Here is a 57,671-nt window from a genome sequence, read left to right as displayed (position 1 = left end):
GTGCAACTTTCTTAATCGATCCAGAAGGTGTAATTCAGGCGATGGAGATTACTGCGGAAGGTATTGGTCGTGATGCAGATGATCTGATGCGCAAAATTAAAGCGGCTCAGTATGTTGCAGCTCACCCTGGTGAAGTATGCCCAGCTAAATGGAAAGAAGGTGAAGCAACATTGGCTCCTTCTCTTGATCTAGTCGGCAAAATCTAATCCGATACCGGTAATGGGCGCCTTTACCTAAGGCCTGCCATAACCAAAGAGAGACACCCACCATCGACGTGAACAAGCCTGTTGATGGTGGGAACTCCACACTCACATATTTTTAACTCAATTCAATCCGGACGGTGATTTATGTTAGATAGCAACATGAAACAACAACTGGGCACCTACCTTCAGAAGATCGATAATCCGATTGAGTTGACGGTGTCTACCAACGAAACACCAAAATCTAAAGAGCTGGAAACACTCGCACGAGAAATTGCAGAGATTTCAGACAAGATAACCTTGACCATTAAAACCGATGATACAGGCCGTGTGCCACGTATGGCGGTGGGTCCGCAAGGTGAAACAGCACGCGTAACCTTTGCTGGTGTACCTATGGGTCATGAGTTCACCTCATTGGTCTTAGCTTTACTACAAGCGGGTGGTTACCCAAGTAAGGAAGAGGCTGGGCTACAGGCACAGGCGAAAAGTCTATCTAAGACGTTAAATTTTGAGGTATATATCTCGCTGTCATGCCATAACTGTCCAGATGTGGTTCAGGCGATTAACCTGATGGCGGTTCTCAATCCGAATATCACCGCCACCATGATTGATGGCGGTGTCTTCCCTAAAGAAGTGGAAGAACAAGGCATTATGGCAGTACCGACTCTTCTACTAAACGGCGAACCTTTCGGTAATGGCCGCATGACCTTAGAAGAAATTCTGAATAAGGTTGATGATAGTGCTGAGGAAAAACAAGCCGCCGAACTAAACGCCAAAGCACCTTTTGATGTATTAGTCGTCGGGGGTGGCCCTGCGGGGGCATCAGCCGCTATTTATACTGCGCGTAAAGGTATTCGCACCGGTATTGTTGCTGACCGCTTTGGTGGTCAGGTGATGGATACCATGGCTATCGAAAACTTCATATCGGTTAAAGCCACCGACGGCCCTCGACTCGTAGCCGGATTAGAAGAGCACGTTAAAGAATACGATATAGACGTAATGACCAACCAACGGGCGGTGGAGGTTCTCGATATTGTCGGTGAAGATGGCAAACAGATCAAACAAGTGACGCTAGAAAACGGTGCTGTTCTCACCGCTAAATCGGTCATTTTAGCGACCGGCGCACGCTGGCGCGAAATGAACGTACCAGGCGAAGAGCAGTACAAAACTAAAGGGGTCGCCTTCTGCCCTCACTGTGATGGTCCGCTCTTTAAAGGTAAGCCTGTTGCCGTGATTGGTGGGGGTAACTCCGGCATCGAAGCGGCTATAGATCTTGCTGGTATTGTTGAGCATGTAACCGTGCTGGAGTTCGCCGATACCTTGCGTGCCGATGCGGTATTAGTTCAAAAAGCGGAATCGTTGCCAAACATTACTATCATTAAAGATGCGATGACCACTGAGGTGCTTGGTGATGGTAACAAAGTAATAGGTCTAAGCTATAAAGACCGCAAAACCGATCAAAGTCATGTAGTTGATGTTGCCGGTATCTTCGTCCAAATTGGTTTAGTACCTAACAGCGACTTTTTGAAGAACACCCTTGAATTAAGTGATCGAGGTGAGATCGTGATTGATAGCCGCGGTCAAACAAGCTTACCCGGTGTTTTTGCTGCAGGTGATGTTACAACAGTGCCGTTTAAGCAGATCATTATCTCCATGGGCGCGGGTGCAACCGCAGCTCTCGGCGCGTTTGATTACCTGATTCGCAACTAATTAACGCCCTTAGCTAAATCCATAAAAAAACCACCGTATCGCTACGGTGGTTTTTATCTGTGTAACGCGACTTAACGTAAAAATTTATCACCTAATTTAAGCTTGATTAGTATTTATAATATTACGTAGCACTAAGCGTTTAACCATATTATTAATAAGAAACCAAGCCAGCGCATAGCCCCAAACCGTTAGCGCCATCGACCAACCAATAGGCTCAACAAACCATCCGTAAACAGCGGCGAATGTTCCAACCACTTGAGTCAACTCTGTTGTGATAAAGAGTTTAAGGCTCGGAAATGGACGATCCCAAAAATGACCATTATTACGGGTCAAGTAAATGGTCAGATGCCCTGCAACCAGTAATTTAAGAAAGATCAATGTTTGAATGGTCGGACGTGGTAACTCCCAAATTGATTCAGCAATCCAGAACAGACCAAAACTAGAGATAACCCCCAAGATACCGAGAACACTCGAAAGAACCAGGACTCTATGCATATCCCAGCGCACAGGATGCGGCGCAGGCTTAGCGTTATCATAAGCGATCATCATGATCGGGAAATCATTGAGTAGCGCCAGCAATACAATCATCGCTGCCGTCACTGGATAAAAATCGAAAACAAGAATGGAGAGCGTCATAAACAGTAAAACGCGAACCGTTTCACTGATACGAAAAATAGCGTAGGCGGTCATGCGCTCAAAAATGCGTCTCGCCTCCTCAACTGCACTGCGAATCACGCCTAAACCCGGCTCAGTTAATACTAAGTCAGCTGCGGCCCGTGCTGCATCCGTTGCACCGCTGACCGCAATCCCTACATCCGCTTGACGTAGTGCTGGGGCGTCGTTTACGCCGTCGCCGGTCATGCCCACTAAGTGATCGCTGGACTGTAAGGTTTGCACTATCTCGAATTTATGTTCAGGAAAAACCTGAGCATAACCATCACGCTCAAGGATCTCGCTTGCCGTCATTTTATGCTCTTTAGAAAATGCCTTGTCAGCGGTGATGAAATTACTACCTATACCTAACTTTCCAGCAATCTGTCGAGCGATAGCAATATGATCACCTGTGACCATTTTAACCGCTACACCTAACCTCCTAAGTGCAGAAATTGTAGTCGCACTATCTTCACGGGGTGGATCATAAAGGGGTAACAAACCTAGCACTTGCGCTGGCTGATCACCTATACGTTCAGCTACCGCCAGAGCGCGATAACCATCCGCTGCCAATGTGTCAATCTGCTTTTCTACCGCGGCTTGCGTCTCGTCCGATGCCTGTGCCCAAGCTAAGATAGATTGTGGAGCCCCTTTAGCTATATAACGTTTTTCACTCTCCAGCGTTACCTCTACCTCAGCAATTTTGCTCACGGGATTGAACGGCGTGAAGAGATCAACCTTAGCCTTACCTAAATTTTCGGCATGGTCTAGAGCACTAAGAATAGAGCTATCGATCGGATCATTACTCTCTGGCTCACAGGCTAGTGCGGCGGCGAATAACACCTGTTCCGTCTCTTTTGCTTCGACCAACGCCGGCGTTCCCACCACTAATCGGTTTTGGGTCAAAGTTCCCGTTTTATCTGAGCAGAGCACATCAATCCCCGCCAGCTCTTCGATCGCAGCTAAATGGGAGACAATGGAGCCTAAGCGACTTAATGTCATTGCACCAACGGCTAAAGTAACCGACAACACAGCGGGCAGTGCCACGGGAATCGCAGCGATCGTTAAGATAAGCGAAAATTGTAGGGTTTCAAGCAGAGGATCACCCCGGAACCAACCGTAGGTAAGAATCACGGCAACCAATACTAATGTCGCCACGATTAAGGCGTTACTAATTTTTAATACTGCCTGCTGAAAATGTGACGGTGCGCCTGCCTGCTCGACCAATGCAGCCGTTTTACCAAAATAGGTTCGCATTCCTGTCGCTGTTACGACAGCGGTCATCTCACCAAGGCGTACAATGGAACCAGAATAAGCCACATCCTTAGCATTTTTTTCGACGGGTAGTGATTCACCCGTCAAAGCGGACTGATCAATGGAAAGGCCTGCGCCTTTCAACAACTCAACATCAGCGGGCACCACATCACCCAGCTTTAGGTGGATAAGATCACCCGGAACAAGCTCACGCGCAGGAAGATCATGCCAACTGCCATCACGCAGTACCCGCGCTGAAGTAGCGAGTTTTTTCTTTAAGAGTTCAACTGCATTATCCGCTTTACGCTCCTGCCAAAAGGCGACCCCGGCGTTCACAGCTAACATAGTTAGAATAATCAAAAAGTCAGGCCAGTCCTGAGCCAGTGCAGAGAGTACAGCCGCCGCTTCAATCATCCAAGGGATAGGCCCCCAGAAATAGGAGAGGATTTTCCGTAACGCGCTCTCTTTCTGTTCGATGATTTCGTTAGCGCCCTGCTCAGTTAACCGCAGCTCGGCTTCCTTAGATGTGAGCCCACTATTAACTTGATCGGATTCAGAAGCAGTATGCAGATCATTAAGCATGATTCATCCCCTTAATCTTGCAAAACATAAGTACCCGGTGCATCACAAATCGGCTTTATTTCCGCATTAAAGGAGGGCTCAATTAAATCACCAGAGCGTTCCTTCAACCAATCGGCTAATTCAGGCCACCAAGATCCATCTTGTGTTTCATGCTCAGCAAACCATGTATCAGGATCTTGATAACGATCGGCATGTTTACGTGTTGCTATGCGATAACGGCGACGGGGGTGACCCGGCTCAGAAACAATACCGGCATTGTGCCCTCCACTGGTCAATAGGAAAGTCACATCGGTATCAGCAAGAAGGTGAAGTTTATAAACCGAACGCCAAGGAGCCACATGATCTCGTTCAGTGCCGACTGCAAAAATAGGGACTCTAATATCAGAAACTGCAATTGGCCGGCTATCGACAATATATCGGCCTTCAGCCAGTGCATTATTTAAGAAAAGTTGACGAAGATACTGGGAATGCATCTGGTAAGGCATACGAGTAGCATCACTGTTCCACGCCATTAGATCATTCATCTTAGCCCGTTTACCCATTAGGTAATCATGCACCATACGTGACCAGATCAGATCGTTGGAACGCAGTAGTTGGAAAGCTCCAGCCATCTGTTTAGTATCTAAGTAGCCTTGCTCCCACATCATATCTTCTAAAAAGGTAACCTGGCTCTCATTGATAAACAGCATCAATTCACCCGCTTCGGTAAAATCCGTTTGGGCGGCAAATAAAGAAAGACTTTTAAACCGTTCATCACCATCACGTGCCATCGCTGCAGCGGCAATAGAAAGTAATGTTCCCCCGAGACAGTAACCTACCCCATGAACAGGTTGGCCTCCTGTAATCTTATCTATATGCGCTAATGCATTCATAATACCGAGGGTACGATAATCATCCATACCGAGATCACGATCATCATGGTCTGGATTTTTCCAAGACACCATAAATACAGTGAAGCCCTGTTCTGTCAGATACTTAACGAGGGAATTCCCTGGTGAAAGATCAAGAATGTAATACTTCATGATCCATGCTGGGACGATAAAAATAGGCTCAGGATGAACTTTTTCAGTCACTGCATCATACTGAATCAATTCTATTAAGCGATTACGATAAACCACCTTGCCCGGCGTGATCCCGAGATTTTTGCCGACTTGAAACCCTTCTGTGCCCGCGGGTTTTTGATCATTAAGCATGCGCTGTAGGTCATCTAGGAAGTTTTGCATTCCCCGCTGTAAGTTCTGCCCGCCCTCTTTTTGTGTTTGTTCCAGCAATTCAGGATTGGTCAACAGGTAGTTGGAGGGAGAGAAAAGATCTAAGATTTGTCGCGTTGCGAACTCAACCACATTTTCATGCTGCGGAGTAACCCCTCGCACACCCGTTGTTGCGTTGTACCACCATTGCTGGTTTAACAAAAAAGATTGGTAAAAGAGATTGTAGGGCCATTTCTGCCACGCCTCTCCACTAAACCTTTTGTCTTGAGGTAATGGATCGATACAGGGACAAGGAGATGCCGCTTCAGGATTAACGCCCGGCGCACAAAAACCTGCATAATTTGCCAGACGTATGGCTTTTTTAAGCGCTTTTTCAAACAGTTGAATCTGCTTGCCCGGTGCTGTAACAAGATGAGCCGCCCAGTCAGTATAAGCCGCGGATAAGCCGCTCGGAGAAAGCCCCCCCGTAAAACGCGCTATAGATGCGTTAACACTCTTATCCAGCGTCTCTTGAAAAGAAAGTGGATAGTATGAATCTTTACCCAACAGTTGAGTAAAATAATCTGTAGGGTCTTTATGAGCAAAGCTAGCATGACAAGCTGTACTTGCCTCCCCTTGCTCTTTTGCCTTAACTTCACCTGCCTGATCGGTCTGATTACTACCAGACTGCTCTAACCCGTGCGATTCCATCTTCAATCCCTCTTATATCTTATGGAACATTCTGCTCTCTATATGTTAAGAGTATAGTCAAAATGCTGCAGCGCGACATTGAGCGAGATTAATTTTATAGCTGTTTCTTATCCAATTTTAGAGAAGTTTATTGTGCATCGCATCATTCAATCTGTTGCAGATTAACGACTAACAGCGATGGAACGTCTAAATAACCCAAGACTAGCACTAAAAAAGATACTACCTAGACCTATCATAATCAGCAGTTGGGGCCAAATAATTGTGATATCAGCGCCACGGAAGATCACTGCCTGAGCAAATGACATATAGTGACGGGAAGGTAAGAACCAAGTCACCGGCTGGATAATTTCAGGCTGACTCTCAATTGGCGTTAGACCACCGGAAAGCATAGTTATAGGTATGATCACCATAATCATCAACAACGCAAACTGCGCCATAGTACGCGCTATAGTGCCTAAGAAAATGCCTATAGCGGCAGCAGCAAATAGATAAATAGTTGTCCCTCCCACCAGCAGAAAACGGGATCCACTAATCGGTACATCCAGAATAGTTTCTACAACGATGAGCATAGACAGAGAAAAGGCAACAAGAATAATGAGTCCATTAGCTAAAACCTTAGACATCACGATCTGAAACGAGCTTAGCGGCATTACCAATAGGTGCTCGATAGTGCCATGTTCACGCTCACGCAACAGTGCGGCCCCGGTGAGTATAATGGTAATCATAGATATCTGATTAATCAGCGCATTAATCGCGCCAAACCACATGCCTGTACCATTGGGATTAAAAGCGCGGCGCTGGACTAACGTCACGGGATAAACTGTTGTTTCATCAGAACGGTTGATAAAGTGATTAACCTCATCAACAACAATATTTTGAATATAACTGTTACCTAAACTGGCTTGAGTCACCGCCGTGGCATCAATATCGATCTGAACACTAGGCTGGCGGCCTCGGCGTACATCTTCCTCAAATTGTGGCGGGATTTGGACAACAAACATAAACCGATCCAGATCCATAGACGCATCAATCTCAGCAGGCGAGATAAGTTCGGGCGTTTTAAAATAAGGCGGATAAAGGGCGTTTGCAATAGCACGCGAAAGTGTCGAATGATCTTCATCAACAATCGCAATAGAGGCATTATTAACTGATTCACTGGTCGCTGTAGCTTGCGAATAGATTGCTAAACTAAACGAATAGATGATCAGTATGACCATCACTAGATCACTAAAAACGCTACGCAGCTCTTTAATACCAAGCCAGAAGATATTGATCCAAGTTTTCATCTTCAGGCCTCCTGCTTTTTCAAAAATGTAGCCGCAATAATGACTAAAATCGGCCCAAACACAGCAAGTAGAAGAATATCCCCCATCAATTCAGAGAAACTTAATCCTTTAGTAAACGCGGCTACACTCAGATGCATATAATAGGTTGCGGGCCACAATAGACCGATTAGATGTCCGCCCCCCTCCATAGTAGAGGTCGGTTGAACTAAACCAGAGAAATTAATTGTCGGCATAATGGAGAGAATAGCCGTAGCAAAAACCGCCGCCACTTGAGATTTTGTAACAGTTGAGATCAATAAACCAAAGCTAGTCGCAGCAAAAATATAGAACAGTGCTCCTAATGATAAACCTAATAGACTCCCCTTCAGAGGCACATCCAGCAGAAACACCACCAGCAAGGTCAAAATAATAAAGTTGACTATACCAATCGCAATATAGGGCAATTGCTTACCAAGCAAGAATTCAAATCGGCTTGTTGGTGTGACATAAAAGTTGGTGATAGTACCGATCTCCTTCTCCCTTGCCATACTTACCGCCATCAAAATCGCTGGAAACAGTAATAGCAACATAGCTGGAGTCTTCGGCCCCATAGAGTAGATGGTCTCGAACGAAGGGTTATAACGATAGCGTGGCTCAAGCGTGACTTTTGAGACCGCACTTGCATCAACACCTGCATTCGTCGCTAATTGGGTCAGATAATGAATATGTGCACCGCTGACATAACCGGCAATAGTGCCTGCTCGAGTGGTATTAGCGCCATCGATCCACGCTGAAACACTCGGTGTTTCTCCTTTTTTAAGGTCGCGACCGAAGCCCGGTGGGATCTCTATAGCTAAGGTAATATCATTGGACTTCAACCGCCGTTCAAGCTCCTCTTTACTGGTTAACGCCGGTTGTTCACTAAAATAACGCGAGCCTTCAAAGTTACTCAGATATTCACGACTTTCGGGGGTTTTATCATTATCGAGTGCAGCATAAGTTAAATCTTCAACATCCAATGAGATGCCATATGCGATAACAATCAACAACAGAGAGCTACCAAGAAAGGCAAACGCCATACGCACTGGATCTCGCATCACCTCCATAATTTCGCGATAGCTATATGCAAGCAGCCTGTTTAGACTAAACCCTTGTTTTTTTGTCTCTGACGACTGAGGGAGCTCAACATCGCTCAACCCTACAGCGGTTTCAGCTAGTGAGGTGGCTGGAATAGCACTATCATTATTCGCTTCATCACTCTTATCACCGATCGCGTCTTCAAGGTAACCAATAAAGGCCTCCTCTAACGAAGCAGCTCCTTTTGCCTCAACCAAGTGCTTGGGCTCATCATAAACCAGTACCCGTCCTGCATGCATAAGTGATATACGATCACAGCGCAGCGCTTCGTTCATAAAATGGGTGGAGATAAAAATTGTTACTTTGTCTTTCCGTGAGAGCTCAACCAACAACTCCCAAAACCCATCTCGCGCAATAGGATCTACACCCGATGTAGGCTCATCAAGAATCAGCATCTCCGGCTCATGGATAACTGCAACCGCTAAAGAAAGGCGCTGACGAATACCTAAAGGTAAGGATGATGCCAATACACCCAGATGCTCACGCAAACTAAAACGTTCAACAAGGGTATTAATACGCTCAGCGGTTTTCTCCGGTGTTAAATGGAATAAGCGGGCATGTAATTTTAGGTTTTGCTCGACACTCAATTCACCGTAAAGGGAGAATGCCTGAGTCATAAAACCAACACGTTTGCGGGTTTCCAGATCATCCGCATTAACAGAATGACCAAACAGATAGGCCTCGCCTTCTGAAACTGGCAACAATCCTGTTAACATTTTCATCGTCGTTGTTTTACCGCAACCGTTTGAGCCAAGAAAACCAAAAATCTCACCCGCTTGTATCTCAAAGCTAACATTATCAACCGCGGTAAAATCCCCAAAACGGCGGGTCAAATTTTTAGCGACAATCGCGGGCTCCCCACCCTTTTCTTCTAAAGGTGGAATAACCAATTCACTCATGTCACCACGTTTACTTTCAGGCAACAACCGCACAAACGCCGCTTCCAAATCCTCAGCGCCGGTTTTCTCTTTTAAACTCTCTGGCGTACCTGTATCAAGTACTTGACCGGCATCCATAGCCACCAGCCAATCAAAACCCTCTGCCTCATCCATATAGGCGGTGGAAACCAGTACACTCATATTAGGACGTTCTTTACGAATGGTTGCGATCAGTGCCCAAAACTGACGCCGAGATAGGGGGTCTACGCCCGTGGTAGGCTCATCTAATATTAGCAGATCAGGATCATGAATCAGCGAGCAGCAAAGACCCAATTTCTGTTTCATCCCCCCTGACAGCTTACCTGCAGGTCGGGAGAGGAAGGGATGTAGCCCCGTTGCTTTAGTTAATCGCTCAATGCGTGTTTTACGCTCACTTGTGCTTTGGCCAAAAAGCTTACCGAAGAAGTCGAGATTCTCTTCAACACTTAATTCTGCATACAGGTTTTTACCTAGCCCTTGGGGCATATAGGCAATCCCAGGGCCAACAGTTTTTCGATGATCGACCGAAGTCATATCACCGCCCAGCACCTCAAGATGCCCCTTTTGCAATTTACGCGCGCCAGAGATCAGCCCCATCAAAGTCGACTTACCAACACCGTCGGGACCCAATAAACCAACCATTAAACCAGAAGGAATATCCAGCGTTATATCATCAACGGCATGGACCTTTTTGTAGCTATGTGTAACACCCTGAATACGAGCGATCGGACGATCCTGTTCAGCCATGGTTGGCACCCGCTAGTGGTTACTAATGTTATCTGGATTAATTTTTGCTGGAAGCTTCTGGAGGAATGCTGGCCACTCAGGTAGCGCTTCGCCCGGTAGTGGAGCAAGCTGAATATAAGCTACACCTCGCACCCCTGTTTTTACACGGTCTATATACGCCTGTACTAGAGTTTCAGGCACGCGCACTTTGACACGAAACATGAGCTTTTCTCGCTCACTCGCTGTCTCCACCTCTTTTGGTGTAAATTGGGATTCGGGGGAAACAAAGCTAACCGTTGCTGGAATCGCTACATCAAGAATATCTAGCTTCACCCGCGCCTCAGCACCGATAGAAACACGATGGGCCTGAGATGAGGGCAGAAAGGTCTCCATATAAACATCAGCAAGATTCACTAGTGTTAACACTTTACCGCCACTGCCTAATACTTCACCGGGTTCCGCAAGGCGATACAATACTCGTCCTAAACTTGGCGCGACTAAGACGGCATCATCAATCTGTGTCTGGATTCCCTGTGCATCTGCCCGTGCCGCATCAACATTACGTTCCTGCGATACCAATGTGGCATTAGCTGCATTCAGATTTGCCTTAGCAACAGCGACCTCACTTACACGGGTGTCATAAGACTCTTTACTGGTATGACCTTTTTTCACCAGTTCCCGCGCGCGACTCAGTTCCTGTTCGGCAAGAATAAGCTTAGCCTTAGCTTGTGCAATAGATGCCTCTGCCGCTGCTACTTGGCTTTCGGCACTCGCAATGACCGCCTCTGCACGTAACAATTGAGCATGCAGTTGAGCAGTATCAATCGTTGCAACGACTTGCCCTTTCTCAACAAGGTCGCCCTCTTTCGCAGAGATCGTCTCTACACGCCCAGCGATTTTTGTTGATATATCAATCTGTACCGCTTCAATACGTCCATTCCCCGAAGCGAGACCTTCCGGCAGTTCAGGTGCTTGAAGGTTCTGCCATAGGAGCCAGCCGCCTACAGTGGCAAGTATTAAAACCACAACAATTATTACTCGCTTCACGTCTTTCTCCATTATCCAAAATTCGTCAACAAATCATTATTAAATCGTTGTACCTAGTTATTACAAACAGCACTAGTCCTGTTATTAACAACACTATGTTCCATCTCGGCATATTTGATCATCAGGGAGAGGCACGTAGATCTGCCAACAATCAGACCTATATGTACGGTGACTTCACATGTCGTTTAAACAAAAAGTTAACTTAATCCTAAAGTAGTATCGAACAAACCGGCTGAAATTTCCTTGATGTCAATCATCTAGGTATAGAACAGGAACGGCATCACAAAAATTCAGAGGGGGCTATTCGAGCAAGTAACGCATTAGCACTTGTATAACGAGGTCGCATAAATCTAGTCACATAAACTTATGTAATTACCCCTCTAATCCAAAGCGGATAGTTAACATTAAATTAGCATACTGAAATATAAGACTCAAACCGTCATAAGGTATAAACACAACATTGGTAACAGTGATATGCAGATAATTTTCTATTGCGGGGGACTCAAAATTAATCATTATGTTATATTATAATGATTAATTTCATTAGGACAGGTGATCGCAGTGGGTGCCACAGAGTCAGTAGACAGTAATACTTATTTAGAGCATTACCAGCATGAAAATAACTATGTAACAGGAGACTCTCCTGAAGCGATGACATCAATCTACGAAGAACAGGTCAATCTAGTTATTGTACAACGCTCACTACCTGATGAGATCGCGCTCTATTGCCAAGAACTAGTTAATAACAAACCACATTTTAATCTCCGCTCTGTGATCAACCATAAAACGGCGCTAGCATCGCTAAAATCCTCATTACCTGATTTGGTAGGACAATCCGTATTTTTAGACGATCTCGTTTTGTTAGTAGAGATGTATAGCTGTTTATTCGAGCTTGATGAGATAGGCCTACGATTACAAGTGTTAGATCGCGCTATGTGCCCCCGCTTCCATATAGATAAGTTAGGTTGTCGACTGGTGAGCACTTATCAAGGGCCAGGAACCGAATGGCTCAGCAATGACGATGTAGATCGTAGTAAACTTGGGCCGGGTAATATGGGCTTAAGCGATGATGTCTCAGGTTTATACTCTCAGATGGCCGACATTCAGCAAGTAAACAAAGGTGATATTGTTCTGCTAAAAGGCGAAGGGTGGTATGGCAATGAGGGTTTAGGTGCAGTACATCGATCTCCAGCGGTGAAACAAGGTGAGAAGCGTGTTGTGCTGACACTGGATTTTGCCTGAATAAAACGGCCTATCTGTTTCTAGGTGAACAGCAGTGGCATGATTCTGGGCGGAAATGATAACCGCCCATTCACTTTAAAAAATATTTAACATCAAACCCTTACAAAAAATTCAGTGGGATTTTCAAATACTGTAAACCATTACTTTCCGCTTTTGGAAACTCCCCTGTTCGAGTATTTACTTGTACAGAGGGGAACAAAAGCTGGGGCGAGTCTAAAGTTTTGTCACGGCGGTTACGCGCACTGATAAATGCGTTTTCATCCACCTTATCGTGTATATGGATATTGTGTTTACGCTGTTCTGCAACGGTTGTTACCGATTGATGAGCGCGTGTAGCAGGAGGATAGTCATGACACATCATCAATTGGGTACCCTCAGGATAAGCAAGTTTCAATATCTTTCAGCGTAGGTTCCGCTGAAGCACTGAACTTATGTGTGATGAAATCGAGTGATATAGATGCGCCCATACTACGGCTCCAGTAAATTCATATTGATTTAGATCAGAGCATTTTTTCGGGCCAAAAAAATTAAACTAACAAAAACAAGGAGTTAGTTATTTTCACAACCTAATAGCTATATATGAGAAAGATAGGCAATGTTGCGCAATGACTGTCTTTGTTGGTATGAGACAACTTTTTGGTGCGCTTTCTTATGCCAATCAAAAGCAATAATTGACACAAATAACGAAGAAACAGAATGAGGGGTAATGAAGTTTTTTAACCAAAAACGGGGTTATGCATACAGGGCGAGTAAGAGAGAACTTAGGCTTCTCTAATCAACTTATTTATCAGTAAAATTTAAGATTTTAAAAGACCCATTTTCTCATCATCACATCAGCTTACCGCTGATCAGATAATTTTATCGAGCTATTGAAAGCCCTATAAGAAAAACCCTAATCAACAAATTCCATTTTTAGTTTTTATAACTTATATTGAAGGGTAACCGTTTATTTAGGAAAAAAATAATAATGAAAAAAAACATATTCCATAGTATTAGGTTCAAGTTATCAGCAGCGATGGTGATACTAACTTTAGCTATATTATTAATCTCTTTTTCTGCCAAATTACTAACCGATGAACTCAAAGATGGAGTTAATCGATTTGGAACAAATTACTTACCCGCCATTTCAGCCGTACTTAATGCAGATAGAGATCTGTATCAGGCCAAAGAAGCCGAATTAAACTACCTACTAGGTAAAAGAGACAGCTCAGTAAAAAAAGACTTCAATGAAAACGCAGACCAAGCCTTTGAACGCATGAATCAATACAGGGCGCTAATGAAGGAATATCCTGACATTATGCAGCAGCTGGACGCCTTTGACTCGGCCTTCAATAGCTGGAAAACTAAAGCAGAACGAACTTTTACCTTAGTTGATAATGGACGTATAGATGAAGCTGAAACTTGGAGCGACCAGCAGACAGTTCCAGCTTTTGCGGACTTAAGAGGATTATACAATTTAGCAGGTGAAGCCCTTGACGCAAAATCGCGCAATAAACGTGAGCATCTTACCCAAAAAATCGAAAAGGTCAGTCTCAGTCTAGGTATATTCATCTTTATTGTACTCGCTATTGCTGCAGCGCTAACCTATTTCACTCCTAAATTATTAGTAAACAGCATTACACAATTAACCCGTAGCATTAAAGAGATTAGCCAAGGTAATGGTGACTTAACGCTGAGAATCAATTCACAGAGAAAAGATGAGTTAGGCGAATTAGCCTACGCATTTGATGACTTTGTCGCCAATTTAGAAACATTAATAACCGATATTCGTCAACGGGCATCACAAATGAATGCCGACGCTCAAACGCTACATGACTCAGCTAATAACAGCATGACGATTGTTAGCAAACAAAGCCAAGGTGTAGAGATGATTGCCTCTGCCGTATTTGAGTTTAATACAGCCATAAGCGAAGTAGCTGAACATGCACAGCAAACTTCATCCGAATCAGCTAAAACTGTGGATATCAGTAGCAATGGCCGCAATATTATTAATGACTCTGTCCTTCAAATTAACAACCTTTCACTCTCCGTATCAAACGCAGAACAAGTGATTGCTAAACTTGCCTTGGAATCAGAAAGTATTGCTTCAGTACTCGATGTGATCAGGGGCATAGCAGATCAAACCAACCTTCTTGCATTAAACGCCGCAATTGAAGCTGCCCGCGCAGGCGATCACGGACGCGGATTTGCTGTTGTATCAGATGAAGTCAGATCCCTAGCCAGTAAAACCCAAGCATCAACTGAAGAGATTCAATCAATGATTGAGAAACTTCAATCGGGAGTAAACGAAGCGGTTTTATCGATCAGAGACGGCTCGTCGCAAGTATCTACATCCGTTAAATTGGTAGAGAGCACACAAGAAATATTAAATGCCATTGGCGTATCCGCGAATCAAGTCAATGATATGGCGATCCAAATTGCCACAGCAACGGAGCAGCAAAGCCAAGTGACTGATGAGATCAACCAAAACTTAACGCACTTAAATGATCAAAATGTGACGGCGAAAGAGCTTTCGCAAAATTCTTTGGGAATTGCCACCAGCTTTAAAAATATGGCTGAAGACCTGTTTAACAAAATGAAACGGTTTAACGTAAGCTAAAGATTTTAATGCAAAACGCTGGGGGAGCATCACTCCCCCGACCTAATTCCTATGAGCTTTAGCGCTCAAGCCAACAGCAACTCTCCCACCTAGCGCTCTAGTCATAACCCCTGACTAGACAAGTAAATTACGACTCCCATAGAGATGAAATTAATTTATCCCTTTATAGGAGGATAATTATTTTTAAAATTTGAATCTTAAATTTTTGAATAAAAAAAAACCGGAGCCCCTTGGGGTTCCGGTTAAGCAATTTTGCTTTAATGACAAGAGCCTGTGCTTGGAGCATCCAAATCGATTCTCCGACCCCTATAGGCGCTGAGGCCTGAACTCAGCACCTATAGGACTACACACACGAAATGCGATATTTCTAAAGCATGACGGCACAACTTGTGAGGGGAGCCTGCCGTCTGACGTGTTGATATAGATAATATACGAATGAGAATGATTTGCAACACTATTAACAGTAAATTTTAAAATAATTTAATCTTTATTTGTAAGCAGCTTAAATATAAAAAAAGCCGGACCAAAAGGTCCGGCTTATCTGGTTTAAACTGAATAGGTGAGCATTCAGTTTAATACATTGATTATCGAGGGGGAGAATCAATGTTCGCTGAACCAACATGTGAGCATATGTTAATTCAGCAAGTTTCGGCAGCGTTGTGAGGTGAGGTCGTCCACTGCCTATCACTTATGAGCGAGTACGATAATATTGCAACTGAGAATGATTTGCAACACTATTTACAAAAAATAAAACTCTCTTCTTTAACTGTGTAATTAGGCATAATCCGCATATCTACTATACGCAACACACAGCAAAATATTTAAAGACACATATAACCTTGGGCTTTAATAGAGTGCCGCTAAATTAATGCAAACACAAAAAATACAAGCCGATTTACTTTTACTACTTGTCGCCATAATTTGGGGGTTAGCTTTTGTTGCACAACGCTTAGGCCTTGAGTTACTTGGTCCCTTTAGCTTCAATGCGCTACGCTTTCTACTAGGTGCCCTCTCCCTCCTTCCTTTATTGTTTTTTTTCAAAGCACCATCCGATCACAGCAATAGACAATTATTAATAAGCGCTCTAGCAGCGGGCGGCGTACTCTTTCTCGGTGCGTCGTTTCAACAAGCGGGCCTAGCCTATACGACCGCAGGCAATGCTGGCTTTATAACCGGCCTATATATTATTTTTGTGCCTTTATTGGGATTGTGGATTGGACAAAGCACAACCATTAACACATGGCTAGGTGGTGGCATTGCCGTAATTGGACTTTACCTCTTAAGCTTTCACCAATTAACAGCGATAAATAGGGGTGATATTTTAGAAATATGTGGCGCAGTTTGCTGGGCAACCCATGTCCTATTAATTGCCAAGCTGGCACCTAAAGTGGACAACTTACGTCTCGCCATTCTACAGTTTTTAGTCTGTGCAGCCCTGAGCGGATTCACAGCACTGATACTAGAAAGTGAACAATTTACCCTTAACAATGCAATTAACTCTTGGCTGCCTATCGCTTATGCAGGCTTTATATCCGTTGGTATCGCCTATACCTTACAGATCGTGGCGCAGAAAAACGCACCGCCAGCCCATGCCGCCGTCATTATGAGTTTAGAAGCTGTCGTTGCTGCAGTGGGTGGATGGTTTCTCCTCGACGAAAGCTTCTCTCTCCTCGGTATCCTTGGCTGCAGCTTCATGCTCATCGGTATGCTGTTTTCACAACTACCCTTAATATATAAAAGAGACAAATCTTATGCCTAAGTTAGAAAATATACCTACGAACATAATTACGGGCTTCCTTGGGGTAGGGAAAACCACCGCCATCAATGCACTTTTATCGCAAAAGCCTAAAGATGAAACATGGGCAATATTAGTTAATGAGTTTGGGCAGATCGGTATTGATCAAGCGGTTATGGAAACACCATCTGATGGTGTCGCAATTAAAGAACTTGCCGGTGGGTGTATCTGCTGTGCACTAGGGCCTACATTAACCTCAACACTCGCTATACTACTTCGTCGCTCTAAACCGGACCGCTTGATCATCGAACCTACAGGTATAGGTCATCCCGCGGGAATTATAGATACCCTACAAAATGAAAATTTTCGCGATATTTTGGATCTTCGTTCAGTCATCTGTTTATTAGATCCACGTAGTTTAGATAATCAAGAGACGGTGAGTAATCCTACGTTCCAAGATCAAATTAATTTAGCTGATGTTATTATCTTAAACAAAACTGACTTAGCCACTGAGGCACAAATCTCGTTTGCTGAGCAGCAATCCACTATGCTCTTTCCACCAAAACAAGCAGTGATAAAAAGCATTAATGGTGAGGTGTCTCTTAATCTGCTTGATCTTATCGGTAAAGGAGGACGTCAGGCTCTTTTCCCTGATGCTCATTCGGACGCTGAAATATCAGCTTCCAATTTAGCTACACCGAGTACGTCTAGTAAAGTCTCTTTACCTACAGTTCAGCTACAGCTAATACCTAAACCCGCTATGCCCTTCGTTAAAGAGGGACAAAGTAATGGACTCTATAGTTGTGGATGGGTTTTTAATAGCGAGGATGTTTTTAAGCTAGATTCCCTTAAAAGCATCTTCAAGAGTTTACTGAAAATACAGCGTATAAAGGGGGTTTTCCATACCGACGAAGGCTGGGTGCTTTATAATCAAGTGATCGATGAGGCAACATTTTCACCTATTGCTTACCGTCGAGACTCCCGACTAGAGATAATCACTACCCAAGCATTAGCAAAAGAAGACATCCAAAAAAACCTATTAGCTTGCCTCTATACTTCTTAGCAGTATGCTTGAACCCTTTATGCGACAATTTGTCACTTCTCTTACTCACTATTTAACCAGTAAAATAAAACGGCACTCGGGATAGCTATAGAATGAAGCAAACCAAAGATAAAAGCCCCCATCTCCTTCAAGTGATGATCATCGTTGCAGCCATCTTTGGTTTAGGTTCTGTAATATATCTACCACAGTTGATGCATAATACACCCCCACAAACGCGTATTTTGCAATCAACTCCCGGGTGCGAACTAACCCAAACATTCTGTAAAGCCAGCGACAGCACTGGAGCAATTCGTCTAAAAATTAACACCCCGACCATTAGCTCAGCTAAACCTCTGGAGTTTGAAGTAAAGCTTCAAGATATTGCCGCCGATCAAGTGATGCTGGATTTAAAAGGTCGAGATATGTTTATGGGCCTCAACCAAGTTATGCTTAAAAAAGTTGCTGGGGAACAGGATCTTTGGCGCGGAGAAGTCACCCTTGGGGTTTGTACTACAGGTACGATGACATGGATTACCTCTGTTGTTACAGAGCATAAGGGAGAGCGAACCCAGGCCGATTTTTTCTTCGATGCTAAATAACACAAGCTCAAATGATATTCAGTACAGGTAATTTATTGTGAAAACACTGCGTAATCTTCTTCTTTTAACCGCCGTTATGTTAGCGGGTGTTGCCATTGCTTTCTATTTTCGTCCTCAGCCGATCGAAAATAGAATCGCGCTGGGTGAGCAACTAGGGGGAGACTTCGCCCTTGAAAGCGTACAAGGCCCACTCAAACTTGAAGACTATCGTGGCAAAGTCGTACTGTTTTTTATAGGCTACGCCTCTTGTCCTGATATCTGCCCAACCGCTCTCGCAGTTGCATCCCAAGGATTACATAATCTATCTGATGAGGAACAAAAAGAGGTCGTAGGCATATTTATGAGTGTGGACCCTGAACGGGACAGCCTTGAAAAACTAGCGAAATACACTGCTTTCTTTCATCCTAATTTTATCGGTGCGACTGCAGATAGAGCCACCATTGATCAAGTGGTTAAGCAATATGGTGCATTTTATCGCATGGTAGATCTGGAAGAGTCTGCAATGGGATACGCTGTAGACCATTCATCCAAACTCTACCTAATTAATCGTGAAGGAGAGCTTGCTAAAGCACTTCCACATGCACTACCACCTAAAGAACTTGCTACCGAAATTCGTAATTTATTGTAAAAGGAATCGGAAATGATTAAGACATTGATAAGTCGTGCATGCATCATCGGCACTTTAGGGTTAACGGCAATCCATGCATCTGCCGATGTAACTATTGAAAACCCTTATGCCCGTGCCGTCCCTCCAGGGCAAGTAAATAGCGCGTCGTTTATGGTAATACACAATACCGACTCGAAAGCTGTTTCTTTGCTTTCTGCAAGCTCCAGTGTTGCTGAAACAGTTGAACTGCATAACCATATCAACGAGGACGGCATAATGAAAATGCGCCAAGTTGATCAAATAAAGTTACCTGCTGAAGGTAAAGTCAGCCTACAACCGGGCGGCTATCATGTCATGCTAATTGGTCTAAAGCAGGATTTAGTTGAAGGAACAGAGATTGATATGACGCTAACGTTTTCTGACGGTAGTAATCAACAGCTAATGCTTCCTGTGCAAAAAATAATGGCCGGTATGACAGAACATAAACACCACCATTAAATAGATAGTACCAATAAAAAAACCGCCATTAGTGATAACCGGCGGTCAATAAAAAAGTCCTGAACCTTCAGGACTTTTTTATTGGTACTCTATATAAATTGGGCCCTACTTGACGTTAAAGCCTTAAAACTTTTTTATCCCATTAACGATCTCTTCAGACTTATTGACCTCTAATGCATCCAGATGAGGAGTAGAAAAATACCCTAGATTATTATCGAAATACCCACCCGATTTGCTTTCAAACTCATCATCAAGAGCTAAACGCATCAAAATATGTGCGCCTATAGCAACGTCTCCACCCTCAACGCCAAAGTTATCTTTAACCATTTTACTACCCAGCATTGAACCTAGATTAACAGCGATAACTACTGGGCTATCTGCCTTCTGAGCTAATGCCTTAGACCGCATTGTAAGCGCCAATTTACTTTGTGCGTACGCAGAAAAATCATCTTCGACAACACCATTACCAATTAAAGTATTAATATTAACGGTGGCTTGAGCTGCTGATGGAAGTTAATAAAACGCCCCTTTTTCACCGAGTAACGGCAGTAAGCTATGCGTCAACAAATAGGGCACTATTGTATTAACAGCAAAACGAATATCTAGCCCCTCAAGGATTGTATTATTTTCTGCTCGGAAAATCCCTGCATTGTTAATCAACACATCGATCTTCCCATGAGTCGTCTTCACGGCTTCAGCTAAAGCTATCACTTGTGACATCTGAGAAAGGTCAGCAATATAAGTGTCTACACTATCTGCGACTCAGTAGATATGGCATTCCGTTATGGTTCACCAGAAGACAGTAACCTTTATGGATTTAAGATCTGTAATGTTCCCGGCTTACTCTGTGTGACAGAGGAGTATTTAGAACATAATGGCACACCTCAACATCCCCATGATCTCGTATCTCACCATGGATTGTTTTACCAACTACATGATGTGATTCATAATGTTTGGAGCTTCAGGGATGATCAGAATAATTACAAAATAAAAATGAGTGGCAATCGTGCCTCAAATGACGGTGATCTGGTACGACGCTGGTGTGTCGCGGGGAAAGGGCTTGCTGTTAAATATTGTCTTGATATGTCAAACGACTTACTTAATGATAGGGTCGTCAATGTCATGCCCAACTTCAAACCTCGCTCCAGCGAACTCTGGTTAGTCTGCCCCACTCGGCAATCAATTACACCAGCAGTAAGATTACTGCGCGACCATGTAAAACTAGAATGCACAAACGTCTTACTGTTGCTCATTGATAAAGGTGTGCTCGATAAAAGTGTATTAAGTTGATCAATTAATAAGGCGGTGGGGTTAAAGCTTAAATTCGTTTTTTGATAAAGGTTCACGATTATTGTGGATCCGCAAAGCCTCAACCAGCATACCCACTCGCTCAGGCAAGTCATGATCCAGTAACCCATGAACCATTTTGAGTACATTTTCTTGGAAGTGATCACTTGCGCCTATCTCCGATGATAAGTTATCGGCACTAAAGTGAAAGCGATGACCTGCAGCAACTGAAAGAATCCATTCATAGGCCTGAGGGCGAACCTCAACCTTTTCAAATTCTCTTTGTTCTTCAGCTGTACGGCCATCTGGCTTATACCAATAACCAAAATCCACCAGCTCTCGACGTTTAGCACCAGCCACACACCAATGGGAAATCTCGTGTAGCGCACTGGCGAAAAAGCCATGAGCAAAAACGATTCGGTTATGCGGTGAAGTATTATCCGCAGGAAGGTAGATAGGCTCCTCCTCACCTTTAATTAACACCGTATTATAGCGATCGAAAAAAAGCTGATTAAACAGATTAATCAGCTCATCTACATTAGGTTTGTTTGTAAACGTTTCTTGCACTAATCACTAACCTTAGTAATTAACATAGGGTTGCCACATATTCTCTCTTAACCACCAAGTTTCACCGGTAATACGATCAATCCTAGCAGCAACATAACCTTTGCCATCACCATCTGCACGCAGTAAAACCACTTCATATTCCGCTGTGCCTGTCGCACCACTTTCCTCAAGAAGGTTCCACGCCCCTTGGTCGGCTAACCAAGCCTCTCCCGTAAAACGATGATAGCGTATTAAAATCCACTGATCCTTTGCCGTATAAGCAGAGACTATACGATAGGAACCATCTTGTACTTGACTACTTAATTCGTTAGCCATCATCGTTATCTGATCTAATACGCCATTAAAAGCATCAGGTGTGGGTGCTGCCTGCGCAGAATCAGGAGAATCGGATTGAGCGAATGCACCTTGCAGGTCTGTTTTCAAGCTTTGGATCTGCAAAGAAAGCGCTTGGTTCTGTTGTTGTAATTGGGCAGCCTGAGATTTCATCTGTAGTAAATGATCCTGCACAGCAGTCAAACGATTACCGACAACATCTAGTTTTTCACTGGCATTAGCTTCAGGCAGGTCTGATGCGGGTTCGCTTTTAGTTTTAGACGACGCATTAACCTTTGTTGATTGGCTATTTTCGGCAGCGGCCTCAGTCGATGTGTCGGTTTTTACGCCTGCCGCATTACAAGCAGTCAACCCGATTAGGACTAGAGATAATACAGATGTTCTAAGCATGCTTTTTATTGGTTTCACAATTTCTCCCTTGAAGCAGATCTGGATTATTTCGCTTGGCGGCTATTTAAACAAAAAAGGAGGGATTCTGCTATTTTTCCATATGTTACTGCCAATAAAAAAGCCCCTTCTTAATCGCTAAAAAGGGACTTCCACTCTGTTTGATCGCCTAAATGTTATGACTCCATTTTAGCGTAATCCGCTATCCCTGGATTATTACCCACATTTTTCAAAATAGGTGTATTCAATTTATCAATACGTGCGACCTCTTTATCACGTAAGTGATCAGCCACTACATCCCAAATAATTGGCCCCTCAGATTGGGAACCTACCGTCGCCCAGCCTGATACTGTATAGGTTTTATTCGCATCAATACGCTCACCATTATCGAGCGTCATTTCACTAATACGTTTACCTATAGGTTGCATAGGGTCACAGATATAATCAAAACCACCAACACGAACCATATCCCCACCTGACTGCAAATATGGCTCTGGGTTAAAGATATTATCTGCCACATCTTCCAGAATTAACTTAAGTTCTGAACCTTTCATCGGTCTCACATAAGTTTCAGGGTAGGTCAGACAGGTTTGATCTAAAACATGCTCCATAGTGATCATTTGTCCCTCAAGGACTGAGGTTCCCCAACGGAAGCCAGGGGATAATGATATCTGAGCATTATTTACATCCATTAACGCATTACAGATTAGCTGATCAAAGGTACCGTTGAAATTACCTCGACGGAACATCACTTCATCAGCAAGCGCCAGCTCTTCTGTTAGCCAGCCCATATGAGGGGCTCTAATATCATCGATTAATTTAGCCATTGCGGGATCAGCAGGTAAAATTTCAGAGAAGATAGGCATCAACCGGTAGTTGTAACTTTGCACTTTGCTGTCACGAATATCCAAATCCATAACACCTAGAAATTTACCATTTGAACCTACATTACATACCAAGGTTTGGCCGGTAGCATTTTTAACGGTAGTAGGTTGCGGCATACCGTCATGGGTGTGCCCTCCCAAAATAACATCAATACCGGAAACACGGTTGGCCATCGCCAAATCAACGTCCATACCATTATGGGAAAGCACAATAACGGCGTCGACCTTCTCTTCTGCACGTACTTTATCAACTAAAGCCTGCATCTCATTATCATAAATATCGAAAGTCCAATCAGGGATAAAACGCGCAGGGTTAGCTATCTTAGTGCGAGGGAAAGCTTGGCCTATAACCGCTATACGCGCTCCACCTATCTCTTTAATCGAATAAGGCTTAAAGACATGGCCGCTATCTTCATCGAAGATATACTCATCAGCCCCATCAAAAAGCGCGTCTTCTGTTACAAAAACATTGTTAGCGAGAAATTCACCATTGAAGACTTTTATATTATTAAGAATCTCCTCTTGATGGTAAGTAAACTCCCAATGACCGGTCATAACATCAACACCAAGCTCATTCGTAGCTTTAACCATATCCATGCCGCGCGTTTTAAATGCGGTGCCTGAACCTTGCCACGTATCACCACCATCTAATAGAAGCGTGCTTTCTGATCCATAATCTTGGCGTAAGCGATCCACTAAGGTTTTAAGATGGGAAAATCCGCCGACTTTTCCGTAACGGCTAGCAGCATCACCAAAATTCAAATAGGTAAATGCATGCGCTTCAAGTGACCCGGAACTAATTCCAAAATGATTAAGTAGCTTATCACCCACAAGGTGAGGTGCTTGGCCATAGGCTTTACCAATTCCCAAATTAACATTTGGCTCACGAAAATACACAGGGAGTAACTGGGCATGACAATCGGTCATGTGTAGAAGACGAACATTACCACTTTTAGGGATTTCATATAGATCTGAAGGCTGTTTCTTTGCGGCAAAACCTGTTGCAGGAAGAACCCCCGCAGCGCCCGCCATACCTAACAAACGAGCAAATTCACGGCGTGTCATCGACATAAATAATCACCTCTTTTGAGGAAAAAAAACCTGCTGCGTACAACCTCAGCAGGTATTTTTAAAAGTACATTATGAGAGAGTAAACCGATTATGTTTGCTCTCTGGACGATATTAGCGCTTTCCTATTGAGGAACGGCAAGATGCCAATTTGCCTGCGCATAATGATACTGTTGAATACCCATCCGTGCGTGATATTTAGCTTGTGCCGCTAAATTAAGAGCTTTTTGATAATCACCCTCATCAATCGCCGTTTGAGCTTCTTTTAGAAGGCCTCGAGTCAGCTTCCACTCATAACCTAGTTCAGCCACTTCAGCATTTTTTGCCTTAGCCTTATCCAATAATGCCTCAGCATTCGCCTTAGTCGCCTTAACAGCAGCCTCGGCCTCCTCTTCATGCTGAGTCGTATACTGCTTTCCCTGCCAGGTAAAAACATGACCTTTACCATACATTGCACGGTTCATCTCAAACGCATTTTGAAAACTTTCAGCTGCGGCAAATGTTGGCGCAAGCGCCAGAACAGCAGCAATAATTAAACCTTTATTCATGTTGCTACCCTCCTATTACTTACGTGCACCAGGGCCATTAGCCACAAGACCATTGGACATATAACTCTGGAAATACTCCAAGTTACGGAACTCCTCAGCCTGAGGTTTTAATGGATCTGAACGAGAATCTCTATGACAACCACTGTAACGGCGGTGCAACGTACCTAACTCTCCCCATTTAGAGCGGAAAACAGGAAAATGTGTCACATGCCCTAATTGAGGACCCGGTAGGTCTGCACGAATACGAATATTCGAGCCTTGAAGATGACAATTGGCACAAGATAGGTTCAACTGACCACGCTTAGAATAAAAGAACTTCTTACCCTCTAAATAGGCAGCTTTGGCTCTAGGGTCATCCTCAGGAATCTGTATATCAAAAACCTTATCTCGTGAAGTCCATGCCATATAAGCTGATATTTGAGCAATCGGGCCTTTAGACCATTTAAGCGCTTCCTCACCATTCTTCACTCGGCACTCATTGATCTCTTGCTCAAGTGTTTTAACCGTACCTTCTTCTTTATTCCAGTACGGGTATTTATGGCGAATACCTATGCCTCCGTTTTCAAAGCAATCCGCATAACCTTTCCCGTTTGCAAAGGCTATGTTGAAAAGCTCTTCTCCTTTTTCCACATCAAATTCATAAGGAGGGAACTCTTCAAGTTCTACCCACTGTTCCCTTGAATCCGCATCAACTGAATAGATACCATTTACATAATCTGCTAATTCCGTATCAGGGAAGCGAGATTTGTAATAGTTTTGCAGTGCTATTCTGTCCGCCTCTGGATCGACAGTTTGCATATCAAATCCAGTATCTGCTGCGTAGGTTATGTGTGTTGCTGCCGCAACAGCAAAGCCCAACGCTAATTTTCTTATTATTTTCATTATTCACCCCAAAGCGCCACCCAGTAACAGGTAGTTGCTAATTATTTTACTTTGGCAGTTTCTGTAGCCGTCTCACCTGTGTTTTCAATCCAGGTCATGGTCAGTTCATCACCCGACGCCCCGCCTGCAAAGTTAAACGCGAAATAAGGGTTTTTAGATACTGCGGTTCCAAGGTTCGCTACAAAAACCTCTTTGCCTGCATGCATTATCTTAAGCTCCTGCAAAAATCTTGCGGGAATTAACTCGCCCGTTTTTTTATCTTTGCGCTGGCCACTTTCCATGATGTGCTTAGCCATCAATTTAACTTTAGTTTTTCCACCAGAAACCTTCGCTTTAACTCTTAAAATGCCCTTAGCCATGATTCATACCTCTGTATTAGCTTAACTGGATTAACCGCCACAACCGCCGATAGTAACTTTTACTTCTTTTGATGCGCTATAAAGCTTACCTTCAGCTTTAACAACGGCGGTTACCTTAGAGGTTTTGCCCATACGTAAACGTGTAGATACATCAGCATCGGTGCCTGCTGGAATAATGAATTCAACAACAAGGGGAGTTGGGTTGTGCTCAACAAAAACACTCATTGACTCAACATTCGCTAAACTAGAGCGAACAGTGACTGGGACAACGGCACCATTTTCTGCGATGTCAGGTGCTTTTAATGTCACCTCTGCACTTTCTTCTGCTGTGCCACCAAGCAACTCTTGCATGGCGGTCTCTTGATCTTCTGCTTTAAACGCACTCTGTGTCCATGCTGCCATTGCAATACGTGGTACCAATACACTAGCACCCACCAAAGCTCCACTTGCAGCAATCGCTTTTATGACTGAACGACGATTTATGCTCATTCTAAATTTCCTCTTTCTTCACCCATTTTGGGAGATCAGAACTGGTAGATATACTCTACGACAGCATCAATTTCTTCTTCTGACAAAATCCAATGCTTCCCTACTGGAGGCATAATTGTCAGAGGATTATTTTTACTTGCATCCCAAATTTGGGCACGTAATTTACGTTTATCTGGAAAACGAGTTTTCATCGAAAGGGTCGGTGGTCCTTGATTCCCTGCCAAATTCGCATCTGGATCAGCGATGGTATGACAGGAGATGCAATTACCCCGAGACTTATCCAAATAAACGGCTTTCCCCAATGCAATCTGATCATCATGGTTATCAGCTATAGCAGAACCTGCTGTAACCATAGCCAATAAACCAGCCGCACAGAGAGAGGTGCTCAGCTTACGCATTATTTCTCCTCCGGAGTTCTGTCTAACGACAGTATTTTTATTGTTATAAAATGCCCATGTGGGCGATAAAATCTAGTTAATTACTAGGTTTTATATATTAATGAGGCTTACTGGCTAGATTCAACCATGTAAGCAACGGCTTGTTCAACCTGCTGATCACTAAGATCGACTCTCCCACCTTTAGGTGGCATCACACCAGTATCACCCGAAAAGCCATTAACGGCATGGTCAAGCAGCACTGGCATCCCTTTTTTAATACGAGCAGACCAAGCGTCTGAATCACCAAATTTGGGGGAACCTGTTAAACCCGATCCATGACAAACCTTACAAGCCCCTTCGTAAGTTGTTTTCCCTGCCAACGCTAATTCGGATAATGAGGCCGCTTCTACAGCATGCTTCTCCGCAATCGCTTCGCCTGTAATACTAGCTTTACGTTGCTTCTCTTCCTCTTGCTCTTTCTCCATCTGTGCGTCATGGGATGCAGCGGGTGCGTCAGCACCTTGAACAAAGTGGCCAACAGGCGTTATTCCCTTAAGAGTCCCTGTAATCATAAGCTTTTTAGGATCTGCACAGTTCTCCATACAACGCTTATTTTGCACATCAGGACGCGGATCTATAAAAAAGTTATCTTGGTTAGGCATCTCAATGCTCGCTAAAGAGTCTTTTGTTAATACAAAATCCTCTTCAACGATCTCATTCAGATAAAGCACATAAGCCGTAACATCATAAACTTGCTGATCCGATAGGGAGCGTGGTGCAGTAAATGGCATTGCACGTCGAATATAGTCGTATAGTGTAGACGCATATGGCCAATAAGAACCAACCGTTTTCGTGGGACGTTCATCTTTAAGGGTTCCCTGCCCTCCAGCAAGAACGGGCCAGCGCCCCTCACCTTCACCAAACAAACCATGACAAGTAGCACAACGCTCCTCGTATAAGACCTCACCCGCTTCGACTGTGCCACTCCCTTCCGGCAAACCTTTCCCGTCAGGACGGATGTCAATATCCCAACCCTCTATCTGCTCAGCCGTTGCTGTTTCACCAATGCCAAATTGAGCGGCATGAGTAAACATAGCGGTTACCGTCAAACTTAAACCTAAACCTAAACCTAAACCTAGAACTATCAGGGGCTTTGTCATATCAAGTGATTTGAACATTTGTAATCTCCCCTGTTGGTGCAACCTTCCATGTGTGAATAGAGTTTTTGTGGTAGATCGAATTACCACCACGAACTTCACGTAACTGCGCTAATGTCGGTTGGACATAGCCTGTTTCATCAACAGAGCGAGACTGAAGAAGCCAAGGCTGACCGTTCCACTTAGTCACCAAACTAAAGCGAGTTAATGATTTATCCAACACAAGCCCTTTCAAATTTGCTGGCACCCAACTGACACCGCCATCAAAAGAGATATCTACGTGTTTTACCTTCCCTCTACCCGACCAAGCTAACCCCTCTATCTCGACAAAACCAGGTTTAACTAATGGGTTTTCTGGGCAAGGCGTTGTAATAACGGAATTTGCTTCTTGAACAAAGGTAAACTTGCGTGCGCGACCATCCGGCATTAGATCTGTATATTTAGAGGTTTCTTCGCGGTGGTACCATGGCTTATCACCCACCTCTAAACGGCGAAGCCATTTAATTGAGGTATTCCCCTCCCAGCCCGGATTTAACAACCGTAAAGGGTAACCCTGTTCAGGACGAAGCATTTCACCATTTTGTGCATAGACAACAAGCGTATCATCCAAGGCTTTTTCTAATGGTATTGAACGGCTCATATGTGCACCATCGGCACCTTCCGCTAAAATCCACTTCCCTTCAGGTTTAACACCGGCCTCTTCAAGCAATACTCGCAAAGGTACGCCTGTCCATTCGCAACAACTCAACATCCCATGAGTGAACTGCAAGGCTTCCATTTGAGCCCCTTTCCACTCCATGCCGCCGTTCGCTGGGCATTCGATAAATTTAATTTCAGAAACCGATGGAAAGCGCATAAGGTCTTCCATGGTAAAAATAAGTGGCCGCTCAACTAAACCATGAATAATTAGACGATGTTCATCAGGATTAACCTGAGGCACACCCCCATGATAACGTTCAAAAACAAGTCCATTAGGCGTAATAATGCCTTTTAAGTCTTGTAGAGGGGTCATTGAGATAGATGCGATAGAATCGGCTGTTAACCAAGGGACTGTACGGCGTACAACATGTTTTTCAAACTGGGAAGGTGAACCATAAGGCTGTTCTACGACACCGTGACCTAACTGCTTTCCCCAAGTAGGTTCATTAGGAGGAAGGTTTGTTTTATTGATTTCTGCAGCAGTGGAACGCCCTGCAAATGTTGTTGCAGCTATTCCTGCCGCTGCGGCTACCCCTTTTCGTAGAAAGTCTCGACGATCACTAATAGATAGATGTTCTGATTCTTGAACCATCTGTTCCATTAATTCGCGCGTACTTGGCCCTTTGATGATCTTCGACATTGATGCCTCCAAGCGGCGTACTCAAAGCACTTATTATTTTTATATTATCTTTGGGTATAACTATATGTCATTGCCGAATATACAAGAATGCGACCATCGTATAAAACTAATATATAGATTGCTTATATAAAAAACCGTGTAAAAATTCATCTATGCTCTTTAACCCATAGCCATAGAATATGCTTAAAGTCCCCGCAGCTTTCTATAGAGCGTTCTCTCGCTAATACCTAACTGGCTAGCTAACTCATTATTTTTTAAAGAGGTACTTTTCTTAATCTGAGTTAAATAAATAGCTTCAAGGTCAGCTAAAGGGACCAACTTGTGTCCATTCTCACTATTCTCTGGAAGAGGTTTTATTATTGTCTGATCTAATAAGGCGCTATTTGGGAGAAGAGGCTTTATATGCTTCGGTAGGTGTTCGGGGCTAATCACTTGATAATCAGATAAAAGCATAGCCCGTTCGAGAATATTTCTTAGCTCTCGTATATTTCCTGGGTAGCTATACGCTTGTAAAAGATCCATCGCTTCGTTACTAATAGTTAGCTCTTTGGCCTCTGAACCTATATCTTCATTTTCGACAAGTCGTTTTAGTAGAATTTCAACCAGCAGAGGAATATCGTCAACGCGCTCTCTCAATGGTGGAAGAGAAATGGGAAATGAACTGATTCGATAATATAGATCTTGACGGAAAAGCCCCGCCTCCACCTTGTCGGCTAAATTCTGATGAGTTGCACAGACTAACCTAAAATCTGCATGTTTTAGCTCCACACCACCAACAGCACGATAAGTACCCGTTTCGATCAAACGTAATAATTTAACTTGTAAAGAGAGGGGTATATCACCGACTTCATCAAGAAATAAGGTACCTCCTCGTGCAGCACTTACAAGTCCCTCTTTTTTATTAACCGCACCTGTAAATGCTCCTTTCTCATGACCGAACATTTCACTTTCAAAAAGATTCTCACTTAACCCGGAGCACTCAACCGTCACAAAAGGCTTTTGCGAACGCTTACTCGCAGAATGCAGCGCTTTAGCTACGAGCTCTTTGCCTGTTCCTGATTCTCCTAACAGCAAAACAGTAATCATGCTCGGGGCTGCCCGTTGAATAAGAGAGACCATTTCGTTAAAAGCCTTGGAACTACCCACCAACCCTTCACCTTCTGGTTTTGCATTGGCTACTTTGACCAAATGCATAACCTCAAGAAAATAATGGGGGTCCTTTTCCCCTACAGGGATTGGTAATAGTTCTACATCTACATGCTCCTGACCATGATTTGTATTATGTAAATGTAAATCTCTTTGGCGTAACCCCGTTTGTTTACAGCGCTGTAAAGGACAAGACTCCCCTTCCTGATCACAAGGCCGCTGATAACCATGTGAAACTTGGTAACAATGTAGGCCTGCAACTTGACCAAATTGCGCATAGTGGTCTCGGTAGGCTTGATTCGCAGCAATGATCATATAATCACCCGACAAAACAGCAGCGGGCTCTGAAAATGCATCCAATAATGCAGCTAATTCTGTCTCTGACAGTGTGGAGTTATTCATATGGATAAGTAGCCAAGTTGAATGATCAGGTTTAACGGCCTGACAAAAACGTCAGTTATTAGTGTGGAAGGAGATATAAATAAATACAATTGACCAATCAATTTTTCTTTACTAAATACTTTACCGACACTCATCCGATTAAGATGGATTAAACCGAGTATGAGGGTGAGTAAAGGTTTGCATCTGTTGGATCAAATTCTGAATATCAGAAGATACTATCAGCATATCTAAATAGTCAGGGTGGATAAAACCTTGATCTGCTGCTTTGACAAGAAAGTTAATTAATGGCGTATAAAAGCCATTAATATCTAAAAAGGCTGAAGGCTTTTTATGCACCCCCATTTGGGATAGCGTTATCACTTCAAATACTTCATCTAAAGTTCCACTCCCCCCCGGTAAGGCAATAAACCCATCACTCAGAGAGAGCATTTTACTTTTGCGTATTTGAAGCGAATCCACTTCAATAAGCTCGGTCAAACCTGGCTGTATAGACTCTTTCTTTTCTAAAGAGACCGGCATTACCCCCGTCACCTTACCACCTTGGGATAAGCAACTTGAAGCGATGGCCCCCATTAATCCTGAACGAGCACCGCCGTATACTAAATGAATATCATTTTCAGCCAAATAGACACCAAGCTTTTTTGCTTGATCAATATAAATGGGATCAGAACCAGACTTTGATCCACAAAATACGGCTAAGCTATTAAGCGAAGTGGACATTCAGTCAATTAGTCCCATACAAAAGAGAGCAATAATTACTATAAATCACGAGGCGATCATTACGAGTCGCCTAGCCTTTAATTTCACATAACCCTCGTTATTCAACGGGTAATACGGGCATTAGCTGTTTTTAAATTCCGTATTCAAACGATCAAGTACTGTAGCAACTTCTAAACTTGCGCTTTCCATCAAGGCCAAATGCGATGCTGCCGATTTCATGTCACCGGAACGCGCAGCTTCTACCGCAGCAAGGCCCGACGAATGTACACGCTCATGTGGTGCATCAAGACTATTAAAACTAGGCAGTTGGCTATATTTATCTCGGCCAATACCATTGTAATACCAATTACCTAAGCGACAAGATGTGTGATCAGCTAAGGCCGAAAAATCATTTAATTTCCCTGTAACAATGCCTCTGTAAACATCGTTCTTCCAAATAACATGATCCAATTTGACGCTTTCAATAAAAGAATCCGCAGCGCTATGATCAATAACAATGCACATACGCTCAGATAGCTGAACTACATCACGAACGCCACCTTTGATTTGCTCTGCCGAAGCAACAACTTCACTACTAAGCATATCTACTTGTCCAATATCTTCAGAGGCGGTTGTTGTTTGCGAACTAATCTGAGCAACTAAATTAGCGATCTCGTTACTGGCTTCACTAGCCTTACGTGCAAGGTTTCGAACCTCATCAGCAACAACCGCAAACCCTCGGCCTGATTCACCAGCACGTGCAGCCTCAATTGCAGCATTTAAGGCAAGCAGGTTAGTTTGATCCGAAATATCACGAATCACACCAACAAATGTTTCAATCTCTTGTGAAACAACACGCAGTCCTTGAACATTGGAATTACCATCTTGGGCTCGTTGCTGGATAACGTGAACACGCTCTAAAATTGTTTCAACAGCGGTGCGTGTTTCATCAAAAATATGAAAAGAACCATTCAGATTAGCCTTTTCATTTTCTAAACGATCACCTGATTCAGAAATTGTGCCCCGAACATGGGTAATTAATCCATTCCCTTCAACCCAAGCAGCGCAGATAGCTTGTTTACCATCATCTTGATTACTATGAGTATTCTCTTGCTCATAACAACGACGAGTTAACGTCTGGTTTTCAGACATCAAATCTTGATTTTCTTTACGCAGCTGCTCAACTTCATTCTGCAAATCTTTTAATTGAAGGTTCAATTTTCCTGAGAAAAACATCAATAATCCCTCTGACTACAACAAGTTATCTTGCATGGTATATTTATTTTTCTAGCATCATATATTGATTAAATACTTGTTTCATCGATTTATTTACAATTGTAAGCATTTGTTGATCTGACACTGATCGTACTAAATAGGCAATCTATTTGTCATACAATCTTTATCTACCCTATCCCCAGACATAAAACTGACTTAAAATTGTTATGTTTTATGACTCAGGGTAATTTAAAGGATTTATAATGGCTAAAATATCGCTTAAAGATGATCAATATAGCGCGTTAGTAAAGGCCTATTTCGCCAAGCGTTCTCAACGCCAACTGTTAAATAAATCAGAATCAATTAAAATTGCCGAACGCTTAAATGAAAAAGTAAGCCTGCCTTTTTTGAGCGAGCCAAAAGAACAGGCCGTTTTACTAAAAATAATTCTAAAAATTGATAACTATCTATATGAAAGCCTTCCTAATGAGATCTATGAACTTATTCATAACATTGACGAAGGTTTCGACGACAGTGAAGCAGCTCAATTAGCCGCTCGCTTGAGCAAGCAAGCCCATGATGATATTAGCCTGCCATTTTTAACATCTCATGTGGAATATTACTCAATCACTTTTGTACTAACGCTTATCATAAACGCAATGCGAGAAGGCTCAGATTTAGATCACGCGATCAACGTCACTAAACATCCTCTTATGATGTGTGACGATTTCCCTTTCCCTGATCTATTTTAATTAAACCTAATGTCACTAGTGGTAATAAAGACGTTATATTCAAATCCGGTGATCTGATTATCTGGTTATAGCGTAGGGCATTTACTGTATTAACCAACTGAAGGTAACACTATGATTTCAGCAGAAGCTTCTGCAGTTCGAGACCAGCTCATAGCAAAGGGGTTAGAAACACCCACCATTGATAATGGTATGAACCAAGAACAACGCTATGAGAAAATCAAGGGGTTAATGTCAGACGTCGTCAGCACACTGGGTATGAACTTAGAAGACGATAGCTTACTCGAAACACCGCACCGCATTGCCAAAATGTATGTGTATGAGATCTTTTCTGGTTTAGATTACGAAAATTTCCCAAAGATCACGATGATTGAAAATAAGATGGACCTCGAAGAGATGGTCAAGGTTCGCAATATCAGCGTATTAAGCTCATGCGAACACCATTTCGTGACCATTGATGGCACGGCAAAAGTCGCTTATATACCCAAAGACAAAATTATAGGTTTATCTAAAATTAATCGCCTTGTACGCTTTTTTAGCCAGCGTCCTCAAGTGCAAGAACGCTTAACTAAACAGATATTAATCGCGCTACAAACATTACTTGATACAGATAATGTGGCTGTATCAATTAATGCAACTCACTACTGTGTAAAATCGCGCGGCGTAATGGATGTAAACTCTGAAACAGAAACAACCGCATTAGGAGGTATATTCAAATCAAATCCTCGCACACGGGCGGAATTCTTAACTTAAGTATTTAATACTGGGCTTATAGCCATGAGATAGTTGTTGCTACAAGCATTCAGAATAAGTTATCGGCGTGGGGCACTATATGCAGAGATAGGACTTATCAGAACCCTACGCTACTGCGTATACAACAAGCTTATTTTGAAATTGAAGAGGTTGCCCCATTTTGAAGAACGATAAATCATAACTAGTCCATAAAGCATCTTCGATGCACGGAAATTTCTCACCGTAAAATAGGGCTAGAGAGTAGCGTTAATCCAAAAACAGTTACTGGATTCAAACAAGTAAAAGCTACACCATGGTAATGGCACTTAGCTTCTATCAATAAACTACTAGCGCTAAACTATCTGATACACTTAGCAAGAAAATAGAAAGTAAATTGGAGTTGCATGAATGTCTGATGAGCCATTTTTCCTAAAAGAAGAGAAAGAAAAACTAGGCCTGCAACGTGCTAATGCTCAAACAGAGGCAACACTTGAACCTCTTATGTTAGGAAAGCGTGTTAAAGAGATTCGCTTAAGTCAGAACCTAACGCTAGAAGAGGCAAGCAAGCTCACCGGCTTAGCAAGATCTACTTTATCAAAGATTGAAAATGAGCAAATATCACCCACGTTTACCGCAGTTAATAAACTCGTAAAAGGGTTAGGCATAGATATTCCTCAGCTGTTTTCACAACCCAAGCGGGGAGCAGGAACCGGTGGACGCAGAGATATAACACGAGGCGGCGAAGGCCAGCCCCACCCTACTCCAACCTATGAGCACGAATTACTGTCAACACAATTAAGCACAAAAAAAATGATCCCATACCGCACAACGGTAAGAGCGAGAACATTTGACGAATTTAATGATTGGGTCAGACATGACGGCGAAGAATTTCTATTTGTCCTGAGTGGTTCTTTATTACTTTATACTGAGCTCTACGAACCACTAGAGCTATTCACTGGTGATTCCGCCTATTACGACTGTGAGATGGGGCACGCGTTAATTTCAACCAGTGATGAAGATGCAGAGGTTATCTGGGTAACCGCGTAAGCACCTGTTTTTTTTGAATAATAGAGACTAATTTAATTGTTTTAGGGTTTAGTTCCAACCGCTGGCATATCTTTAAAAATGATCTCTCTCTAGTAACCGCCATAATTAACAGCCATAGGTTTTAAGAAAAAAATTACCAACCAAACCCTGCCAAAGCAATCCCATTCCCCAACGACCACTGCCCACTGCTTACTAGCATTTGTAACTGTTGTTTAGTATCGGTGTCAGTTGTAAGGGTATCCAACTCTTTCAATAAAGCTGCAATTTCATCATAGAGTGAGCTAGGATCATCTTTACTACACCATAGTTCATAGGTATCAATCGCAAAAACGGGATGATTCTGTTTAGTTATAAAGCTTAACCAACGCTGTAAAAGATCCGCATCATTCACATTAAGAAAAGGAATTAAGTGGTTATACCGCTCGTTTAGACGCGCAACAACAGCGGAACTATCCGCAATCAAGATGGGATATTTGGCACTTTCCTCACCAGCTACAACACTATCATCCGCTACCGAAAAGCTCTCTAACTCCGTCTCAGAAAACAGTAATAACCAAAAAAGTGGAATGGTATAATTTGCAGCACACAACATCTCTGCATTGGTGGATTGTGTAGACATATTGGGATGCTTATCCATCCCCATTAAAATAATACGTGTTCCTAACATAGCGATTTCCTACTGCTGTTCTATGCTGTAGCCCTGATCAGCAAGAGATTTCAATAAGCCATCAGAACCAATAAGATGACCTACTCCGACTAAAACAAATTCAACCTCATCATTCTCTAACATTTGTTTGATCTGAGGTAACCACTGTTTGTTCCTTTCAACTAATAAGGACTGATACATACGGGGGTAGTTTAATCTCATATCGTCGATAACATCAGCTTCAAGCCTTTGCACATCACCACTTTTCCAATGCTGAACAATTCCTTTCATCATCACTTCTGTCTCTTTCATATCAGCCAAAGTCTGACGCAAAAACGACTCTTCATTCCCTTGACCCATATTTACAATGGAACGAATATGCGCATCTATAGCTTCCAGCTCACCAACCGTTTTACCATCAGCGATCGCCTGCTGAAAGTAGAATGAATCTGCCCCCGCCTGTGAAATTCCTAAACGTTTAAACTCAACAGCGAGCATGGTCAACATAACACCCGCAGGCTTCATAGAGATAAACAGATTAGGCATCAATTCACGCTGTTTTAAATAAGTATTAAGCGCTTCGTAAAGCTCTGGTGAAATTATTTGATTTAATAATCGCCCATCTTGGTATGAAAGCTGAGACATAAGCTGCATCTGGATTTGAGGGTCAGACAATGCTGCTATATCTGTTTCAAAAATGACCGTATCTGCTTCACTGTAGGCCTGATCAAATTCAACAGGAAAAGGCAGATCTTCCTCAGCCAACAGATGTACCGTTCCCCCTAAAAATAATTGATGACCATTTTTAGCTACACGCCACAACGATGTTTCAGCAAATGAATAACAACTAAATAGAAGCATAAGCATGTAGATAGAGATTTTCATAATAGTCCTATGTAAGGGCGAAATAGGTATTAAGGGGAGAAAAAGACTTAATTAAATTAATAGACTATCATCTAACACAAGAACCAAACATTAAAGATTTACAGGCTCGAAACATAGAAATATATTAACAATTAAAATAAATAAAAGTGGTATATCCATGACAGAACTAACATCTTCAGATCTAAACATACTGCTTGTTGAGCCTTCAACAACCCAAAGAAAAATTATTAAGAAGGAACTAAACAAGGCATTAATTGAGTCCATAGATGAAGTTCAAACCATCAAAGATGCCATTGCGCGTATAGGAATAGTCAAACCAGATTTGGTCATCAGCACCCTTCACCTTCCTGATGGTTCAGCGATGGATCTCTTAAGCCATATTCGCCAACACACAGACACAAGTGAGCTACCATTTATGTTAGTTTCAAGCGAAACTCGTCATTGCGAACTAGATCAGTTTAAACAATCGGGGGTTATAGCAATCTTACCCAAGCCCTTTACCCATAATCACCTCACAACGGCGATTAACTCAACATTAGATTTACTATCAAATGATGAGTTAGAACTAGAATATTATGACCCTGCCGCACTACGCGTACTGGTTGTAGATGATAGTAAAATGGCACGAAAAATAATCATTAATGTATTAAACAACTTAGGTATCTCACAAATAACCCAGGCAATAGATGGGTCAGAAGCGATTACACTCTTACCTCAAGGTTTCGATCTTATTGTAACTGATTACAACATGCCGGTTATCAATGGACTTGAACTGACCGAACATGTACGAAATAGCTCTGAATACTCTCATCTCCCTATACTTATGGTGACGAGTGAGTCGACCCATACCCATTTAAGTAACGTTGCAAAATCGGGTGTAAATGCAATGGCCGACAAACCTTTTGAACCCGCTATGATTAAAAAACTATTAGCACGTATATTAGAAGAGTAGAAATTTTATAGTCTGTAATGCCTAATAACTGATCATCAGCACATGATAAATACTCATAGCAGGTCGTGGTAAATAGCTTATACATACTCAAAAACCCAACTTTACGTCACAACTGTTTAATTAGTAAACAGCTATATTTTATAAGCCAAACCCCAAAAAATAACGGTATAAAATCGATAAAAAAACCTGCCAAACTTGCTCTAAACTGCATACAGTGTATAATGCGCGCTTTCCCACCAGAGCAGCTTATATTGTTATCGACTACTGTTGATGCAGTCCTGCCCTAATTCCAAACAGGTAACACAAACAGATGAATTCAGAAGATCAGCTATCTTTTGCTGAGCTTGGCCTTGCGGCTTCCGTGCTTAAAACGCTAGACGAAATTGGCTATGAAACGCCGTCTCCAATCCAGGCAGCCACTATCCCTCACTTACTAGAAGGTCGCGACCTTTTAGGTGTCGCTCAGACAGGTACCGGTAAAACAGCCGCATTTGCATTGCCATTGCTATCTCGCCTAGACTTAAAAAGCCGTAATACGCAGCTTCTGATTCTGGCGCCGACTCGAGAATTGGCTATTCAGGTAGCAGAGGCCTGCCAAACCTATGCCCGCAGCCTACCCGATTTCCACGTACTACCTATATACGGTGGTCAGGCATATGACAGCCAACTTCGCCAGCTCAAACGCGGCGCGCAAGTGGTTGTTGGTACACCCGGTCGTGTTATGGATCATATGCGCCGCGGTTCTCTTAAATTAAACAACCTTCAAGCACTCGTACTTGACGAAGCCGACGAAATGCTTCGTATGGGCTTTATTGATGATGTTGAGTGGGTTCTTGAACATACGCCCAACGAACGACAAATAGCATTGTTCTCCGCAACAATGCCCGCTCAGATCAAAAAGGTTGCTCAGAATCATCTAAACAACCCTGCTGAAATACGTATTCAATCCAAAACCGCAACAGCAACGACGATTACACAGAAATACTTACGTGTTTCCGGTAACCAAAAGCTAGACGCTTTGACTCGCATTTTAGAGATGCAAACATTTGATGCGATGCTGATTTTTGTTCGCACAAAATCAGCTACTGTTGAATTATCAGAAAAATTAGCTGCTCGAGGTTATGCTTCCGAAGCACTTAATGGTGATATCTCTCAAAATTTGCGTGAGCGTACTGTTGAAAAACTAAAACGTGGTCAAATCGATATCCTAGTTGCAACAGACGTTGTAGCACGAGGACTTGATGTTGAACGTATCAGCCATGTACTTAACTACGATATACCATACGATACAGAATCTTATATTCACCGTATTGGTCGTACAGGTCGTGCAGGACGCTCAGGTGAAGCAGTTTTATTCGTTTCTCCACGTGAACAACGAATGCTTAAATCTATTGAACGTGCAACACGTCAACAGATTGAACAGATGCAACTGCCGTCAACAAATGATATCAATGAGAAACGTGTTAAGCGTTTTGTTGATCGCATTTCAGAAACGATTGAAAGCCAAGATCTTGAGTTCTATAAAAACCTGCTAACAGAATATCAGCAAGAACATGATGCCGATCCACTCGTTATTGCTTCAGCACTTGCCAAATTGTTACAGGGCAAAACTCCACTGCTGATGAAAGAGCAGGCTCGCCCACCTCGTCGTGAAAGAGAGGAGCGTGGAGAGAGAAGATCTCGTCGCCACCCACAAGGAATGTCAGCTCAGGCTAAACCGCTGAAAGACAATCCTAATGTTGAAATGCAGCGCTATATGCTTGCTGTTGGTCATGAGCACGGTGTGGCACCAAAGAACATTGTTGGTGCTATTGCTAACGAAGCAGATCTAGATGCAAACCTTATTGGTTCCATCGAAATCTATGACGACTGCTCTACTGTAGATTTACCAGCCGGCATGCCTAAGGCTGTAGTACAGCAGCTCCGTAAAGCAATTGTTTGCGGTCAGCGTCTAAACATCAAAGATCTATCTAGTGATGCAGCTTCTGCTCCAAGCGGTGGCCGAGGAAAAAGAAACGGTGGCAACAACACTAACCGTAACCGCCCGCCTCGTCGCGCAAAGAAAGATACAAGAAAAAGCAAAGATAGCTAAGGATAACTTCCCTTACTAAACTGAGTTAAGGTTTAGTTAGCTTAAAGCTTTCATCGACAAAGGACGTTACCATAAAGGAATGCCCTTAACGCACCGGATATTTTGCATCCCCTTCGCAAGATATCCGGTGTTTTTATTACACTAAAATAGTCTATATAGAAGCCTTACTTACTCCCCTACCACCATGATTGCTTCGACTTCAATATCAGCATCTTTCGGGATCTGTTTTACTGCAAAAGCTGCACGTGCTGGATAAGGCTCAGAGAAATATTTCGCCATAACCTCATTCACTTCAGAAAAATATTTCATATCAGAAAGTAAAATTGTGACTTTAACAATATCAGATAAAGAACCACCCGCCGCGTCTGCGACCGCTTGCAAGTTTTTAAATACTTGCTCCGCCTGTGCCGAAAAAGATTCGGTAATCAGCTCCATAGTTTCAGGCACCAGTGGAATCTGACCTGACATATAGACTGTACTACCTACACGCACAGCTTGTGAATATGTACCTATAGCAGAAGGTGCATTTTCAGTACTGATAATACTTTTATTCATAATCGTTCCTGTCAAAATAATTGAGTCGAATTACTTTTATAGCGTCAATCAATAGTTAGGAACTTAATCAACTAACTATAAACTTAACCTATGTATCTACCTAGGTGGAGCTAAACTAACTCGTACTTTAGCCGGCGCATTAGGAAAGAAAATACACTGTAATACTACATTGGATTCTTCTTCAAAATAGACCATGACACCTTTACCCCGATCCAACCAGCGTACCTGATCGAAGTCCTGACCATTCCAATGTTGAGCCCACAAACTAGAGCTTGCAGCGCGTCTTTCAAAAGCTACGCCACAATACTTTTCTGCTTGTTCTCGGTAACGCTCACCCCAACACTCAAGATTTTTTTTACATGTAGCAGAGGCCGCCCGCGTATCTGTTCTTTTATACATTTGAACACACTTCCCCCTGACGGCCGGATCAGAATATTCTCGGCATTGGTCCAATTCTGCATCATTCACTGCATAAGCAGATAACGGTAATAATAAAACCAAAAGCCCTAACATTTTACGCATAATCCCTTCCTTAATCCGACCCCTTTTAATTTAGCAGTTTACACCGCCATAAGGATGCTTCCTAGTTTAGAAAAACTTTCACTCACCAACAGAAGAACACGTATAATGACGACTTTAATGTGACTCGGAAAAAGCATGCAACGTGTAGACCTGCTCCTTGTAAACAACGCCTTAGCAAATACGCGCACCCACGCACAGCGTTTGATCAAAAATAACAAAGTCACAGCCTTTTACAAAGGTACTTGGCAACCTGTTACAAAACCGGGTCTTAAACTTGATGAACATACAGAATTTAAAGTCGAAACCGATGATGCTGATCGCTTTGTTTCACGCGGCGCTTTTAAACTTTTAGCCGCATTAGAAAAACAACAATTAGCTGTTGAAGGTTGGATCGCCCTTGATATTGGACAATCAACAGGTGGCTTCAGCGACTGTCTTCTTCAAGCAGGCGTGAGCTCTGTTATCGGGGTTGAGGTTGGTCATAGCCAACTAGCTGAGAAGCTAGCAAGCGATCCTCGTGTACTATGCTATGAACGCGTTAACGCCAGAGAACTCTCTAGCGAAACCCTGCTAAAACACAGTAAACAAGGCGGCGGATTTGATCTTGCTGTCATGGATGTCTCATTTATATCTCAACTTAAAATACTCCCCTCTCTTATTCCCCTCATTAAAGACGAGGGCTACCTTATCAGTCTAGTCAAACCCCAATTTGAAGTGGGTAAAGAGGGTATAGGGCGAGGAGGAATTGTTCGAGATGCTAACTTATACCCCTTAGTAAAAACTAAGGTAATCGATTGCTGCGAGTCTTTAGGTCTTCAAATCTGCGAGTACTTTGAAAGCCCAATAAAAGGTGGCGATGGTAATAGAGAATTTTTACTTATAGCAAGAAAAGCATAAAAAACGAACAACCTACCCAGAATACTCGTCGTGCCCTTATGAATCTGAATAGAATGACAATCCTTAACTTAATGCTGAAAAGCTACATATTTACCAATCAGAGTTTACTGAAAACTATCCATCAACTCAATTTGCTTCTGCCTTGCAAGCTCCTGGCGGCTTTGCGACTTATCTAAAGTTGCTGATTTCTCAGCATCTGACATATTGCTCCACTGCATAATTTCCTTAATAGATCGATAGCACCCCAAACAAACATCATTATCATCTAGGCAGCAATTTCGAACACAAGGTGAGCTAAATGATTTTGCTGTTACTACCGGTTTCATTGTTCTACCTCTCCGCTTCACACCTTCAACAAACCTAAATACTCATTTAATAAGCATAGCAAAAAACCAAGTATCCCACTCAATGTAGGATTTTTAAAAAAATAAGGAACCTAGTTCTTAATAATGCATCCAAGTATGCAAGATACAATTGGATAGGTTAGGAATAAAAATGAAGAAAATTATAGTGGCATCAATTATTTCTTTAAGTGGATTAGGCCTTAGTAGTCTAGTAATCGGCACCGAAAGCGCTTCTAACGAAGCCCCTCTCCAAAACAAAGTTTCCACTCGCTTAGCCGTGGCTACATTTGCAGGCGGCTGTTTTTGGTGTACTGAGTCCGACTTTGAAAAGTTAAAAGGCGTTGTTCAGGTTATTTCTGGATACAGTGGTGGTGTAAAACCCAACCCCACATACAAAGAGGTCTCATCGGGTCAAACAAAACATACTGAAGCGATTCAAGTGTTTTATGATCCTAATGTAATCTCTTATGAAGGTTTGCTGGAACGCTTATGGCGCGGCATGAACCCGACTGATGGTAAGGGCCAGTTTGTTGACCGTGGGCAACAATACAGGCCTGCCGTTTTTTACCACAACGATGCACAGAAAAAAGCGGTTGAAGCCTCCATTGCTAAATTAGAGAAATCTGGCGTTTTTGATAAACCAATGGCAACTGAAATTAGTCCTTATACAAGTTTTTATAAGGCCGAAGATTATCATCAAGATTATTACCTCAAAAACCCTATTCGCTATAGTTACTATCGAAACGGGTCAGGTAGAGATCAATATCTCAGCAACCGCTGGGAAGATAAGCTAAAAATTGATTACACCCAATATACTAACCAAGCTTCTGTTGCGGATGTAGCAGCCGATCGTTTTGTTACACCGTCGGAGCATTATCTACGCTCGGTCTTAACACCTTTACAATTTAATGTGACACAAGAAGACGGTACGGAACGCCCATTCGACAATGCTTATTGGGACGAGAAACGTGAAGGAATTTATGTCGATATTATTAGTGGAGAGCCTCTTTTTTCATCAAAAGATAAGTTCAAATCAGGTACAGGCTGGCCTAGCTTCACACAACCTATTAAGGGCGTACCGATCATTGAAAAAGAAGATAATTCTCTTTTTATGAAACGGATTGAAGTCAGAAGTTCTAAAGCGAATTCTCACCTTGGTCATATTTTTAATGATGGTCCCGCCCCTACGGGGCTTCGCTATTGCATTAATTCTGCATCGTTACGCTTTATACCAAAAGAAGATCTGATCAAGGAAGGGTACGCAGAGCTGGCCTCTTTGTTTGAATAAACAGCACAAAATAATTATAAAACACGCATTAAAAGGGCTAGGTAATAAACCTAACCCTTTTAATCTATCGATTATTCCATTCAATACATTCGTTGAGCGTCACACCAGATCCACCAAAAACATCTAAGGCGCTTCCTATAGTCAGATCAACTTCTCCTCCAGACAAGTGTTCAACCAGTTTAAGGTCATCTAAAGAGCGGGCACCTCCAGCGTAAGTCACCGGTATTGTGCAAGATTCGCCGAGCAACTTAACAAGGTCCTCATCAATACCACCTTGCAACCCTTCCACATCAGCCGCATGAATTAAAAACTCCGCACAGTGCGATGCTAACTCGGACAATGTCTCCGCATTAACCTCCATATCAGTGACGGTTTGCCAACGATCTGTAGCTATATGCCAACCCGATTCAGTACGCCTACAACTCAAATCTAAGATTAATCGCTCTACACCTGTTACCGCTTTAATCGTTTCCAGCCTTTCCCAACTAAATTGACCATCGACGAAGAGATATGAAGTCACAATTACATGGGAAGCCCCTGCCCGTAAAAACTCTTCTGCATTGCTATTGTTAACTCCACCACCAAACTGTAATCCACCAGGCCAAGCAGTTAACGCTTTCAACGCTTGTTCCTTATTACCGGGGCCTAATGCAATTACATGACCGCCCAAAAGCTGGTGTGTCTTATACAACTCAGCATAATAAGCCGCATCATATGTACTAACAAAATTAGTATCTGCGCCACTCTCATTTAAGCTACCACCAACTATCTGCTTAACCTGACCTTGATGTAGGTCTATACATGGACGAAACTGAGTCAAAAAAAGCTCCAAATAATTAAGTAATAATTAGATATATTTTAACGACCTAAAAAAAGAAGGTACATTTTTATCTCTATAAGATTTATATAGCAATGACAGTTCGAATAAAGTTTGTAACTAAAATGATAAGAAGACCATCACTTCAAATGCTGCCGAATACGCTTGCAGTCATATTCATTGTACTGTTTTTTGTATCCATTACGCTGTTTATGTAAGCGATTCATCAGCTTACTATCACCCCCCTTTTCGTTTGAGGTTAGTCAGATGCTTAATCGAATCTTGTATAGACTGGCATCGCTAGATCAACGCCTTATCGTTAGCAGACGATAAGGTAGATCCGAAAAGAATAAGTAACGTGAAACCTGTAATCTTCCATCAAGTTGTCATAACCAGTCCCTGTAAAACAACTTTTAATATCTTTTTTTAGCCTCGGTCACCTTCACTAAATAGCGTTGACTTTCTTTAGGCATTTTCTTACCTAATATAGACCAAACATTATCGCTTGAAGCTGTATTAATGACCCTAAAAGCCTCTTCCCGCTGAGAAGAAAAACTTCTTAACACATTACCCGCTCCGCCATTATAAGCAGCAATAACACAATACTCTTTGCTAATTGGGTGTCTAACTTTCGCTAAATAACGGTTTTTTAATATATGCAAATAAGCACATCCCATACGAATATTATTTTCAATATTAAACAAATAGGGCGCCGATGGTGTACCTGCGTAGCCATGAATCTCTTCAAACGCGTCCCTACCTGCAGTTGTTGGTACAATTTGCATAAGACCATAGGCAGGCACCCAACTCACAGCATAGGGGTTAAAATTACTTTCAGTTTCAATAATGGCGTAAACAAGTGCTGGAGCTAACTGATACTTTGCAGCGTAACGCTCTACATAAGATGCGTATTTATACTGTCGAGTACGCTTATGTTGTTGAAGTAAAGGGAATTCAACGTAAGAGACACTTTGCTGTGAGCCATCTGATATTTTAATTTGACGGGTATGGACACCTTGGTTCAATAAATAGGCGGCATAACGACCTGCCCGCCATGCCCAACGAATCGGCTTATTATCTTGATCAACAATTTGATTGAATAAAAAAGGCTCATCCCCAAGCACAACTTCCTGATCAGAAAACAGGTCTACTTTCTCGGGGTTGGCCGGCGTCAAAAGCGTATTAATAATTAACTGCTTTAAGTGCTGCTTATTTTGACTTTCTACTCTGACAATGCCTGTTTCAAAATTAACTAACGCGCGGCTCGTATAGCCATCAGTATATTTTACATATTCTTTCGGGGACGGTTTTACCGAATCATCGCCACCCCAAGCAGAAGAGATATGTGTAAGAAAACTATCAACGCGCTTTATATCGTTTACTAATGACTGCGGACTTGTGACCCAGCTCCTCGCCTTACTCTGTGCGCGAGAGACAGCAATATCTTCAAGAGACCTTCCACCTGCTACGCTCTGAGCAATACGAAAGGCATCATGCGTTGTGCAACCAACTAAAGTTAATGGAAAAGATCCCAGCAAAAACTTTCTTCGCGTTAAGGGCATAAAAACCTCATTTATAACTACGCCATAAGTCAAAGATAATATTCACCATTCAAGCACCCGTTATCATTAGTTCAAACTGCCGCTTTGAATTTTTTACAAACCCAATAAAAAATATTTAAATAATTCAATAAGTTAAAATAAAAAAAGCAACTTTACACTATGTAAAGCACACCAAGGCCTTAATTTCAAAAAGGACATAATCCTGTATTAAACAAGAGAGTTCTTATAGAAATAGAATCGTTTACTTAAATTAACGATCGTTTTTGTATCATACAAGCGTTATTATTTTTATGGTTAGCTACAATAAAAAAAACGAAAAGAGGACTAACAGCTTGGCTTTCTCTGTTTTACTTGCAAGACAACCAATTCTTGATAAAGAGCTCAATACCATTGCGTATGAGCTATTATATAGAGACGCAAAAGGTATAGGCCCTCAACTACCCTTTGACGGGACTCAAGCAACGGCAGAAGTCCTGCTAAACGCCTATAGCAGTATATTCCAAAACAACCGTGTTCAAGCTATTCCAGCATTTATTAATTTCAATGCAGAATGGATTTACAATGGAAATCTACCTGCCCTTAGGCCCGAAGCCTTAGTGCTAGAAGTACTAGAAGACGTAGCAATTACGGATGAAATCATCCACAAACTCCGTACTCTTTCCGATAACGGCTACCGCATTGCTCTCGATGATTTTATCTATGATGAAAGCTGGGAACCTGCTTTAAAACTAGCGAAGATAGTCAAGATTGATATTCAGCTTCTTTCACCTACTCAACTCATTCAGCATGTCACTGCACTGAAAAAAAAGAAGGTGACTCTACTCGCCGAAAAAGTAGAAACCTATGAAGAGTTTCAATATTGCAAGGAGCTTGGTTTTAAACTTTTCCAAGGCTATTTCTTTTGTCGCCCACAGCTCATCGAGGGACGCAAATTATCCTGTGATGACCTAATAACCCTTCAACTAATTGCAGAGTTAGAAAACGCTGAGGCGACACCTAAATCAATTGAAGCGATCATATGCAAAGATCCAGAATTTGTTTTAAAATTATTAAAAATTATCAACTCAGCCCGTTTTTCTCTATCGAGAAAGATCAATAATATCTCCGAAGCTATAATTGCATTAGGCATAGATGAACTAAAAAAATGGGCTCTGCTTATTAATACTACCCAGCATCCTCATGTCTCCAATGCATTAATCCAAGAGATACTAACCCGTGCACGCATGTGTGAACTCGCTGCGGCAAATTATGATTGCGTAAATTCTAGTACTGCATTTTTAATAGGCATGCTTTCAGGAATGGATGCTATGTTAAATCTAGAGCTTAAGGATATTATGGAGCAATTACCCGTTTCCAAAGAGGTCTCAAATGCACTAGTTAAAGGATCCGGGACTCTAGGGCAGTTACTCAGTGATGTAAAAAACTATATGGCTGGCGAATGGGCTGTGCTTAACGATTCACATATAACCGATTCACTTGGCCATGCACAGGAAGAGAGTTTACGCTGGGTACAAGATACCCTACAAGAAATTAACTATCGCTAAGACTCAAATCGATTAAGCTCAAAAGTAATACTGCCACCTTTGTAAATTTCTAAATCCATTGGTTCATTTCTAACTAACTTAACCAATCCAACTCCAGGTGCATACCACTCGGTCTGCGTAACAATAATGTCTTGATAACCTAAGCGTGGATCAGCGTAAAGACTAATAACACCCGAAGCCTCTACCTTAATGCAGTTATCGAATCTACCTGCAGGCACAACTACACTGCTATTTAACGCAACAATTTCATAAGTGAGGCTAAATGCTTTTTTACTTGGGTCAGGTAGCGCTGAGCGCAGGCCATGTAAAGCATAAGAACGAGTTTCTGCCACCCAACTACGCCCTACTTCTAGATCCTCTTTGTTAGGAAGAATTCTGATCTCTTTGTCATCAAATCTAGGGGTTAGCTCTACTACAGTACGTTTTGCAATTCGATAGCTACCCGTATCATCTTGCAATATATAATAAACGGTCCCATCGCTAGTCCTACGCGCGGAAACAGGCATACCACTATAATCCCCCTTCAGGTCGATAGTCCCTAAATTTTTGATACTAAATTGTCGTTTCTGTGTTATGTCAGTTAAATCTTCAAAAACGCTGTAGTGCCACTCGACACCTTTATTGACGGGAAAATAATCATTTTCAGAAATATCCCCCTGACATCCCACTATAATGACTGATATTAAGAGAATACAAATAAGACGCATATTACTTCTCCGGTAACGCTGGGTCTGGGAGCTTAACAAACTGCAAGCCTAGATATTTTTGCCCCTCTCTGTTTTGCTTATTATCATTTTCTTCGTTAATCGAAGCCGGATTAATTTCACCTAACTGCAGGTTCCCATTCTCTACTTCTCTTAGTGCAGATTCCAATTTACCGTGTATATCTAAATCATAATCTAACCTATAAGCTCTAGGTTCAGCAGCTAACTCATAATCATTCAATGCGGTTAACCACATATAAATACTCCCTTCAACTTCTCTCGCCTCATCCGGCTCTTCTATAACCCCATAATGTAATAAAAACTTTTCAGGTAAAACCACCTCTGCCGGCCACCCTTGTGTCTCTTTCCAGCCTTGATAACTCACGGTATAAAAACCAACTGCGATAACAATAAGCGCTGCTTTTATACCCCAAAAAATTCTGCTGTATATCAATACAAGCAACACTAAAGCAGTAAAAAAAACATACGCGAGGGTTAAACTAAACAAAACTTCATTCATTTCGATATCGCCTTTACTATACTTTTTTGTAGCTGATTTATATTTGTGACTTGACCAGAAGGGGTAATAGAAAACCTCACAGCTGTGGCCTCATCACCTTCTTCTGACAACAATGTCGTATTGTAGTGGAGTACTTTCATAACCGGATTCACTTCAGCTAAATAGATAGTCACAGGAACTTTTTCACTTGTTTCACTTTTAAAGTAATGGATGTTAACAATAAATTCGCCTGGGGGGCGCCCTCTAATTGTCAATACTTCTTGATTGAGTGGATTCACAACTTCAGTGCCATTGACGACTTGCGTATCATTTGCCAATCCTCGGTCATCTCGATCAAGGTGCATCAATCCATCTTGTGCTCTCTTGTACCACACTTTTTTTCCTTCAGGCCCAGTTGCCCATACATCAATATCGTCAGGGCTTCCATCAGGCCAACTTACGGTAACAATAAATTCAGCCTTCGGATCAATAATGCCCGATTTAGCCGGAGGGTTTAAAAGCAATAAAGCGATCAGAAAAAGAAAAGTAAACGTTAATAAAACGTTAAAAAGAAGATCCGTAAATGGATCTATATCAAAATTACTTTTGCGCTGAAAGAGGGGCACCGCCTTCACCTCTATTATCTACAACCAAGTCGACAGTGGATAAGCTAAAATCAATCGTCTCTAACAAAAGCCTATCCGCACAGCGGTCAACCAACAATAACTGAATACCTAAAGTCATACTCGCAATTAATCCAACCATTGTTGTGTTCATTGCGACTCCCATTCCCAAGGTCATCTGCTGCATTAATTCTTTTATATCAGAGATATCCAGTTGTTCGAACGCAGAGATCGAGCTAAGCATCAAAACAAAACCAACAACAGTACCCAGCAACCCTAACTTAATAACGACCCCAGCCATAAACCAGCCAACCTGATGTGCCCCCCGCAAGGATTCAGCCAATACTTCCGTTGCCAGTGTTTTATCCGGCTCTGAGTGACTATTTAGCACTTTGCTTAAAAAGTCTTTAATTACTGATCGGCTCTCGAATGCATCATCAGATAAAAGCTTTAGATCATCTAAACTCAATTTTTTAATCTTTAATAACATTAGTGATTGTGAAGCGACAAACCAGCTACGGTAACCACAATGGACAGACACAGCGATGAACAGAATAAAAATGAGTGAACTAATTCTCGTAATATCTTGCACAAAAATAGTCTGGAATAGTTGTAAATCCCAACTTAGGAAAAGGAAAAATACAATCAGGCCCGCTAACAAAAGCCAATATAAAAACGCTGTATAGGTATATTGAGTAGACATCCACTTTCCTATGCTTATCTTGCATTAGAACTTCAGACTATAAAGGAGCCTGATAGAAAAATAACTAGAAACACAAGAAAAAGAGACCAAAGAATAGATTAAAACAACCACAAAGTAGCAAGACTCCTACAAGGTAATTCAGGCACTTTTATTGTAAATAAAAAGACAGGAGCTATTGACTAAGATGAAAAAAAAGATCTCTTAAAACTATATTGATAGTATTCAACCTACTGAAAAATAAGCTTTTTGAAAGCTGTTTCTTTTTCAAGCAACAGGTTGAAATAGCGCTACTTGCGGGCGCCCAGCATGTTAACCAAATATTACTAACAGCTTTATCCACAGAGTTTGTTGATAACAAAATTGTGTAAATTTTTTTTGCAACCACAGAAAAGAAGAATTGTTATTTATTACTGATAATTCGGGCATTAAATGTCGCTAGATAAATCAGCATTAAGTAAAAGAGAACTCAAAAAAATCCTAAACTCAACACTCTCCAAACACTATTTATTCTCGTTGACCGATTCAAGAGTAGAAACTAAGTCTTTAAAGGCTTCGCGGTTAGAATCATTTAACCCCATCAGAATTTGATGGGCTGAGATTATTCGCTCTTTCATCTCATCCACAGACTCTTGCACAAAGGGAAGCTCTTTCAAGTCCTTAATACTCGTTGGAAGCTCTTCTAGCAATATGAAAATATGATCAAAGCCCATTGTATACAAAATACTAGTAATATCAGGGTTTGTAGACACCAGTGTAGGCTTACCAAGATCAGCTTCACTCGCTTTAATAGATAACTTTGCAATAAGGCCCAAAGAGGTGCTATCAATACCCTCAGCCTCAGTCAGATCGATTAAAATATTAGACACAGATGTTTTAGCTAGAGCGTCATTTATATGACAATCCAACGAAGTACAGAGCGTTAAGCGCACATCACCTACAAACTTCAAAACAAAGCTGCCATCAACCAACGCCGAATAAATTGAACCTTCTTGCATTATTTACTGCCTGCAAACTGTCATTATTGCAATATCATCAGGTGCGTCATTTATAATATCGGGAAGCAATGCTTCCTTAATTACATCTGGACCAGCGCCATTCACCGCAATTACAGCATCAATAAGTCTCTGCTCTTTAGCACTCATATTCCCTTCAGGTAACATCTCTAAAATACCATCCGAGAACAATGTAATTTCGAACTCATCTAACAACTGTAATTTTCGTTCATCAAATAAAGGTTCAGGGAAAAGCCCTACCGGCATTCCCCGCCCTTCTAGGAAGCGTGTACCGACTGCATCAGTCAAAATAGGCATAGGATGATGCCCACCTATAGCATAGGTCAAACTGGAGTCTTTGTTATCAAAAAGCCCCACAAAAATACTCAAATGTTTTCCTAACTCAGTCTCTAGTAACTCTGAATTAATACGATATAAGGTATTCACCGGCGATAGAATATCAAAGCTTGAAGAACGGTTATAATTTCTAACCAATCGGTTAGTCATATTTTTTAACAGCACAGTAACTAAGGCTGATGAAGCACCATGCCCTGATACATCAGCTAGATAAAACATCGTTTTATCAGCGTCAATGGGGACCACATCAACAAAATCGCCACTTAAATACAGCGAAGGAATTAATAAGTAACGAGCCAACAACCCTCCAACATTCAGCTCCTTATCTGGCAGCATATTCTGTTGTATTTGCAACGCTGCTTGCTGATCAATTTGAAGTTCACTGAGGCTCTTTTCTAACTCGTTTCGATAATGAAGCTTCTTCTCAATTAAGTCAGCAAGAAGTAAAAGCTTAGCAATAGAATCAGAAAAATCCGCACTCTTTTCAGCTATCTCGCTTTGAATAAAAACATCATTAGCCCCTTTTCGTAGTGCCAATAAAACCTGGTCACACTTAGCTTCCGGCATCAATACAAGTATAGGTTTAGGGGCATGGAATTCAGCTAGGGAGGCAATATCATCAACAGTGAAGGTTTCACTTAAACCCGCAATTACTAACGAGAAGTCATGCTCATTGAGTAACTCTTTAGCATAATCACAATTATAAGCAGTTGAAACTTTTACCGGACGAAGTGCTATATGACTACAGGCATCAATGATCGAGTCAATGGCTTCCGCAACATGATCAACTAGTAAGATAGTTTGGTAAGTGTCTCTCATAACCTAGCCTTATTAAATAGGCGAAGATCTATGAGACAACAGAGTAGATGCTGCTGCCTTAACATACAATGAAAATTTATAAGTAACATTGCGTAAAAATTCAAAAACCCCAGCCTAAAATGTAAAGCTGAGGTTATGATTAACACTAGAAATTACTTTCATCATAATTTTCGCCATCGCCATCTACGATGGAAAAGGCTCGTTTCTGAAGATAGGCATCACGAACAAAGGTATATTTATCACCAGAAATCAATTTTTCTGCTTCAAGTAATTCGGCGCGATCATTAATAATCCGCGTCGCATACATCGCATTACGAGCACCGTTATCATCTAACTGGCGTACAGGGTCAACAAGATAATCAGGCACCCTGCCAATACCATCACGCACAGTGGTTGGGCCAAAGAAAGGCAAGACCAAATAAGGACCGCTATCAACACCCCAGTACCCAAACGTCTGCCCAAAGTCTTCATCGTGCTTATCAATACCCATTGGTGTAGCAACATCAATTAGACCCGCCAAACCAAACGTAGAGTTAAATGCGATACGAGCAAAGTCTTGTGTTGCATTGCTGAACTTACCTTGCAGCAAGTTATTCAACAACGTTCCAACATCCGCTAAGTTTCCGAAAAAGTTACTAACACCCGTTTCAGCAATATCAGGCATAATTGCTTTGTAACCCTGAGAAACTGGCTTTAGTGCATAAGTATCCAAGCCGTCATTAAAGCTAAACATAGTCCGGTTAAAACCTTCCCATGGATCAACTTCAACGTCGGCAGCAACAGAAGGCTGACATAACATGATTGATACTGCACCAGCAACCAACAAACTACGTAATTTGGCTTTCATCCAGTTTCCCTTAAATTTGCTCACAATATTGATGCTCTATTTTAGCTGAGTTAAGTAGATATGAAAAACAGGAAAAGCGCTTATTTTCAAAAACAGCACAAAAGTAGTGATTATTTATAACGAAAAAAGGCTTCCCGAAGGAAGCCTTTTCTTATTTCCGTAAGGAAATGTTGACTTAGAAGTCTAGACGGTAACCAGCAACAGTACGATCACCAGCATCGTCATCACTATCGTTGTTAACGTGCTCTAGGTAAACAATACCGTTACCCATTTTCTGAGAAACACCTAGGCCCCACTGCTCAAGATCAGTAGAAGCGTTTTTCTCTTCGTAATCAGCGTAACGACCATATACAGCAGTACCATTAGCTGTTGTATAACGTGCAGCTAGTTCCCAAACATTTTCATCAAGCTGGTTTGCACCATTAAAGTCTGTTTCAGACTCTTCGTACTTAGCCATTAGCTCTAAAGCATCCATAGTGTACTTAGCAGAAAGGCCTGTTACATCTTTGCTGAAATCAGTTTGAGTAGAAGCTGCAGTTGTTACTGTAGGAACACCACCAACAACACCAATCACTGCAGCTGTGCTTACATCACCTGCGTCCACGTCACCATAAGAAGCGGATAGTGTTAAGTTCTGAACACCATTATAGGTAGCAGCTACGTTGTAACCATCTACACCATCATCAAAACTTGAATCATTGTCATCGCTATCACCCATAATAACGGCACCAGCAATAAATGTTAGGCCGTTCATGCTTGGAGAGATGTAAGCAACAGTATTTTGCTGACGTTTATGGAATGTATTACCAAGGTTAAAACGCTCACCAAAATCTGAAGAGCCAGGGTGGAATACGTTTGTAGGTGCTTCAATTAGCAAGTAGTGAGGGTGGTACATTTTACCGATCTGAGCTGTACCCCAATCGCCTTTAGCACCAATCAACATTAAACGGTTACCAAGAGATTGGCCCTGGTCTGCATCATCAGTACCATAAACCTGCGCTTCCCACTGGAAGAAACCTTTAGTTCCGTCTAGACCTAGATCTACATCGCCTTTGATACCCATGCGGCTTGATGTATCAACTACATCAATGTCGCCATCAGTTTTTGAACCTGGAGTACCATTATTAGACGTTTCAGCAACGCCCATACGGAAAGATCCGTATAGCGTAGCATCAGCCTGTGCGATCATTGGTGCAGTCATAGCGCCAGCTACAGCTAGTGCAATCAGTGACTTTTTCATCAACATTTCCCCTTCAATATATTCAACATACTAGTAGTGAACTTTTAATTTTTTCTTATCGCAGCGCGCTCTAGGCGCACTTACTCTATGAAAATACTACAAAAGAAAAACTTTTCAAACTAATGAATAAGCTTTTCTTATAATTTTTTAGTCGGCGAGACTACTAATAACTTTAATTCTCGCTTTATTCACCGTCTCTGTCTGTGGTATAGAGCTAATAAACTCTCTTATAACAACAGGTTAAGCGGATGATTATAAATAAATTTCGCGCATTACATCATACCCATCGAGCATGTGCAACCTTTGACTACATAATACATCTAAATACAGACCCGACAAAAGTACTACTTCCTTGATCCCTTGACCTATATCAAGGGATAACTTTACCCCACTGCTGTTTTAGACGCTTTTCAGAAACAGTCTTTTGTGTACCCAACTGCTGTGCAAAGAGTGAAACTCGATACTCTTCAATCAACCAACGATACTCTTCTAAATTAGGATCATAGATGCCTTGTTCTACATTTCGCTGAAAACGTGTCTTATATTGGCCATAAAACTTTTCTAGCTGATCACTTAGTAAACTCTCTTGCCTTAAATTACGTCTGAATTTCTCTAGACGTAGCTCTATTGCTTTCAAATATCTGGGATAATGCATCAAGACTTCATGGGGCTGCGTTTTTATAAACTGAGCCCCTAACAGTTCAGCCAGTTGTTTTTTAATATCATTCAGCACAGGCACTTCATTTAATTGTACTTTACCTTTCAACTGCTTTTGGATTTGGTGGTAACTCTCAAATAATTGGTTAATAACGATTAGTAAACTCTCGCAAGCTGGCACAAGCTCAGCTTTACATTTACTTAGCCGCTCCTCAAATTGTTCCGAATTGCGGATTAAATCATCATCCAATTTAAGCAGCTGTCTAACTGAGTGCCAAATAATATCTTCCGCAAACGTTTGCTTATTTAAAAGCCCTGAACTGCGTAGGATAACTTTAGTGAGTTTTTCATTACTTAACGCTTTACGAGCAAAACGGACTTGCTCTCGCATATTGAGCACAGCCAGCCGCACTATGCCATCAACACTTAGATTGTTCGCTTCAGCTTGGTGAGGCTTTAAACATAAGGTAACACTCTCTCCCTTATCAACAAGCGCTGGGTAAGCTTCAATTTCGACGCCCGCATACTTATTCACTTTACAACTAGGTTCAAGTACTCCAAAGTCCCAATCTGTTAATCCCTCTCGGCCCCAGCTGCTCTCCTCACTTCTATCTGTACGTTCAGTTAATCGCTGACTGATTTGCGAGGCATACTTACTATTTAATTGCTCCCAGTCTCTGGACTCATCTAGCAGATACCCATTTTCGTCAACTAAACGTAAATTCATATGCAGGTGATCTTCTAATACAGTCTCACGTAGCTCTCGCGGCTGTATTCGAACACCCGTCATCCTAAGTAGATGATGAGCAAAAATCTCATAAAGATCTCCTACACCAAACTCCACTGCTTGCATAAAAGCATCAACATAGTTTGGAACCGGAACAAAATGCTTTCGCTGCTGCTTAGGCAAGCCTCTAAGAATTGCGGTACATTTTTCCACCAGCATCCCTGGAACCAGCCATTCAATTGTTTTCAAAGGGAGAGAGGTTAATAAAGGCAGAGGGACTTGCAAAGTCACACCATCATCATTGGCTCCCGGTGAAAAATGATAAAAGAGCTTCAGCCGCGCACCCTCTAGATTTAAATGATCGGGATAAATACTTTCAGAAACATGATCAGCAGAACGTTGAAGGATATCCTCCTCCTGCATGACTAAACACTCAGGATTATCTTGTTCAACACGCTTACGCCACTTTTCGAAACCCGCGCCATTAACTATATGGTCACCTGATAAGCTTTTAAGACGCAAACGATAAAATTCGTAAAGTTGTTCCTCATCGACGAGCAGATCCTTCCTACGAGACTTAGCTTCTAATTTCTCAATCCCCTTAAGTAAGGCTCGATTCTTTTGCACAAACCGAGCTGAACTATTTAACTCACCTTCAACCAACGCTTGACGGATAAATATCTCATGAGAAATTTCAGCATCAATTTTCCCGTAGCTCACTTTTCTTTTAGGCACAATGATCATGCCATAAAGCGTCACCTGCTCCGTAGCGACCACCTCAGCTCTTTTTTTCTCCCAATGAGGCTCACTGTAATTTTTCTTAATCAGACTAGGGGCTAATTTCTCAGCCCACACAGGATCGACTTTAGCGATACAGCGGGCATAAAGCTGGCTTGTTTCAACCATCTCTGCAGCCATAACCCATTTAGGGGCTTTTTTATAAACAACAGAACCAGGAAAAAGAAAAAATCGTCGATTGCGCGCACCTAAATATTCTTTATTTTCTTGTTTAAAGCCCATATGACTTAATAGGCCCGCCAATAACGAGCGGTGTATAGATTCGTAAGATGCAGCTTCCACACGCTCAACAAAACGTTGTTCTTTTGCCTGTAATTCTTTACAAATAATATGTAACTGACGGTGAGTATCACGCCATTCACGCATACGCATGTAGGAAAGAAAGTTCTTGTTACAGTATTTTCGTAACTGATTTTGGGTTAACTCTTGCCGTTGCGTCTCATATAACTCCCAAAGGTTAACAAACGTCATAAAGTCAGATTCATCATGGGCATATAGCTTGTGCTTTTCATCGCTAGCTTGACGTTTATCTTGCGGCCTTTCCCTTGGGTCCTGTATCCCCAATGCACTTACTATCACTAACATCTCACGGAGACAGTTATTACGCGCCGATTCGATCACCATCCGCCCCAAACGTGGATCAATAGGGAGTTTAGCCAACTGCCAACCAATGGTTGTTATCTGACGTTTTGAGTTCACGGCTCCCAGCTCCTGCAACAACTTAAAACCATCATTAATAAAACGATTATCAGGCGGATCAACAAATGGGAACTCTGCAATATCACCTAACTTAAGCGACAACATTTGTAGAATCACGGCCGCTAAGTTTGTGCGTCGAATCTCTGCATCGGTAAATTCAGGGCGACTAACAAAGTCTTCTTCCGAATAAAGACGAATACAGATACCATCAGATACTCGACCACAACGACCCGCTCTTTGGTTTGCACTGGCTTGAGAAACGGCTTCAATAGGGAGGCGTTGCACTTTTGAGCGATAGCTATAACGACTAATACGCGCCAGTCCGGTATCAATAACATATTTTATGCCTGGCACTGTTAGGGATGTTTCCGCTACATTAGTTGATAAAACCACACGGGTTCCCCTCGCCCCCTTCCCTTGCTGGAACACCCTATTTTGTTCCGCAAGTGACAGACGAGCGTAGAGCGGCAATATATCCACATGTTTAAGCTCAGCCTTACGCAAAAGATCAGCGGTTTCTCTT

At 42.2% G+C, this 57,671-nt stretch carries 55 protein-coding genes and 1 pseudogene (2 of these 56 cut by a window edge); 18 read left to right on the top strand and 38 right to left on the bottom strand.

What is annotated here, in order from left to right; all coding sequences use genetic code 11:
- Both ahpC and ahpF read left to right on the top strand, forming a co-directional pair.
- Positions 1 to 206 carry the 3' end of an alkyl hydroperoxide reductase subunit C gene (gene ahpC, locus A3774_RS05605; protein ID WP_067864428.1) on the top strand. 352 nt of this gene lie to the left of the window's left edge, so the window shows 206 of its 558 coding nt (coding positions 353–558); its start codon lies off the left edge, out of view; its stop codon occupies positions 204 to 206.
- Between the two features lie 141 nt (positions 207 to 347).
- Complete coding sequence (gene ahpF / locus A3774_RS05600) at positions 348 to 1,910, top strand: alkyl hydroperoxide reductase subunit F (protein WP_067864425.1); 1,563 nt, start codon at positions 348 to 350, stop codon at positions 1,908 to 1,910.
- A gap of 96 nt (positions 1,911 to 2,006) precedes the next feature.
- Here ahpF and A3774_RS05595 read toward each other — a convergent pair whose 3' ends face one another.
- The 5 genes from A3774_RS05595 to A3774_RS05575 all read right to left on the bottom strand — a co-directional run bounded on the left by A3774_RS05595 (position 2,007) and on the right by A3774_RS05575 (position 11,390).
- Positions 2,007 to 4,397 carry a plasma-membrane proton-efflux P-type ATPase gene (locus tag A3774_RS05595; RefSeq protein WP_075107911.1) on the bottom strand — a complete coding sequence of 797 codons (2,391 nt, stop codon included), beginning with the start codon at positions 4,395 to 4,397 and terminating at the stop codon, positions 2,007 to 2,009.
- An 11-nt stretch (positions 4,398 to 4,408) separates the two neighbouring features.
- Complete coding sequence (locus A3774_RS05590) at positions 4,409 to 6,298, bottom strand: PHA/PHB synthase family protein (RefSeq protein WP_082792361.1); 1,890 nt, start codon at positions 6,296 to 6,298, stop codon at positions 4,409 to 4,411.
- 161 nt (positions 6,299 to 6,459) lie between these two features.
- Entirely contained in the window at positions 6,460 to 7,584 is a 1,125-nt protein-coding gene (locus tag A3774_RS05585) for an ABC transporter permease (RefSeq protein WP_067864421.1), read from the bottom strand.
- 2 nt (positions 7,585 to 7,586) lie between these two features.
- On the bottom strand, positions 7,587 to 10,364 hold the full coding sequence (gene rbbA, locus A3774_RS05580) for a ribosome-associated ATPase/putative transporter RbbA (RefSeq protein ID WP_067864418.1): 2,778 nt from the start codon (positions 10,362 to 10,364) through the stop codon (positions 7,587 to 7,589).
- A gap of 12 nt (positions 10,365 to 10,376) precedes the next feature.
- A complete protein-coding gene (locus A3774_RS05575; protein WP_197468013.1) occupies positions 10,377 to 11,390 on the bottom strand; it encodes an HlyD family secretion protein in 1,014 nt (337 codons plus the stop codon).
- 561 nt (positions 11,391 to 11,951) lie between these two features.
- Here A3774_RS05575 and A3774_RS05570 point away from each other — a divergent pair.
- Positions 11,952 to 12,632: a DUF1826 domain-containing protein gene (locus A3774_RS05570; RefSeq protein WP_067864412.1), complete on the top strand. Its 681-nt coding sequence runs from the start codon at positions 11,952 to 11,954 to the stop codon at positions 12,630 to 12,632.
- 100 nt (positions 12,633 to 12,732) lie between these two features.
- Here A3774_RS05570 and A3774_RS05565 read toward each other — a convergent pair whose 3' ends face one another.
- Positions 12,733 to 13,026 carry a hypothetical protein gene (locus A3774_RS05565; RefSeq protein ID WP_156473662.1) on the bottom strand — a complete coding sequence of 98 codons (294 nt, stop codon included), beginning with the start codon at positions 13,024 to 13,026 and terminating at the stop codon, positions 12,733 to 12,735.
- 573 nt (positions 13,027 to 13,599) lie between these two features.
- On the opposite strand from A3774_RS05565, the gene A3774_RS05560 reads away from it, so the two are divergent.
- The 6 genes from A3774_RS05560 (at position 13,600) to A3774_RS05535 (ending at position 19,712) form a co-directional block, all read left to right on the top strand.
- Positions 13,600 to 15,231: a methyl-accepting chemotaxis protein gene (locus tag A3774_RS05560; protein ID WP_067864406.1), complete on the top strand. Its 1,632-nt coding sequence runs from the start codon at positions 13,600 to 13,602 to the stop codon at positions 15,229 to 15,231.
- Positions 15,232 to 16,099: 868 nt separating this feature from the next.
- The gene (locus tag A3774_RS05555) at positions 16,100 to 16,990 is read left to right on the top strand and encodes a DMT family transporter (RefSeq protein WP_067864403.1); all 891 of its coding nucleotides are present in this window, start codon (positions 16,100 to 16,102) and stop codon (positions 16,988 to 16,990) included.
- Positions 16,983 to 18,029 (top strand): CobW family GTP-binding protein, encoded by a 1,047-nt coding sequence (locus tag A3774_RS05550; protein ID WP_067864400.1) that lies wholly within the window; start codon positions 16,983 to 16,985, stop codon positions 18,027 to 18,029. The genes A3774_RS05555 and A3774_RS05550 overlap by 8 nt, the downstream gene beginning before the upstream one ends.
- A 92-nt stretch (positions 18,030 to 18,121) precedes the next feature.
- Complete coding sequence (locus tag A3774_RS16585) at positions 18,122 to 18,607, top strand: hypothetical protein (protein ID WP_067864396.1); 486 nt, start codon at positions 18,122 to 18,124, stop codon at positions 18,605 to 18,607.
- A 37-nt stretch (positions 18,608 to 18,644) separates the two neighbouring features.
- A complete protein-coding gene (locus A3774_RS05540; RefSeq protein ID WP_082792360.1) occupies positions 18,645 to 19,235 on the top strand; it encodes an SCO family protein in 591 nt (196 codons plus the stop codon).
- Positions 19,236 to 19,247: 12 nt separating this feature from the next.
- Positions 19,248 to 19,712 (top strand): copper chaperone PCu(A)C, encoded by a 465-nt coding sequence (locus A3774_RS05535; RefSeq protein ID WP_067864391.1) that lies wholly within the window; start codon positions 19,248 to 19,250, stop codon positions 19,710 to 19,712.
- 123 nt (positions 19,713 to 19,835) lie between these two features.
- Here A3774_RS05535 and A3774_RS05530 read toward each other — a convergent pair whose 3' ends face one another.
- Together A3774_RS05530 and A3774_RS05525 are read right to left on the bottom strand one after the other, a co-directional pair.
- Positions 19,836 to 20,120, bottom strand: a complete 285-nt coding sequence (locus A3774_RS05530; RefSeq protein WP_067864388.1) for a hypothetical protein — start codon at positions 20,118 to 20,120, stop codon at positions 19,836 to 19,838.
- A gap of 105 nt (positions 20,121 to 20,225) precedes the next feature.
- Positions 20,226 to 20,432, bottom strand: a complete 207-nt coding sequence (locus A3774_RS05525; RefSeq protein ID WP_067864384.1) for an SDR family oxidoreductase — start codon at positions 20,430 to 20,432, stop codon at positions 20,226 to 20,228.
- A gap of 51 nt (positions 20,433 to 20,483) precedes the next feature.
- On the opposite strand from A3774_RS05525, the gene A3774_RS05520 reads away from it, so the two are divergent.
- Positions 20,484 to 21,002: a LysR substrate-binding domain-containing protein gene (locus tag A3774_RS05520; protein ID WP_082792359.1), complete on the top strand. Its 519-nt coding sequence runs from the start codon at positions 20,484 to 20,486 to the stop codon at positions 21,000 to 21,002.
- A 21-nt stretch (positions 21,003 to 21,023) separates the two neighbouring features.
- Here the strand turns inward: A3774_RS05520 and A3774_RS05515 are convergent, their stop codons facing one another.
- From A3774_RS05515 to A3774_RS17240, 14 genes and pseudogenes are all read right to left on the bottom strand, one after another.
- Entirely contained in the window at positions 21,024 to 21,566 is a 543-nt protein-coding gene (locus A3774_RS05515; protein ID WP_067864380.1) for an elongation factor P hydroxylase, read from the bottom strand.
- Positions 21,567 to 21,578: 12 nt separating this feature from the next.
- On the bottom strand, positions 21,579 to 22,307 hold the full coding sequence (locus A3774_RS05510) for a hypothetical protein (protein WP_156473661.1): 729 nt from the start codon (positions 22,305 to 22,307) through the stop codon (positions 21,579 to 21,581).
- Positions 22,308 to 22,462: 155 nt separating this feature from the next.
- On the bottom strand, positions 22,463 to 24,241 hold the full coding sequence (gene soxB / locus A3774_RS05505) for a thiosulfohydrolase SoxB (protein ID WP_067864374.1): 1,779 nt from the start codon (positions 24,239 to 24,241) through the stop codon (positions 22,463 to 22,465).
- 122 nt (positions 24,242 to 24,363) lie between these two features.
- The gene (locus A3774_RS05500) at positions 24,364 to 24,786 is read right to left on the bottom strand and encodes a hypothetical protein (RefSeq protein WP_067864371.1); all 423 of its coding nucleotides are present in this window, start codon (positions 24,784 to 24,786) and stop codon (positions 24,364 to 24,366) included.
- 15 nt (positions 24,787 to 24,801) lie between these two features.
- Positions 24,802 to 25,668, bottom strand: coding sequence for a sulfur oxidation c-type cytochrome SoxA (soxA, locus tag A3774_RS05495; protein WP_067864368.1), 867 nt, complete (start codon positions 25,666 to 25,668; stop codon positions 24,802 to 24,804).
- Positions 25,669 to 25,709: 41 nt separating this feature from the next.
- A complete protein-coding gene (gene soxZ / locus A3774_RS05490; protein ID WP_067864364.1) occupies positions 25,710 to 26,027 on the bottom strand; it encodes a thiosulfate oxidation carrier complex protein SoxZ in 318 nt (105 codons plus the stop codon).
- Between the two features lie 30 nt (positions 26,028 to 26,057).
- Positions 26,058 to 26,516 (bottom strand): thiosulfate oxidation carrier protein SoxY, encoded by a 459-nt coding sequence (gene soxY / locus A3774_RS05485; protein ID WP_067864361.1) that lies wholly within the window; start codon positions 26,514 to 26,516, stop codon positions 26,058 to 26,060.
- A 35-nt stretch (positions 26,517 to 26,551) separates the two neighbouring features.
- The gene (gene soxX / locus A3774_RS05480; protein WP_067864358.1) at positions 26,552 to 26,914 is read right to left on the bottom strand and encodes a sulfur oxidation c-type cytochrome SoxX; all 363 of its coding nucleotides are present in this window, start codon (positions 26,912 to 26,914) and stop codon (positions 26,552 to 26,554) included.
- 107 nt (positions 26,915 to 27,021) lie between these two features.
- Positions 27,022 to 28,071 carry a c-type cytochrome gene (locus tag A3774_RS05475; RefSeq protein WP_067864355.1) on the bottom strand — a complete coding sequence of 350 codons (1,050 nt, stop codon included), beginning with the start codon at positions 28,069 to 28,071 and terminating at the stop codon, positions 27,022 to 27,024.
- On the bottom strand, positions 28,055 to 29,389 hold the full coding sequence (soxC, locus tag A3774_RS05470; RefSeq protein WP_067864353.1) for a sulfite dehydrogenase: 1,335 nt from the start codon (positions 29,387 to 29,389) through the stop codon (positions 28,055 to 28,057). Before soxC ends, A3774_RS05475 begins: the two co-directional genes overlap by 17 nt.
- Before the next feature lie 183 nt (positions 29,390 to 29,572).
- Positions 29,573 to 30,937 (bottom strand): sigma-54 interaction domain-containing protein, encoded by a 1,365-nt coding sequence (locus A3774_RS05465; protein WP_067864351.1) that lies wholly within the window; start codon positions 30,935 to 30,937, stop codon positions 29,573 to 29,575.
- 138 nt (positions 30,938 to 31,075) lie between these two features.
- Entirely contained in the window at positions 31,076 to 31,657 is a 582-nt protein-coding gene (locus tag A3774_RS05460; RefSeq protein ID WP_067864347.1) for an LOG family protein, read from the bottom strand.
- A 120-nt stretch (positions 31,658 to 31,777) separates the two neighbouring features.
- Positions 31,778 to 32,161 carry a CZB domain-containing protein gene (locus A3774_RS17245; RefSeq protein WP_231867948.1) on the bottom strand — a complete coding sequence of 128 codons (384 nt, stop codon included), beginning with the start codon at positions 32,159 to 32,161 and terminating at the stop codon, positions 31,778 to 31,780.
- A gap of 54 nt (positions 32,162 to 32,215) precedes the next feature.
- Positions 32,216 to 32,788, bottom strand: a pseudogene (locus tag A3774_RS17240) (methyl-accepting chemotaxis protein); the annotation flags it as partial.
- A gap of 326 nt (positions 32,789 to 33,114) precedes the next feature.
- Here A3774_RS17240 and A3774_RS05450 point away from each other — a divergent pair.
- From A3774_RS05450 to A3774_RS05440, 3 genes are all read left to right on the top strand, one after another.
- Complete coding sequence (locus A3774_RS05450; RefSeq protein ID WP_067864340.1) at positions 33,115 to 33,603, top strand: hypothetical protein; 489 nt, start codon at positions 33,115 to 33,117, stop codon at positions 33,601 to 33,603.
- 111 nt (positions 33,604 to 33,714) lie between these two features.
- Positions 33,715 to 34,353, top strand: coding sequence for a GTP cyclohydrolase I FolE (gene folE, locus A3774_RS05445; RefSeq protein ID WP_067864337.1), 639 nt, complete (start codon positions 33,715 to 33,717; stop codon positions 34,351 to 34,353).
- 387 nt (positions 34,354 to 34,740) lie between these two features.
- Positions 34,741 to 35,379 carry a helix-turn-helix domain-containing protein gene (locus A3774_RS05440; RefSeq protein ID WP_197468012.1) on the top strand — a complete coding sequence of 213 codons (639 nt, stop codon included), beginning with the start codon at positions 34,741 to 34,743 and terminating at the stop codon, positions 35,377 to 35,379.
- 133 nt (positions 35,380 to 35,512) lie between these two features.
- Here A3774_RS05440 and A3774_RS05435 read toward each other — a convergent pair whose 3' ends face one another.
- Together A3774_RS05435 and A3774_RS05430 are read right to left on the bottom strand one after the other, a co-directional pair.
- Entirely contained in the window at positions 35,513 to 36,046 is a 534-nt protein-coding gene (locus A3774_RS05435) for a hypothetical protein (protein WP_067864334.1), read from the bottom strand.
- Between the two features lie 9 nt (positions 36,047 to 36,055).
- Entirely contained in the window at positions 36,056 to 36,910 is an 855-nt protein-coding gene (locus tag A3774_RS05430; RefSeq protein WP_067864331.1) for a TraB/GumN family protein, read from the bottom strand.
- A gap of 157 nt (positions 36,911 to 37,067) precedes the next feature.
- On the opposite strand from A3774_RS05430, the gene A3774_RS05425 reads away from it, so the two are divergent.
- Positions 37,068 to 37,862 (top strand): response regulator, encoded by a 795-nt coding sequence (locus tag A3774_RS05425; protein WP_067864328.1) that lies wholly within the window; start codon positions 37,068 to 37,070, stop codon positions 37,860 to 37,862.
- 310 nt (positions 37,863 to 38,172) lie between these two features.
- Entirely contained in the window at positions 38,173 to 39,954 is a 1,782-nt protein-coding gene (locus tag A3774_RS05420) for a DEAD/DEAH box helicase (RefSeq protein ID WP_067864325.1), read from the top strand.
- 168 nt (positions 39,955 to 40,122) lie between these two features.
- Here the strand turns inward: A3774_RS05420 and A3774_RS05415 are convergent, their stop codons facing one another.
- Together A3774_RS05415 and A3774_RS05410 are read right to left on the bottom strand one after the other, a co-directional pair.
- A complete protein-coding gene (locus A3774_RS05415; RefSeq protein ID WP_067864322.1) occupies positions 40,123 to 40,509 on the bottom strand; it encodes a RidA family protein in 387 nt (128 codons plus the stop codon).
- Between the two features lie 96 nt (positions 40,510 to 40,605).
- Positions 40,606 to 41,031, bottom strand: a complete 426-nt coding sequence (locus A3774_RS05410) for a hypothetical protein (RefSeq protein WP_067864319.1) — start codon at positions 41,029 to 41,031, stop codon at positions 40,606 to 40,608.
- A 135-nt stretch (positions 41,032 to 41,166) separates the two neighbouring features.
- Here A3774_RS05410 and A3774_RS05405 point away from each other — a divergent pair, with 135 nt between their 5' ends.
- The gene (locus A3774_RS05405) at positions 41,167 to 41,928 is read left to right on the top strand and encodes a TlyA family RNA methyltransferase (RefSeq protein ID WP_067864316.1); all 762 of its coding nucleotides are present in this window, start codon (positions 41,167 to 41,169) and stop codon (positions 41,926 to 41,928) included.
- Between the two features lie 104 nt (positions 41,929 to 42,032).
- Here the strand turns inward: A3774_RS05405 and A3774_RS05400 are convergent, their stop codons facing one another.
- On the bottom strand, positions 42,033 to 42,254 hold the full coding sequence (locus A3774_RS05400) for a DUF1289 domain-containing protein (RefSeq protein ID WP_067864313.1): 222 nt from the start codon (positions 42,252 to 42,254) through the stop codon (positions 42,033 to 42,035).
- A gap of 169 nt (positions 42,255 to 42,423) precedes the next feature.
- Here A3774_RS05400 and msrB point away from each other — a divergent pair, with 169 nt between their 5' ends.
- Positions 42,424 to 43,560: a peptide-methionine (R)-S-oxide reductase MsrB gene (gene msrB / locus A3774_RS17225; RefSeq protein WP_067864310.1), complete on the top strand. Its 1,137-nt coding sequence runs from the start codon at positions 42,424 to 42,426 to the stop codon at positions 43,558 to 43,560.
- Positions 43,561 to 43,624: 64 nt separating this feature from the next.
- On the opposite strand, the gene hisA is transcribed toward msrB, so the two are convergent.
- On the bottom strand, positions 43,625 to 44,380 hold the full coding sequence (gene hisA / locus A3774_RS05390) for a phosphoribosylformimino-5-aminoimidazole carboxamide ribotide isomerase (RefSeq protein ID WP_067864546.1): 756 nt from the start codon (positions 44,378 to 44,380) through the stop codon (positions 43,625 to 43,627).
- A 410-nt stretch (positions 44,381 to 44,790) separates the two neighbouring features.
- Positions 44,791 to 45,915, bottom strand: a complete 1,125-nt coding sequence (locus A3774_RS05385) for a murein transglycosylase domain-containing protein (protein ID WP_197468011.1) — start codon at positions 45,913 to 45,915, stop codon at positions 44,791 to 44,793.
- 356 nt (positions 45,916 to 46,271) lie between these two features.
- Here A3774_RS05385 and A3774_RS05380 point away from each other — a divergent pair, with 356 nt between their 5' ends.
- The gene (locus tag A3774_RS05380) at positions 46,272 to 47,483 is read left to right on the top strand and encodes an EAL and HDOD domain-containing protein (RefSeq protein WP_067864304.1); all 1,212 of its coding nucleotides are present in this window, start codon (positions 46,272 to 46,274) and stop codon (positions 47,481 to 47,483) included.
- Here A3774_RS05380 and A3774_RS05375 read toward each other — a convergent pair.
- The 9 genes from A3774_RS05375 to hrpA all read right to left on the bottom strand — a co-directional run.
- Entirely contained in the window at positions 47,480 to 48,190 is a 711-nt protein-coding gene (locus A3774_RS05375) for a hypothetical protein (RefSeq protein WP_067864301.1), read from the bottom strand. The two genes, A3774_RS05380 and A3774_RS05375, sit on opposite strands and share 4 nt — an antisense overlap.
- Position 48,191: 1 nt before the next feature.
- A complete protein-coding gene (locus A3774_RS05370) occupies positions 48,192 to 48,707 on the bottom strand; it encodes a hypothetical protein (RefSeq protein WP_067864298.1) in 516 nt (171 codons plus the stop codon).
- The gene (locus A3774_RS05365) at positions 48,704 to 49,312 is read right to left on the bottom strand and encodes a hypothetical protein (protein WP_067864295.1); all 609 of its coding nucleotides are present in this window, start codon (positions 49,310 to 49,312) and stop codon (positions 48,704 to 48,706) included. The genes A3774_RS05370 and A3774_RS05365 overlap by 4 nt, the downstream gene beginning before the upstream one ends.
- The gene (locus A3774_RS05360) at positions 49,287 to 50,012 is read right to left on the bottom strand and encodes a MotA/TolQ/ExbB proton channel family protein (RefSeq protein WP_067864292.1); all 726 of its coding nucleotides are present in this window, start codon (positions 50,010 to 50,012) and stop codon (positions 49,287 to 49,289) included. The genes A3774_RS05365 and A3774_RS05360 overlap by 26 nt, the downstream gene beginning before the upstream one ends.
- A gap of 500 nt (positions 50,013 to 50,512) precedes the next feature.
- Positions 50,513 to 51,007: an STAS domain-containing protein gene (locus tag A3774_RS05355; protein WP_067864289.1), complete on the bottom strand. Its 495-nt coding sequence runs from the start codon at positions 51,005 to 51,007 to the stop codon at positions 50,513 to 50,515.
- A gap of 3 nt (positions 51,008 to 51,010) precedes the next feature.
- The gene (locus A3774_RS05350; protein ID WP_067864286.1) at positions 51,011 to 52,180 is read right to left on the bottom strand and encodes a PP2C family protein-serine/threonine phosphatase; all 1,170 of its coding nucleotides are present in this window, start codon (positions 52,178 to 52,180) and stop codon (positions 51,011 to 51,013) included.
- A gap of 145 nt (positions 52,181 to 52,325) precedes the next feature.
- Entirely contained in the window at positions 52,326 to 53,027 is a 702-nt protein-coding gene (locus tag A3774_RS05345; RefSeq protein ID WP_067864283.1) for an MlaA family lipoprotein, read from the bottom strand.
- A 175-nt stretch (positions 53,028 to 53,202) separates the two neighbouring features.
- Entirely contained in the window at positions 53,203 to 54,267 is a 1,065-nt protein-coding gene (locus A3774_RS05340) for a porin (protein WP_067864279.1), read from the bottom strand.
- Between the two features lie 370 nt (positions 54,268 to 54,637).
- On the bottom strand, positions 54,638 to 57,671 hold the 3' portion of the coding sequence (gene hrpA, locus A3774_RS05335) for an ATP-dependent RNA helicase HrpA (protein WP_082792362.1). It continues 992 nt past the right edge of the window; 3,034 of the gene's 4,026 nt are visible here — the last part of the coding sequence; the start codon falls outside the window, past its right edge; it ends in the stop codon at positions 54,638 to 54,640.

Origin of the sequence: Neptuniibacter marinus, assembly GCF_001597725.1 — a bacterium.
Lineage (GTDB): Bacteria > Pseudomonadota > Gammaproteobacteria > Pseudomonadales > Balneatricaceae > Neptuniibacter > Neptuniibacter marinus.
This window is presented reverse-complemented; position numbering and strand designations above follow the sequence as displayed.

Coding starts and splice junctions, on each gene's coding strand:
- ahpF (WP_067864425.1), top strand. CDS start 348: ATGTTAGATAGCAACATGAAACAACAACTGGGCACCTACCTTCAGAAG.
- A3774_RS05595 (WP_075107911.1), bottom strand. CDS start 4,397: ATGCTTAATGATCTGCATACTGCTTCTGAATCCGATCAAGTTAATAGT.
- A3774_RS05590 (WP_082792361.1), bottom strand. CDS start 6,298: ATGGAATCGCACGGGTTAGAGCAGTCTGGTAGTAATCAGACCGATCAG.
- A3774_RS05585 (WP_067864421.1), bottom strand. CDS start 7,584: ATGAAAACTTGGATCAATATCTTCTGGCTTGGTATTAAAGAGCTGCGT.
- rbbA (WP_067864418.1), bottom strand. CDS start 10,364: ATGGCTGAACAGGATCGTCCGATCGCTCGTATTCAGGGTGTTACACAT.
- A3774_RS05560 (WP_067864406.1), top strand. CDS start 13,600: ATGAAAAAAAACATATTCCATAGTATTAGGTTCAAGTTATCAGCAGCG.
- A3774_RS05555 (WP_067864403.1), top strand. CDS start 16,100: ATGCAAACACAAAAAATACAAGCCGATTTACTTTTACTACTTGTCGCC.
- A3774_RS05550 (WP_067864400.1), top strand. CDS start 16,983: ATGCCTAAGTTAGAAAATATACCTACGAACATAATTACGGGCTTCCTT.
- A3774_RS16585 (WP_067864396.1), top strand. CDS start 18,122: ATGAAGCAAACCAAAGATAAAAGCCCCCATCTCCTTCAAGTGATGATC.
- A3774_RS05535 (WP_067864391.1), top strand. CDS start 19,248: ATGATTAAGACATTGATAAGTCGTGCATGCATCATCGGCACTTTAGGG.
- A3774_RS05530 (WP_067864388.1), bottom strand. CDS start 20,120: ATGCGGTCTAAGGCATTAGCTCAGAAGGCAGATAGCCCAGTAGTTATC.
- A3774_RS05525 (WP_067864384.1), bottom strand. CDS start 20,432: ATGTCACAAGTGATAGCTTTAGCTGAAGCCGTGAAGACGACTCATGGG.
- A3774_RS05520 (WP_082792359.1), top strand. CDS start 20,484: ATGGCATTCCGTTATGGTTCACCAGAAGACAGTAACCTTTATGGATTT.
- soxB (WP_067864374.1), bottom strand. CDS start 24,241: ATGTCGATGACACGCCGTGAATTTGCTCGTTTGTTAGGTATGGCGGGC.
- A3774_RS05500 (WP_067864371.1), bottom strand. CDS start 24,786: ATGAATAAAGGTTTAATTATTGCTGCTGTTCTGGCGCTTGCGCCAACA.
- soxA (WP_067864368.1), bottom strand. CDS start 25,668: ATGAAAATAATAAGAAAATTAGCGTTGGGCTTTGCTGTTGCGGCAGCA.
- soxZ (WP_067864364.1), bottom strand. CDS start 26,027: ATGGCTAAGGGCATTTTAAGAGTTAAAGCGAAGGTTTCTGGTGGAAAA.
- soxY (WP_067864361.1), bottom strand. CDS start 26,516: ATGAGCATAAATCGTCGTTCAGTCATAAAAGCGATTGCTGCAAGTGGA.
- soxX (WP_067864358.1), bottom strand. CDS start 26,914: ATGCGTAAGCTGAGCACCTCTCTCTGTGCGGCTGGTTTATTGGCTATG.
- A3774_RS05475 (WP_067864355.1), bottom strand. CDS start 28,071: ATGTTCAAATCACTTGATATGACAAAGCCCCTGATAGTTCTAGGTTTA.
- soxC (WP_067864353.1), bottom strand. CDS start 29,389: ATGTCGAAGATCATCAAAGGGCCAAGTACGCGCGAATTAATGGAACAG.
- A3774_RS05465 (WP_067864351.1), bottom strand. CDS start 30,937: ATGAATAACTCCACACTGTCAGAGACAGAATTAGCTGCATTATTGGAT.
- A3774_RS05460 (WP_067864347.1), bottom strand. CDS start 31,657: ATGTCCACTTCGCTTAATAGCTTAGCCGTATTTTGTGGATCAAAGTCT.
- A3774_RS17245 (WP_231867948.1), bottom strand. CDS start 32,161: ATGTGCATTGTTATTGATCATAGCGCTGCGGATTCTTTTATTGAAAGC.
- A3774_RS05450 (WP_067864340.1), top strand. CDS start 33,115: ATGGCTAAAATATCGCTTAAAGATGATCAATATAGCGCGTTAGTAAAG.
- folE (WP_067864337.1), top strand. CDS start 33,715: ATGATTTCAGCAGAAGCTTCTGCAGTTCGAGACCAGCTCATAGCAAAG.
- A3774_RS05440 (WP_197468012.1), top strand. CDS start 34,741: ATGTCTGATGAGCCATTTTTCCTAAAAGAAGAGAAAGAAAAACTAGGC.
- A3774_RS05435 (WP_067864334.1), bottom strand. CDS start 36,046: ATGTTAGGAACACGTATTATTTTAATGGGGATGGATAAGCATCCCAAT.
- A3774_RS05430 (WP_067864331.1), bottom strand. CDS start 36,910: ATGAAAATCTCTATCTACATGCTTATGCTTCTATTTAGTTGTTATTCA.
- A3774_RS05425 (WP_067864328.1), top strand. CDS start 37,068: ATGACAGAACTAACATCTTCAGATCTAAACATACTGCTTGTTGAGCCT.
- A3774_RS05420 (WP_067864325.1), top strand. CDS start 38,173: ATGAATTCAGAAGATCAGCTATCTTTTGCTGAGCTTGGCCTTGCGGCT.
- A3774_RS05415 (WP_067864322.1), bottom strand. CDS start 40,509: ATGAATAAAAGTATTATCAGTACTGAAAATGCACCTTCTGCTATAGGT.
- A3774_RS05410 (WP_067864319.1), bottom strand. CDS start 41,031: ATGCGTAAAATGTTAGGGCTTTTGGTTTTATTATTACCGTTATCTGCT.
- A3774_RS05405 (WP_067864316.1), top strand. CDS start 41,167: ATGCAACGTGTAGACCTGCTCCTTGTAAACAACGCCTTAGCAAATACG.
- A3774_RS05400 (WP_067864313.1), bottom strand. CDS start 42,254: ATGAAACCGGTAGTAACAGCAAAATCATTTAGCTCACCTTGTGTTCGA.
- msrB (WP_067864310.1), top strand. CDS start 42,424: ATGAAGAAAATTATAGTGGCATCAATTATTTCTTTAAGTGGATTAGGC.
- A3774_RS05375 (WP_067864301.1), bottom strand. CDS start 48,190: ATGCGTCTTATTTGTATTCTCTTAATATCAGTCATTATAGTGGGATGT.
- A3774_RS05370 (WP_067864298.1), bottom strand. CDS start 48,707: ATGAATGAAGTTTTGTTTAGTTTAACCCTCGCGTATGTTTTTTTTACT.
- A3774_RS05360 (WP_067864292.1), bottom strand. CDS start 50,012: ATGTCTACTCAATATACCTATACAGCGTTTTTATATTGGCTTTTGTTA.
- A3774_RS05355 (WP_067864289.1), bottom strand. CDS start 51,007: ATGCAAGAAGGTTCAATTTATTCGGCGTTGGTTGATGGCAGCTTTGTT.
- A3774_RS05350 (WP_067864286.1), bottom strand. CDS start 52,180: ATGAGAGACACTTACCAAACTATCTTACTAGTTGATCATGTTGCGGAA.
- A3774_RS05345 (WP_067864283.1), bottom strand. CDS start 53,027: ATGAAAGCCAAATTACGTAGTTTGTTGGTTGCTGGTGCAGTATCAATC.
- A3774_RS05340 (WP_067864279.1), bottom strand. CDS start 54,267: ATGAAAAAGTCACTGATTGCACTAGCTGTAGCTGGCGCTATGACTGCA.